The sequence below is a fragment of the Micromonospora sp. DT31 genome, from assembly GCF_049841795.1.
Lineage (GTDB): Bacteria > Actinomycetota > Actinomycetes > Mycobacteriales > Micromonosporaceae > Micromonospora.
This window is the reverse complement of the sequence record NZ_JBNCKZ010000025.1, coordinates 1-55089: the sequence shown is the minus strand read 5'-3', so window position 1 is coordinate 55089 and position 55089 is coordinate 1. Positions and strand designations below refer to the sequence as shown.

The following is a 55089-nucleotide window of genomic DNA, read 5'->3' as shown; positions in this document are numbered from 1 at the left end:
AAAGAGAGTCTCCACCGATCGCCTGCTGACCGGCCTGTGGGACAGTCCACCGCCCTCGGCACCTGTCAACCTACGCACCTACGCGACCCGCCTGCGGACCGCGTTGGGCCCGCACCGGGACCGGCTGACCTGGGTGAACAACGGTTACGCGTTGAGCCTGCAGCCGGGCGAGCTGGACCTCGAGAAGTTCGACGACGATGTCCGCCACGCGCTCGACGCGCGGCGCGGGGGAAACCCCGTGCAGTCCGCCGACCTGCTCTCCGTCGCGTTGCGCCGGTGGCAGGGTGAGGCGGCCGAGGGACTTCCCCGGTACGGCATGCTCGGCGGCAGCCTCGCCGCGCTCGACGAAAGCCGGTGGGTGACGGTCGAGCGGTACGCCGCGGCCTGCGTCGAGGTCGGCCGGCACGCCGCCGCGGTCACCGCCCTACGCACGCTGGTGAGCGACCAGCCGGCCCGCGAGTCCGCCTGGGAGGCACTTGTTCGCGCTCTGGTCCAGTCCGGCGACCGGGCCGACGCGTTGGCGGCGTTGTCCGCGGCGGACACCGCCCTGCGCTCGAAGGCCAACCGTGGACTCGGGCGGGTGCTGCGGGAGTTCGAGCGGGAACTGCTCGAAGGGCCCCCGGCCCCGCAGCGTCGCAGGTCGCCCGCCCACCGCGTCAACCCCCCGGGGCACACCCCGTCGAAGCTCCCCCCGTCGACGCTCCCCCCGCCGGTCGTCCTGGTCGGACGGGAGCATCTGCTGGCGCGGGTCGGGGCCACCCTCGGGTCGACCGGCACGATCGTGCTGCACGGGCCGGCCGGTGTCGGCAAATCGGCGCTCGCCCGCACCGTCGCCAGCCGACTGGCCCACGCGTTCCCCGGCGGTCAGCTGTACCTCGACTTCTACGGCAGCAGTCCGGGTCTCACCCCGATGACTGTGGAGGAGGCGGTGTCGGGTCTGCTGCGGATGCTCGGCGGCGCCAGTTCGGGCTCCACCGCGGGCAGGGAGGCGACCGAACTGCGGGCCCTGCTCAGCACCCGCCGGGTGCTGGTCGTGCTGGACAACGTGGTCGAGGCCGCCCAGGTGCGACGACTGCTGTCCGTCCTCGGCAACGCCGCCACGATCGTGACGAGCCGGGCGGCACTGCCGACCCTGGACGTCACGCACTTCGCGGTCGGCGAACTCGACGCCTACGACTCGGTCCGGCTGCTCGCCCGGCACGTGGGCGCCGACCGCATCGACAGGTCGTCCCAGGATGCCGAAACGCTGGCGGCGATGTGCGGTCACCTCCCGCTCGCGCTGCGGATCGTCGGCGCCCGGCTCTCCAGCCATCCGGAGTGGACGCTTGCGGACATGGTGACCCGGCTCTCCGACGAACAGCACCGTCTCGACGAGCTGAGCTGCGACGACCTGGCCGTACGCGCGAGCCTCGCGGTGACCTGCGACATCCTCGCCGAACGCACCGGAGGCCACGAGGCCCTGGAGCTGTTCAGCCGCTGGGGCAGCGTGCACCTCCCCACCCTCGGGGTCGAGCTGGCGCGCGTGCTGACGGGCGCGTCCACGCGCCAGGCGCGCACCCTGCTGGACCGGCTCGCGGAGGCCGGACTCATCGAGGCGTGCGGCGTGGACCGTTACCGCATGCACGATCTCGTGCGGATCTACGCCATGGAGCGCGGCCGCCGCGACCCCGAGGGCCGCACGGCCGCCATCCACGCGAGCCGGTGCTACTTCCTCGCCACCGCACGTCGGGCGAGGGACCAGATCCGGCCGGTCACCGACCGAGCGCCCGACGGCTTCGTCGAGGCGTACCCCACGGTGACGTTCACGGCTCAGGGCGACGCGCTGCGGTGGTTGGAGGCCGAGCGCGAGAACCTCGTCGCCGCGGCGCGGACCGCGGCTCGCGACGAGACGCCCGAGGGAAGCGAGTTCGCGGTACGGCTGTGCACGGAGCTCTACCCCTTCCTTCCCATGCGGGGGTATTACCACGACTTCCGGGAGGTGGCGGAGTGCGCGTTGCGGTGCGCCCGGCGCCTGGGCAGCCGGCCCGACGAGTCGCTCTCCCTGACCTACTTCGCCATGGCCCAGTCCCGGCTGGGTGACATCGACCAGGCGGTGGACAATCTCCGCGTCGCGCTCGACCTGAGCAAGGCCGACGGTGACACCCAGACAACGGCGGTGGCCTTCGACCGTCTCGGGCTCATGCTGATCGTCGCCAGTCGGTTCGAAGAAGCGGAAACGGCCTACCTGCAGGCGTTGGACATACACCGTGAGCGCGACGACCGACAGCGGATGGGCATCACGTTGAACAATCTGGCCGACGTGCTGCTGCATCTCGGTCAGCCCGAAGCCGCTCTCGTGCACCTGCGGGAGAGCCTGCGGCTACGCGAGGAGTCAGGTGACACGTTCGGCCTCGCCATCACCATCCTGACCATCGGCCAGGCCTACGCCCGCGGCGGGCGGTACCGGCAGGCGTACACCTGGCTCGAGAAGGCTCTGACCGCCATCCGGGCCACCGGCAACCGTGAGGCGGAGTGGCGGGTGCTCATCGTGCGGGCGGAGGTCCACCGCACCACGGGACGACTGGACGCCGCGCGCGACGGCCTGCACCTGGCGCTTGCCCTCTCGCAGGAGATCGGCGACGTCAGCGGCGCCCAGGAGGTGCGTCGAACGCTCGCCGAACTCGACGACGGACGGCGGAGCGTCAGTTCCCGGTAACGGGCGTTGGCGAGCGGACATCGACGACACAACGGCGATGTCGCCAGTTCACGACGTGCCGGCGACATCGGGGCCGGACACGACGCGCACCGGACGCCCCGCGACAGCCCGCCGGCGGACCTGCGCGACCGGGCCCTCGCCGACCCGGGCAGGTGGCTGCGCGAGGGGCGGCCGAACCTCGCCGCGGTGCTGGCCCTCGCCCGGCACGCGACTGGCCGGAGCTGGCCGGCCGGAGCCGCCGCCGCCCTGGCGGGCGGGGGCGGCTCCGGCCGCGCCGATCCGCCGCTGCCGACCACCAACTGAGCCCCACGCAGCCCTCGGTCCGCCCTGAGGCGCTGGCCTTCGCCGCCTAGTATCCCCGGCATGGCGTCGACGACCGATCGCGCGGTGGTCCTGGCGACCCTGGCGCAAGCCGCGGACATCGTGTTCCTGGAACCCAGTGAGCAGCGGGTCACTCAGGACGAGGTGCACCACGACGCGCGGGAGCTGATCCGCCGGCGCGGTCTGCCGGCCGGCACCCCGTACGCCGGCTGGCACACCCAGGCCTCGGCGTTCGGCCCCGACGGGTCGCTGCAACGCCCGCAGCGGGTGTGCTTCGGCGGCGACCGGGAGGTGGTCGGGCGGGCCCTGCGGCGGTTGGCGCCCCTGGGTTACGCGGTGTTCGGCGGGCGCACCGACACCGAGGTCTTCACCATCGTCAAGGACGCCCGGCCGACGGCGGCGGAACCCGCGCAGCTGGCCGGCCTGCGGGTACGGCTGCGTCTGCTCGCCGACCCGCACCTCACGGTCGGGGAGCCCGGCGATCGGCGACCGGCTCCCCTGCGCGACGGTGAGGAGGCGTTGCTGCACGTGGTCCTCGCCTCGGCCGGGCTCGCACCCGTGCACCGGCAGGCATTCCAGGCGCTGCTGATGCGCGGGCTGCTGACCGGTGACGACGTCGACCAGCTGCTGCCGACCTGGCGCGTCGTCTTCCCCAGCGACGCGTCCACGTTCGCCGACGCGGCACTGCGGCTCGGGCATCCCGCCGCCGGGCGACTGGTGAGCGAACTCCTGGCCGACGGCGCGGCCTCCGCGGAACTGCTGCTGGCCTGGGGCCGACCGGCCGCACTGGTGGAAGCCCGGCAGCGTGCCCTGGGCGGCGAGGACGTGCCCGTCCATCTGGAACTCGCCGCCCGTCAGGGCACTCCGCCCGCCGTCTCGGCGCTGGACCTGGCCGCCGAGATGCAGGCGCGTCCCGCCACCGACCCGGCCGTGCAGCGCCGGCGCGCAGAGGCGCTCGGCGCGGTGCTGCCGACCGCGCTCGGCGACCCCGCTTCGTCCCGGGCACGCAACCTGGTGCGCGTTCTACGTGACGACCGGGTACCGGCACGGCTGCGCGCCGACATCGCCCAGGCCCGCGCGGATCTGCCCGTTCACCTGCGCTCCGCGCTGAACCTGTGGACCCACGGCTCCGCCGGCGTGCGACCACCCGGCGAACCACCCTTCGACCCCGGTGACGCCCGCGCGGTCCTGGCCGACTGGAGCGACGCGGTGGACCACGCCCGCCGGGCGGCCGGGCTGCCACCCTGGCCGGGTTTCGACCCGGAGGACAACCGCAGCCGTACGGCCGCGGCGGAGCTGGGCGACGACCTCGTTGCCGGACACGTCGCCGGGCTGCGGGCGTACCTCGGCGAGCCGGCGGCCTCCGAACCCGGGCTCGCCGCGTGCCTGGATCTGCTCTCCGCCGCGGGCGAACTACGGGTGGCGGACCTGGCACCGCTGCGCGCACGGTGGCGCGAGCTGTTCGTCGCCCCGGCGGCGTACCCCACGGCGCCACCGGCGCTGCTGACGTTCGTCCGCGCGCTGCGCGACGCCGGTGACCCGCTGGCGGGCACGGTCGCCGAAGCGGTGCTCGCCGACTCTCGCGCGTGGAGCGAACCGTTGCGGCACGTCCTGACCGGCGAGTTCGCCGGCGACGGAGCGGACGCGGGGCGCCTGTGGGCGGCGGCCACGTCGACCTCGGTGGCGGCGGAGCACCACCATGCGGCCGCGCAGGGGTTCGTGCTGCTCGACTGCCGCCGTACCGGCGACAGTCCCCGCCGGGCGGCGGCGCGCGCGTGGGCGGCCGCCGACCCGCGGCCACCGTACGTCCGGCGCGGCTTCGTCGTCTGCGCGGCTGCCCTCAGCGAGCCGAGGCGGCCCCTGTGGGGATCGTTCGGCAGCCGCTCGTTGCGCTGGTTGACCGCCGCGTTGCGGGTCGCCGAGGATGACGGGCTGCCGGACGGTTTCCGAGCGGCGGCCCTGCTCCTCGCGCGGGAGTCGCGGGTGCTGAGCCACCCGGCCGAGGTGCGGCCGGTGGCCGTCGACCTGCCGACCGCTGATCACCTTCGGGCGCGGGTCGACCGGGCGGCGACCCGGATCGCCGGCACCCGGCGGGTGCGTCGCGGCCCGTTCCGGTGACGCGCGGGCGCGCTCCATCGTCCTCTGACGAGCATGCGTGCGCAGGAGATTCCGTACGCAGGCCCGCCGCCCGGTCAGTGGTGCATGCTCGCGCCCTTGAGCACCTTGTCCACCGCGTTGCGCGGACCGTGGGTGGCCATCCCGACCAGGTCCAACTGCCCGGTGGCGACGGCTCGTACGGCGGCCCGGTTGTCCCGGTCGTTGTTCGTGGCGAACAGGTCCGAGGTGAAGACCGCCAGCGGCAGGTTACGGCCGACAGCTCGCGCGTGTGCCGCCCGCAGCAGTTCCTTTCCCGCCTCGAACACCAGCACGGGCTGGCGGAACATCGACAGGTACCGCACGCCGCCCGCGTCCTCGTACGGCTGGCCGATCACCTCGGGCACCGCCGTGCCGATCCCGCTGACCAGGAACGCCGTGATGTTGAGGCGCTGCCAGGTGAGCAGGTCGTCGCGCAGGACAACGGCGATCTTGGTGTCGAAGCGTACGGGTGCGTGGTCGGTTCGCATGACCCGATGATCGGCCCCTGCCGGGCCGCCGGTCTTGTACGATTTTGACGTGTCGGTGACCGGCGTCGCCGCAGCGGGCATGGCGATGTCCGCCTGGCGCCCGAGCCTGGACGGCGTGGTGGAGGTGTTGCACGCCCACCTCACCGGCCACGCCTATCCGATGCACGCCCACGACACGTGGACCCTGCTCATCGTGGACAACGGCGCGGTGCGCTACGAACTCGACAAACACCAGCGCGGCGCGTCCGGCGACCTGGTCACCCTGCTCCCGCCGCACATACCGCACAACGGCACCGCCGCCCACCCGCACGGACTGCGCAAGCGGGTGTTCTACCTGGCGCCCGACCGGCTGTCCACCGACCTGATCGGCGCCACGGTGGACAACTCCGCGTTCGCCGATCCCCCGCTACGCCGCCGGATAGCCGCCCTGCACGAGGTGATCGGGCAACCCGGCGAGGACCTCGAAGCCGAGGGCCATCTCGCTGACATCACCGAGCGGCTGCGCGCCCGGCTCGGCTTCCCCTGCGTGCCCGAGCGGCTCGGCCGGACCCCGGCGCGCCGGCTCCGCGACGTGCTGGAGGACAACCTCGTCGCGGGCATCTCCCTCGACGAGGCGTCCCGCCTGCTGCACTTCCACCCGGCCCATCTGGTGCGGTCGTTCGGTCGCGAGTTCGGCATGTCGCCGCACCAGTACCTCATCTCCCGCCGGGTCGACCTGGCCCGCCGGTTGATCCTGGCCGGGGAACCGTTGTGGTCGGTCGCGTCCGGCAGCGGCTTCTACGACCAGCCGCACCTGACCCGCCACTTCAAACGGATCCTCGGTGTGACTCCGAAGGCGTTCCGCGGATGAAGGGTTCACCGGGCGACACGATCCGGCCGGCCGTGGCGGTTACCGCGTACCGGCGTCGAGCTGCCATATCCGCAGGTTCCTGATCCGTGAGGCTCTGCCCGCGATGCTCGTCGCTTCCGTCATGGGAAGGCGCACCGTGAAGCGGGCTCCCCACCCCGTTCGGCCCTCGGCCTCGATCGTGCCGTGGTGGCTCGTGACGACCTCCTGGAGCAGGGCCAGCCCCAGGCCGAAGCGGCGGTCTCCGGAGCCCGCGCCGCGGTGGAACCGGTCGAAGATCCGCCGGGCGTCGGCCTGGTCGAAACCCTTACCGGTATCGGCGATCACGATCTCCGCGACGTCGTCGGCGGACCGGAGTGTCACGTCGATCCGGCCGCCTGCGGGGGTGTGTGCCAGCGCGTTCGTGAGCAGTTCGCCGACGACCCGGCGCAGGGCCGACTCGACACCCGGCACCGGCAGCGGGGCGGCGGGGGTGTCCAGGGTGAGGGTGACCTGACGCTCGGCGGCGCGTTCGGCCTCGGCGGCGACAGTCGTCCGGATCAGCGACGTGAGGTCGACCGGCGGATCCGGTCTCCGGTCGGCGGGAGCGGCGGCGAGCCGGGCCGAGAGCAGCAGGTCGTCGACGATCTCGCCGAGCCGGCGGGTGGTGCCGATCAGTCGTTCCAGGTCGTCCAGGTTCGTGGCGGTGCCGTCGCTGCGCGCCCGCCGCGCTATCAACTGGGCCCGGGTGTGCACCTGGGCGATCGGGGTGCGCAGTTCGTGGCTGGCGTCCGCGACGAAGCGGCGCTGTCGGGTCAGTGCCTCCGCGAGCGGTGCGACGGCTCGACGGCCGACGAGCACACCTGTCAGCATGGCGGCGAGCAGCCCGGCTGCCGCCGCGAGGCTGAACGCGAGCAGGAGGTGCCGGCGGTCGGACAGCTGGAAGCGGGCGTCGAACACCGCCTGGACCACACCGTCGTCGCGGGCCTCGGTGCGTACGTGGTAGGTCGTGCCGTTACGCGCGACGGTGGTGGTCTCGGTGGTCCGGGTGACGGCCACGGTGTGCAGCGCGTCACCCAACGGGAAGCCCGGTGGCGGCGGGTTCGTGCCGGTGCGCACTGTGGTGCCGTCGTATCGGAAGATCCAACTGCAGGCGGGCGGGCCGGCGATCGTGCCGTGTTCCGTGCCCCACCTCAGCTCACGCTGGATCTGCGTCTCCTGGCTGTGGACCAGGAGCCCGTAGGAGATGCCGCCGGCCAGCAGCAGCAGGGCGCCGATGGCCAGGCCGACGAACATGCCGATCCGTAGTCGGGTCCGCCTGACGATCGCCTGCTCGGCCGCCTCCATCAGAGTGTTCCGAGGCGGTAGCCGAGACCGTGCACGGTGCGCACCACAGTGCGGCCGAGTTTGCGTCTGAGGTAGTAGACGTAGGTGTCCACTATCGACGCGCCGGCGGCCTCTTCGAAGACCTTACGGCGCAGCACGGCCCGGGGATGTACGGCGTTCGGCCGGGCCGCCAGCACCCGCAGCAGCTCGAACTCCCGGGCGGACAGGGCCACCCGCGTGCCGTCGGCCAGCACCGCTTCGCGTGGCCCCAGGTCGAGCAGCCCGGCGCCGACGTGCAGCACGTCGGTCGGCTCGGGCGTACGCCGGCACAGCGCCCGGACCCGAGCGCTCAGTTCGTCGAGGTCGAAGGGTTTGACCAGGTAGTCGTCGGCGCCCGCGTCCAGCCCGGCGATCCGGTCGTCGACCGTGCCGAGCGCGGTGAGCATCAGGGTCCGGGCCGGGATCGCGCGGGCGCGCAGCCGGGTGACCAGGCCGATGCCGTCGAGTGCCGGCAGCATGCGGTCGATGACCATGACGTCGTAGGAGCGGGTCAGCCCGAGGTGCAGCCCGCGCTGGCCGTCGAAGGCCCGGTCGACGAGGTAGCCTTCGTGCCCCAGCGTCTCGATGAGCATCTCGGTCAGGTCCGCGTCGTCCTCGACCAGCAGCAGCCGGTTCGATCTTCCGCCCCACATATGTTAACGATCTCATAGATGGAGGACGATGGAAGCATCGTTAGTTGCCTCTTCAATTATCTGAAACCGCCAGCGCGGGCGTGCGTACGGGATCCGGCCGTCGCGCCTCGCGGCGCTCGATCCAGCTCAACGCCGGCGTCGTCATCAGCGTGGTGACCAGCGCGACAAGCACCAGCACGGTAAACAGGGACGGGTTCACGATGCCCGCCTCCAACCCCACGTTCAGCGCGATGAGCTGCATCAGGCCACGAGCGTTCATCAGCGCGCCGACCCGAAGCGCGACACCCGACGGCTCCCCGCGGAGCCTGGCCGCCGTCCAGCAGGCACCGAACTTGCCGACGATCGCCGCCGCCACGCAGGCCAGCGCGAAGAGCAGCACCGGCAGGGAACCGAGCAGCCCGAACTCCGTGCGCAGGCCCGAATACGTGAAGAACAACGGCAGGAAGAGCGTCGCAGCGACAGGTGTGAGCGTGTCCACCACCTTGTCGGTGTTCGCGGTACGGGGCATCACCACGCCGACCGCGAACGCGCCGAAGACCGCGTACAGCCCGATCCCGTCGGTGTACCAGGCGACCAGGAAGAGCAGGGCGACAGTGCCGAGCAGCCGGGCGCGGTCGTTGAGGGCGCGGTGGGTCATCAGCGTGGCGGTGACCGCACGCCCGCCGAACCAGAGCAGCAGTCCGAACAGGACCGCTCCGCCCACGGTGACGAGCGCCGGATCGGCCCGACCGGAGGCGAAGGCCAGTACGGCGGCCAGCCTGATCCAGGCGGCCATGTCGTCGATCGCGCCGCTGGCCAGGGAGAGTGTGCCGTGGCGGGTGCCGGCGTGCCCGTGTTCGGTGATGATCCGGGCCAGCATCGGGAACGCGGTGATGGCCAGCGCGACGCCGACGAACGCGGCCGAGACCCCGAGCGACGTCCCGTCGGCCTGGATCGGCACGGCGCCCGCCGTCACCAGGACCAGCAGCACCCCCAGCAGCAGCGGCGCGGTGACCCCGGCCAGGGAGACCACTCCGGCGGTGCCGGCGAGCCCGGTGACCCGGTGGGCGCTGAACGCGTACCCGGCCTGGAACATGAACAGCACCAGGCCGACCTGGCCCACGACATAGAGGACCGGAAGCAGCGGGGCCGGGAACAGGGCGTTCTGCACGTCCGGCAGGAGGAGCCCGAGCAGCGACGGCCCGAGCAGGACGCCGGCGAGCATCTCGCTGACCACGGCGGGCTGCCCCGCCTTGCCGAGCAGCCAGGCGACGCCTTTGCAGAAGATCAGGATCACGGTGACCGCGATGAAGAACCGCGGCGCCAGCTCCGTTGGTGTCATCGGACAGCCCTCTCGAAGTAGTCGGTGCACAACCGCTGCCGGCGGGCGTCAACGACCATCCAGGTGCCGAACACCAGTTGCCGGATGCTGCGGCCCACGTCGGCCCACCGGTCCCGCGACCGCATCGCGGCCAGCCGTAGCCGCCCCGGACCGGGGGACCCGACCGGTGTCAGGTACGCCGGGCCCCGGCTGGGCAGCGACCGGGTGTGTGAGGCGGACGAGGTCAGGACGTACCGGCGCAGCACCTCGCGGGTCGCGGCGCGCATCATCACCGGCGCGACACCACGGGCCGGACAGGCCCGGTTCGCGGTGACCCCGTACGGGATGAAGTGCGCCTCGCCGCGCTTGAGCGTCAGCCACCGGTCCGGGTCGAACCGGTCGTCACCGGCGGCTCCGCCGCGGTGAAACGCCAGGTAGTTGAAGAGCAGAACCGTGCCGGCCGGGAGGGACACCCCGGTGGGCAGCGTGATCGGCGCCGACGTGATCCGGTGCGCGACGCCGAAGAGCGGATGCACCCGCAGCGTCTCGTCGATCACCCGGTCCAGCGCGTCGTCGTCGAGTCCCCGCTGGAGGCCGGGATGCGTGGCGAGGGCGAGCAGCACGTGCGCCATCGCCTCGGACATCTGCACGACAGCCGTGTTGAAGAAGGCACCCTGCAGGTACCAGGCCGTCTCCTGGGCGGTGAACGGCGGCGGCAGCGTCACCGGACAGGTCCCCGTCCGGATCCGCTCGTACAGATACCTGGTCAGCCGGTCGCGCCGCCGCATGTGCCGCAGGCCGGTGCACTTCAGCCCGCTGACCACGTCGTCGGCGTTGGCGACGATAAGCGCCCGCGCCTCCGGTGGGCACGTCTCGCCGAAGACGAGCTCGTAGTAGACCTCGGCCCAGACCGGCATCATCAGATCACGCAGCCGTACGTGGCTGGTCCGGTCGGCCGGTAACCGGTCGAGCACCCGCCGGGTGGCGGCCGTCGCGAGGTCGTCGCAGCGCTGACGGCGCACCGCGAGCACCCGCCGGGTCGTGGCGGCCACGGTCCGGTAGCGCTCCCCCGGCTCCAGATGCTCCTGGTGCATGTGCGGCCCGGGCGCCAGCCAGTACCAGAACAGGTCCGACAACCCGGCCCCCCGGCTGCGCCCGTCCGCCGCCGGATCCGAGTACACCCGCTCGAAATGCTCCATGCCGACTGTGGGACCGGGCACCGGAACGCCTTCGACGCCGTTGACCCTGACGAACACCCACTGCCGCAGCCGGACCACCGTCCGGGGCAGCCAGTACGGGACGGTCCACGCCACGCCGACCCCCGCCAGGACGATCAGGGCACTCATCCGCATGCCACCGTGACGACCAGGTCACCGCGCAGGTCGGTCGGTCCGGTGGCACCGGCCAGCGCCAGCGCCCGGTCGAGGTCGGTGTGCAGCAGGTCGAGCACCTGGCGTACCCCGGCGGCGCCGCCCACCGCGAGCCCCCAGAGCACCGGGCGGCCGACCAGCACCGCGCGCGCCCACGACGCCAGCTACCTGCACCCGGTCGTACGGGTCCATCGCGGCGGCCGGGTCGTCGCGGTGCACCACCTCGCGGAGAACCTGGAGAACCACTGGAACCTGCCGGACGTGCACCACCAGCCGCTCGTGCTCTTCGTCAAGGGCGTGCTCTCCGATGCCGGATGAGGTCTGGCCGCAGCCCGTGCTGGACCTGCTCGCCACAGGTGACGACCGGCCGGTCTTCGAGGACGGCGACCGGACCGTCACCACGGCCCAGATGTACCGGCTGGTCCGTCGCATCGCCGCCGGGCTCCGTGCCGCCGGGGCCGGCCCCGACGTCGGGGTGGCCCTGCGGATCGGCGTCACCGCGGAGGCCTTCGCGGCGATCATCGCGGCGTTCGCGGTCGGCGCCCGGGTCTCCGGGATCCGCGCCGACCTGACGCCGGCGCACCGCACCTGGGAACTCGGCGAGAACACGCTGCTGCTCGACGACGCACGGGTCGCCGAACTGGCGCGCACCCCCGACGACGGACGTGCGCTGATCGCCGCCGGGCGTCCGGACGACGTCGCCCGGATCGTCTGGACCAGCGGCAGCACCGGCAGCCCGAAGGGCTGTGCCCAGACGTACGCGGCGATGAGCGCGGCCTGGGCACCGTACCCGGATCGCTGGCCTCCGGCGGTCGCCGACCTCGCCACCCGGCTCCAGCGCTATCTCGTCTTCGGTTCGCTGAGCAGCCAGGTGATGCTGGAGTACGGCATCCTCACCCTGGCCGCGGGAGGCACCCTCGTCGCGGCCCGGCCCCCGGGTTTGCCCGGCATGATCGCCCGGCACCGGGCGACCGCGAGCGTGATCACCGTGGGCAAGCTCAACCAGCTCGTGCAGGACCAGCGCACCGACCCGGTCGACCTGAGCAGCCTGCGGGCCCTGCTGGTCTCCGGCTCCCCGCTCGCACCGGGCCGGCTCGCCGAGGCGATCGACGTGCTCGGCCCCGTGATCTTCCACGGCTACGGCCAGACCGAGACCGGCATGATCACGATGGTGACGCCGGCCGAGATGCTGGCGTACCCGGCCGCGCTCGCCTCGGTCGGCCGTCCTCCGCCGGTGACCGATCTGTCCATCCGGGACGCCGACGGCCGTCCCGCCGCCGAGGGGGAACTGTTCGTGCGGACACCGGCGCAGGCCGCCGCCTACTGGAAGGATCCGGTCGAGACCGCCGAGGTCTTCGTCGACGGCTGGGTCCGCACCCGTGACCTGGCCCGGCTGGACGGCGACGGCAACCTGCACCTGCTCGGCCGGGTCCGGGACGTCATCATCGTGCACGCCAACCTGGTGTACGCGGGCCCGATCGAGCGGGTTCTCGCCGCCGACCCCACTGTCGCCGAGGCCTACGTCGTGGGTCGTCCCGACGACGTCACCGGGGAGGCGGTGCACGCCTACGTGGTGCCGGCCGCCGGTCGCGCACCGGATGCGGGACGGCTGCGTACGCTCGTGGTTCAGGCGCTGGGGGAAGCCTCGGCCCCGCAGACGATCCAGTGGATCGACCGGGTGCCGGTGGGGGCGAGCGGCAAGCCGGACAAGCGCGCCCTGGGGCTCCATATGCCTGCGGGAACGACTACGTGACGCGGTAGGCGGTGTAGCGCACCCGGTCGGCCTCACGGATCGCCGACGCCACGAAGACGCACTGCTCCAGGACGGCCAGCGCGGGCACCGACGTCTCCAGTCGTACGCACAGGCGGAAGTAGTACTCGGCAGGGTCGACCGCTTCGCCGCGCAGCAACGCGTCGAGGATCTCCGGACGGCCGCTGCGGACGCCGAACGTCCGGAGGTAGACGTGGCCGCCGTCGGCGGTGCGCGCCGAATAGCGCGTGTCGATCTCGATCGCACCGTCGGGGCGGACCAGCTGCCAGTCGGCGCCGCCAGGGAGGATGTCAGCTTCGAAGCCGCCGGTGACCCGGCCGCCGACGACGGGCACCACGCGGCGGTGGCCCGCGCGGGTCATCCCGTGGTCCTCCAGCGCCCCGAGCCGGGCCTCCACCTCGAACGCGGCCTCCAGTCCGGGAACCGGCGGGGCGCTCACCGGGCCCCCGCCGTTGGGTCGGGGCGTACTCATGGGGTGCCCTTGGCCTGCGCGAGGGCGTCACGGAGGCGTTCCAACGCGGGCACCGCGGCGGCGATGGCCGCCCGGTCCGCCGGCGGCAGGGTGGCCGCGGCGCGGGCGACCAGGTCTCCGCTCGCGAGGTCGAAGCGGTCGAACAGGTCGAGGGCCTTCGGGGTGGCGAGGACCTCGACGTGGCGGTGGTTGCCGGGACGGGGGCGGCGCTCGACCAGACCGTTGCCCTCCATCGTGGTGAGCAGGTTGCTGACCGTCGAGCGGCTCAGGCGGAGTCGTTCGGCCAGCTCACCGGGACCGGACACGGTGCCCCGTGGGAGCGCCCGCACGATCTCGATCTGCGCGTCCGGGACCTCCGGCAGGTGCTCGGCGGCCCGGGCGGCGGCGAGCAACGTGCGGCGCAGCGGTGAGATCACCGACGCCAGGCGTGCCGCGTCCAGCTCGGTCGCCTCCGGGCCGGTCACGGCAGGACGCCCGAGAAGACGGTCGGCGTCAGGGAGGCCCGTTCGTTGAGGTCGGCGGGCAGGAAGCCGGCCGCCTTCTTGTACCCGGTGGCGATCTCGGTCAGCTCCTCCGGCGGGATGACGTCGTGGATGTGCGCGAACCCGTCCGGCGCGCGCTCGCGGGCGAGCACCATCACCTGTTCCGGGCCCTGCCGCCGGTTGCTCAGCACGAGCGCGGTGGTCGCCGGCCGCCGGTCCGCCTCGTAGGCGTCGAGCGCCTGCCGCACCGTCCGCGCGGTGGCGAGGTGGAACGCGAGGGTACGTGCGTCCAGGATCGCCTGCGACGCCCCGTTGGAACCGTTCGGATACATCGGGTGTGCGGCGTCTCCGAGCAGCGTCGTGTTGCCGTGGGTCCACGTGTCGATCGGGTCACGGTCCACCATGGGGTATTCGAGGATCTCGTCGGCGGCGGCCAGCAGCTCCGGCACGTCGAGCCACGGGAAACGCCAGTCCGCGAAGAGCGAGACGACAGGCGCGGGGGCGACCGCCCGGTTCCAGTCCGCGTTCGGCCCGGCGAAACCGGGACCCCGCCGCTCGGCGACGACGTTGATCAGGCCGGAACCGATCGGGTACGCGACGAACTTCTGTTCCGCGTCCCCTGCCATGATCATGGTTCGTCCGTCCAGGAATCCGGGTGCCCGGGCCGTCCCCCGCCACAGCGTCAGCCCGTTCCAGAGCGGCTCGCCCTGGTCGGGCTGATGCTGCCGGCGCAGCGCGGAATGGATGCCGTCCGCTCCGACGACCAGGTCGCCCGCGACGCTCACCTCCCCCGCTGCCGTCTCGAAGCGTGCGACGCCGTTGTGGACGCCGACGAGCCGGTGCCCGGTGCGCACCGTGTCGGCCCCCAGGCGTTCCCGCACCACGGTGAGCAGTTCCATCTGGAGCCGGCCGCGGTGCACGGAAAGCTGCGGCCAGCGATATCCGGCGTCCAGCCCGCGCGGCTCGGTCCAGATCTGCTGACCGTAACGGTTGTAGTAAGCCAGTGTGCCGGGCGCGGCGCCAAGCCTCTCCACGCGTTCGCGGAGGCCCAATTCGGTCAGCTCTCGAACGGCGTGCGGAAGCAGATTGATCCCGACGCCGAGCGGGTGCAGCGCGGCGGCCCGCTCATAGACGGCGATGTCACGGAAGCCGGCCCGGTGCAGGCTGAGCGCGGTGGTGAGGCCACCGATACCAGCGCCCACGATCACGATCGCCAAGTCGTCGCTCCCTCCGCCGCCACGCCACCAACCGCACAGTTTGGTCACAAAATCGTCATGCGTCAAGACGAATTCTCATCGAGGTCGGACCACTCGAACCGCAATGCGATCCGCCTTATCGGAATTCTTGACAATCAATCGCTTCTGCATGACGCTGATCGGCGCGGTCGGATGCTTCACCTCTCCTTGCCGGCCCCCACTCCTCCGGATGCACCAGCGCTTCGCACGGAAGGGCTCGTCCATGAAGAAGGCCACCGCCCTCGCTGTTCTCGCCGGCGTCGTGATCGCCCTGACCGGCTGCACGGACTCCGATGCCACCGATCCGTCCCCCGGGTCGAGCGGTGAACTGCGCAAGGTCCGCGTGGCGGCGCTGCCGATCAGCGAGACCGCAGCGTTGTGGGGCGGCATCAAGGCCGGCATCTTCCGGGAGCAGGGGCTCGACGTGGAGGTGGTGCCCGCCCAGGGCGGCGCACAGGCCATCCCGGCCCTGATCAACGGCGACATCGACTTCGCCATCGGTCAGCCTTTCGGCCCGTTCCGTGCCGATCTGCAGAACCTCGGTGTGGTGATCATCGGAAACTACGCGTCGTCCTACGCCGACGGTGACGACATCAACGCCGTGGTCGCGTCGGCGAAGTCCGGCATCACCCGGCCGGCCCAGCTCGCGGGGCGCAAGGTGTCGGTCAACAGCCTCGGCGCCGCCGGCGATGTCACGATCATGGCGGCGGTCGAGAAGGACGGCGGCGACCCCGCCAAGGTCAAGTTCGTCGAGGTGGCTTTCCCGGACGCGCCGGCCCAGCTCGCCGCCGGCAACATCGACGCCGCCTGGGTGACGGAGCCGTTCATCACCCAGATGCGCAAACGCGGTGACGTCCTCGTGGTCGCCCCGTACCAGGCCACGGTCCCCGGACTCACCACCCTGACGACGATCACGTCGAGCAGGCTGAAGGACTCCGACGCGACGCTTGTCGCGGACTTCTCGTCGGCGATGAGGAAGACGCTCACCTGGGCCAAGGATCCGGCCAACGAGAAGGACCTTCGCCAAGCCATCAAGGACAACCTCGAGCTACCGGAAGCGGTGGCGGACTCCGTACGGCTCCCGGCGTTCGGGTGGGAGCTCGACCGGGCCGGCCTGGAGCAACTGGCGACGCTCGCCCAGAAATACCGCGTCCTCGACCGACGACCCGACTTCGACCGCCTCATCCAGCAGCAGTAGCCGGCCGATGCGCAAGGTTCTGCTGGGCGCCGTCGGCCTGCTGGGATTCCTCGTCGTCTGGCAACTGATCCCGACACTGGGACTGGCCGACCCGCACTACCTGCCGTACGCCACGGACGTCTTCGGACGATTGGCCCAGGAGGTCCGCGATCTGGCGTTCTGGCGGCGGGTCCGGCTCACCATGACGTCGTGGGCGATCGGTCTGACGGTGGCGACGCTCGCGGCGGTCGCACTGGGGACGGTGGTCGGGTTGGTGCCGTTCCTGCGTCGCGCGACGCACACGACGGTCGAGTTCCTGCGACCGGTGCCGTCGGTCGCGCTGATCCCGCTCGCCGTCCTGATGTTCGGCCTGCAGATGCGCGCCGCGCTCGTCATCATCGTCTACGCGGCGTTCTGGCAGGTGTTCGTGCAGGTGATCTACGGCGTCGCCGACGTCGACACCGTCGCCCGGGACACCGCGCGGAGTTTCGGCCTCACCCGCGCCGAGCGGCTGCGCTACCTCGTCCTCCCGACCGCTCTGCCGTACCTGATGACCGGCCTGCGCCTCGGCGCGGCGGTCGCGCTCATCCTGGCCGTCACCGCCGAGATGGTGATCGGCAACCCCGGCCTCGGGCGCATGATCGAGCTGTCCCGCTCCGCCGGGGACGCGGTCGGCCTGTACGGCCTGGTCGTGGTCACCGGGGTCCTCGGCCTGCTGGTCAACGTCGTGTTCCGCTTCGTCGAACGCCGCTCGTTGGCCTGGCACCAGTCGGTGCTCGCGGACGAGGCAGCCCGATGACCGCCCTCGGCTCGGGCCGGACCGGGCCGCGCGGCCTCGGTGTCCGGGTCGCCGAGAACGTCCTGTTCGCGGTCGGGCTTCCCGTCCTGACCGTGGGGCTGTGGGCCGTCTGGTCCACCCGGTCGACGAACCGCTTCCTCGTCGGCCCCCGCGCGCTCCTCGACGCGTTCCGGCGGACCTGGATCGGCCCGGCGTTCGTCGACGACGTGCTGCCGAGCGTGTACCGGCTGCTGGCCGGCCTGTTCGCCTCGATCCTGCTCGGCGTCGCCGCCGGCGTCGTCATCGGCCGGTTCCGCCCGCTGCGCGAGATCCTCGAACCGCTGCTGGAGTTCTTCCGCGCGATTCCGCCGCCCGTGCTGATTCCGGTCGCGATGCTCCTGCTCGGCATCACCGACACCATGAAGGTCGTGGTCATCGTGTCCGGCGCGTTCTGGCCGATCCTGCTGAACACGATCGAAGGCGTCCGGGCGACCGACAGCGTCATGCTGGAGACCGCCTCCTCGTTCCGGGTCTCCCGGTGGGACCGGCTGTGGCTGCTGATCCTCCCGGCGGCGAGTCCGCGCATCATGACCGGCGTCCGGCAGGCACTCTCGGTGGCCCTCATCCTCATGGTCATCTCAGAGATGTTCGCGTCCTCAGCCGGCCTCGGATACCGGATCGCCTACTTCCAACGGAACTACCTCATCGCCGAGATGTGGAGCGGCATCCTCCTGCTCGGCCTCATCGGCGTCTTCCTCGCCGTGGCCTTCGGTGCCGTCGAACGTCGCGTCCTGCGCTGGTACCACGGAATGAAGGAGGCCACCCGTGCCTGACGGGATCCCCCTGCTGAGGGTCGAACACCTGCGGAAGGTCTACACCTCCGGCCGGGGCGAGGTCGAGGCAATCGGGGATCTCAGCTTCACGATGGATCCCGGCGAACTGCTGTGCGTCGTCGGTCCCTCGGGCTGCGGGAAGACCACGCTCCTGAAATGCCTCGCCGGGCTGCTCCGGCCCACAAGCGGCCTCGTCGAGATGGAGGGCTCGCCGGTGACGGGGCCGAGCCCGGCGATGGCAGTGGTCTTCCAGGAGTACGGCCGCAGCCTCTACCCGTGGCTGACCGTCCGCGGCAATGTGGAGCTCCCGCTTCGCCACAAGAAGCTCTCCCGCGCCGAACGCGCCCGGACGGTCGCCGACGCCCTCGACGCGGTCGGGCTGCCGCAGTCGGCGCGCAGCCATCCCTGGCAGCTCTCCGGCGGGATGCAGCAACGGGTGGCGATCGCGCGGGCCATCGCCTACCAGCCCGACGTGCTGATCATGGACGAGCCGTTCGCCGCTGTGGACGCGCAGACCCGCGCAGATCTGGAGGACCTCGTACGCGAACTGCACCTGACCCGCGGGATCTCCACTGTCTTCGTGACGCACGACATCGACGAATCGGTGTATCTGGGCCAACGCGTGCTCGTCCTGTCCAACTCACCGACCCGGGTCCAGCAGGACCTGGTGATCGACCTCCCGCAGGAACGCGATCAGCTCACCACCCGGGCCCTGCCCCGGTTCACCGAACTGCGGACCCACGTCTACGAGCAGATCCAGCGGGCCAAGCGCGGGTCGGCCGCGGCGCCACAGCCGGCACCGTGACCGCACGCCCGCGCCGCCGGTGGTGCCCCTCGGTTGCGTTCGCCGCGCAACGGGATGTTGTGATCGGACGCCCAGGGACAGCTGCCACGGCTGAGCCGTTCCACTGCACCATCGGATCCGATCGGCACACAGCAGAGAGCAGCCGCAGCGTCGCGCCGATCCGGCAACTCCCCCTTGACAGGTAGCGTCAAGTACTTGACAGTGATCGTCAAGTAATGGAGGAGGCGGCATGCCACCGAGCCATGGGGACCTCGTCGAACAACTCGCCGGATTGATCGACATCCGCCTGCTCGACCCCCTCGAGATCCTGCTCGACGGCCACGAGCGTGTCGCCTCACTGCGCGCCATCGTCCACGAGCGGGCAGCATCCTGGGCCACCACGTTGCTCGGCAACGACGACCGAGCGGCGATGGGAGCCATCATCCGGGTGGTCTCCACCCTGTACCCGGGGGATGGCCCGTTCGAGCCTCCCCTCGACTGGTGGCGAAGCCCGCTCGGCCAGGTGGTTGCGCGGCGAGTGGGTCACCCGACCGCCGAGTCGGTGTCATACGCGGTGGCCGGCGCCATGCTGGGCATCACCCGGCAGGGAGTGCACGACCTGGTCTCCCGCGGCAAGCTGGCCCGTCACCCCGAGCGGGGCGTGCTCTGCGCCTCCGTCCGTGACCGACTGCGACAGGAGAGGACCAGACATGCGTGAGACCGTCATCAGCTCCGGGAAGACGCCAATCGCCGTCCGCGACTTCGGCGGATCCGGGCGCCCGCTGCTGCTTCTGCACGGCGCCGGCGGCAATCTCGCCCAGATGACGGCGCTGGCCGAACACCTGCGGCCGGCCCACCGGGTGGTCACCGTCGACCTACGAGGGCATGGGCGATCCGGAGACGGTGAGTGGCGCTGGGACGAGGTGCTGGCCGACCTGGCCGCGGTCGCCGACGACCTGGCCCTGGCCTCTCCCGCCGTGGTCGGGGTGTCCCTCGGCGGGATGGTGGCCACGCTCTGGGCGCAGCGCCACCCTGAGTGCCCCGGCGCCGTCAGCCTCGACGGGAACCCGACACTGGGCCGCCCGGAGCAGCTCGCCGGGATGGATCCGAAGCAGGCAGCGACGGAACTCGCCAAGCTGCGGGCCGTCTTCGATGGCATGGCGGCGATGATCGCCGAACCGCTCGGCGCCGATCAGGTGGCAGCAGCGCTGGCTGGACAGCGTGCGCTGGCCCAACGGTACGGAGCCGCGCCGGAAGACTGGGTGGCGGCCTTCGAGCGCAATCTGGTGCCCTGCGACGACGGCCGTAGCCGGCTGCGCCCCGGTCCGGAGCTGACCGGGCAGCTGCGCGAAGCCATGGAATCCCTTGATCTCATCCCCGCCTACCGGGACATCCGGTGCCCCTTGCTGCTCGTACTGGCGACCGAGGATCTGCCCGAACAGCAGGCGTTCCACGAGCTGTACGCCGCCTACCGCCGCGCCAACGCCGAGCGTCTCGCCTGCCTGCACAACCCGGCACTGCAGGTCTTGCACCTCGCCGGCGCCAGTCACGCGATGGTCGCCGAACGCCCCCAGGAAATCGCCACCCTCATCACCGGTTTCCTCAGCTGACATTAGGGCACGACTCGGTGTCCTTGTCGCCATGGTCGACAGCATCGACCGTCATGTGTCGGCTGCGGCATGGTGAGGCGCCGACGATCCGCTCCGGCAGAACGTCCACCGCCCAGGCCGCACCCGTGACCGCAGGACCCGGCCGGGTACGTCGTCAGAAGAGGCGCGTACGGCGTGCCCCGGACCGAAGGCCCTCGATCGGGCCGACAGCGCCGTCTCGTCCAGGTTGCCGTGGCTCGCCCATGAGGTCGACGTCCATGACGGCGGGGCCGCCGTCAGCCTCCTCGAACTCCGCGTCGGCGCACCGGACCCGTTCCAGGTCCCGGCCGGTGACCACACCGATGCGGGACTCGTCGAACGCTTCGGGGAGTTCGGTGACGAGCCAGACCCCGTCGCCGTCGTCGACGACTGTCGCCCTCGCGGCGCCCAGTACCCGTGGCTCACGTTCACCCTCGAACGGCCGGGCGCCCGCGGCGTAGGCGTTCACGCGGGCGTACACCGGTTGTTTCACGTCGAGGTACTTCTGCTGGTCGCTGGGCGGCTGGTCGGCGAGGCGGGCCAGGTACTCCTCGAACGACGCGGGATGGCCGTCGTATCCGGCGGTGCCGGCCAGCGCCGGCCCCTCGCCCTCCGCGCCCGCGCCGTAGGCCGTGCCCGGGTCGCCGCCCACGAACAGATTCCCCACGTACCTGTCGTCGCCACCGTAGATCACCGCGTACCCGGCGACCTGCGTGCTGTGCGGCCGGTGGTACGGCGTAGCGCGGTCCAGCACCGGCTCCAGCCGCAGGGTGCCGCAGATCAGGTTGCAGACGAAGGCGCCTCCCTGGCTGAACAACTCCAGCGAGGCGGGCGAGCCGAAGATGTTGTGCTCGACCAGGTAGGGGCCATGGCTGACCTCGACGAAGAGGTCCCGGCAGTTGTGGTGGTAGACGTTTCGGGAGAGCCGGGTGCCCTGCGCCTGCCAGTCCAGCCAGGTGCCGAGCGAGCAACCGTGGATCCGGTTGTGCCTGATCACCACGTCGATGGCGGCGTGCAGCTTGATGCCGGCGATCTCGTAGCCGTAGAACTCACGCTTCACCCCGATGCCGTAGATGTGGTTGTCCTCGATCGTGGAGAACGCACATCCGAGGTGGCCCACTATCGCGTTCTGGCCGCAGTCGTGGATCGTGTTGCGGCGGATCACGTGCGAGCCGATGTGCTCCCGGTCCCACCCGATCTGGCGGGCCGCGAAGACCGCCTCCAGCTGGTACTGGTAGCCCGGCTTGTCGCCGCGGAGAGCCGAGTGGTTCTGCCCGGTCGACCCCTCCTTCCCGATCGAGATCGCCGCGCACTTGGCGTCGTGGATCAGGTTGTCCTCGATGACCCACCCCTTCGCCCAGCCGGGTCCGATCAGGCCCGGCTGATCGGCGGTCGGCGGTGCCCACGGGCTGGCCGCGTGCGCCAGCTCGAAGCCACGGACCGTGATGTAGTCCAGGTGTGGCTGTTCGGGGTAGAAGACGCTGCGGCGTACGTTGATCTCGACCAGTTCCGTGTTCGGGTCGGCGCCCTGGAAGTTGGCCCAGATCGTCGTCTGCTCACCGACCTCGGCGTACCAGACGAGCCGGGTCTGATCGGGATCGCCGACCGGATGGGTCACCCTGGTCCAGTCGTCGACGACCTCGGTGCGCCGGGGCGGATCGTCGACCTCCGCCCGGCTCGCCACCTCGAAGAAGCTCAAGCCGTTCAGGTAGACGTCGCCGAGATGCCTGCGTGGCGCGCCCGTGCGGTAGACGATCCAGTCGCCTGCCACCTCCTCGGAGAACGGGTTGAACGAGCCGAACAGCGAGTTGTCGACGACCGCCCGCCAAACCGTCCCGCCGAGCGGCTCCCAGCCCGTGACGCGTTCCGATCCCTTGATCACCACGTGCTCGCCGGGCGCCGCCTCGTAGGTGATGCGGCGGGAGTCGCTGAGACCGCCATGGCGTGGCCTCACCCACTCGCGGTACTCCCCCGCGTGCACCACCACCGTGTCACCGGGCTGCGCGACGCCGGCCGCCCGGTTGATCGTCCGGAAGGGCCGCTCGGCGCGGCCGTCGGCGCGATCCGAACCGCTGGTCGCCACATGGAATACGGATGCCATCCGGGAAACCCTCCTGGACGAGTGGTTCCGTTGTCACGCTTGACCGCACTGTACGCGGAGATCGAAGCACCCGGATCTCCCGCTCGCGGCTTGCCCGAGGCGGTTCGCGACATCGACACTCATGCCGGCGTCGTACCCGGACGAGAAGGAGCGGAAATGGAACCGGAGCCTGCGTACGGTGAGTCCTCCAGCTACCGCAACCCGATTCTCCCGGGCTTCTGGCCCGATCCGAGCATCTGCCGCGCGGGTGACGCCTACTACCTCGTGTGCTCCAGTTTCGAGTACTCGCCCGGTGTCCCGATCTTTCACAGTCGTGACCTGTTCGGCTGGCGCCAGATCGGCAACGTGCTCGACCGCGCCGGTCAGCTCCGGTTGCCCGCCGACACGCCGGCTTCGCGGGGCATCTACGCGCCCACGATCCGCTACCACGACAACCGGTTCTGGGTCGTCACGACGAACGTCACGCTCGGCGGGCACCTGATCGTGACGGCGACCGATCCCGCCGGTCCGTGGTCGGATCCGGTCCATCTGGACCTGCCCCACGTGGACCCGTCGCTGGCGTGGGACGACGACGGCACCTGCTGGATGACGGTGTCCGGGGTCGAGTCGTACCGGATCGACCCACGTACGGGAGAGGTCTTCGAAGGACCGGTGCCGATGTGGTCGGGAACGGGCGGCCAGTACCCCGAGGCGCCGCATCTGTACCGGGTCGGCGACTGGTGGTACCTGCTCGTCTCGGAGGGTGGTACCCACACCGGCCACGCGGTGAGCGTCGCCCGCGCGCGCTCGCCGCGCGGGCCGTTCCAGCCCGGGCCGGCCAATCCGATCCTGACGCATCGCGGCACCGACCGGCCGGTGCAGGCGACCGGGCATGCCGACATGGTCGAGGCCGCTGACGGCAGCTGGTGGATGGTTCTGCTGGGCATCCGGCCCAGGGGCCAGTGGCCGCCCTACCACGTGCTGGGGCGGGAGACGTTCCTGGTGCCGGTGCGCTGGGTCGACGGATGGCCGGTGGTCGATCCTGTGTCGTGCGGGACCGGCTCGGCGGGAATGAGCCGGTGGGCCGACCGGGACGACTTCGACGACGAGCGGCTGGGCGCACAGTGGATCTCTCCCCGTAGCCGGCCTGCCTCGGCCTGGTCGTTGACCGACCGGCCGGGCTGGCTGACCCTGCACGCGACCGGCGACAGCCTCGACCGCAGTGGTGCCACCATCGTCGGCCGCCGCCAGCAGCACCACGACTGCCGGGTCAGCGCCCGCATCGATCCCGGCTCCGGCCGGTCCGGCCTGACGATCAGGATCGACGAGGCCCATCACTACGACCTGGAACTCGCGCGGGGACAGGCCCGGGTCATCGGCCGGGTCGGGCCGTTTCGGCAGGTGTTCGGGGAGTGTCCCGTGCCGGCGGGGGCGGTGACCGTGGCACTGAGCATCCGGACCACCGACGTGTTGCCCCCGACTGTCACCTCGTCCGACGATCTCGCACAGGCGAGCCTCGTGGGTGTCACGGCTGCCGGCAGCGACACGATCAGGTTCGAGGTCGAGACCGCGGACGGCTGGTCGTACCTGGCGGAGCTCGACGGGCGCTACCTGTCCACCGAGGTCGCCTCCGGGTTCACCGGGCGCGTCATCGGCATGTATGTCACCGAGGGAACGGCCGGGTTCGACTGGTTCGACTACCGGCCGGCCGGATGACGGACCGGCACGGAACCTCACCCCTTGAACGCGCCTTCCATGATCCCCTGCACCAGACGGCGCCCGACGAAGACGAACAACACCAGCAGCGGAATCGTGGCCAGGAAGGAGCCGGACATGGCCAGGCCCAGATCGATGTCCCGGTTCTGCTGCAGTGCCTTGATGGCGATCTGGACGGTGTAGTTCTCCGGCGACTTCAACACGATGAACGGCCACAGGAAGTCGTTCCACGCGTAGACGAACGTGAACAGCCCCAGTACGTACGCCGCCGGACGGACCAGCGGGAAGGCTATTCGCCAGAAGATCTGCCAGGTGGTCGCGCCGTCCACGCGCGCCGCCTGCATCAGCTCGTCATCGATGGTGCTGCCGATGTGCTGTCGCATCCAGAAGATGCCGAACGCGCTGACCAGGCCGGGAACGATCACCGCCTGAAGGCTGTCCACCCAGTTCAACCGGGAGATGATCAGGTACTGCGGTACCACGGCCAACTGCGCCGGCACCGTCATGGTCAGCACGACGATGAGGAACAGCGTGTTGCGGCCGGGGAAGGACAGCTTGGCGAAGGCGAAGCCGGCCAACGCGCAGAGCACCGCCTGGCCTACGGCGATCGTGGTGGCGACGATGAGGCTGTTGAGCAGGGACTGCACGAACGGCACGATGGTGAAGACCAGCTCCGCCAGGTGCAGGAAGTTGCCGCCGGGTGTGAGCGTCGGGGGGAGAGTCGTGGCGGTGGCGGAATCCGTCGTCGCCACCACGAACATCCAGTAGAGCGGAAAGACACTGACGAGCGACATGAGGGTGAGCAGCGCGTACACCGGGATCGGGACGCGGTTGGCCTGACGCCGCCTGGCCCGCCTGGGCGCGGTGGTCGGGGGTACGGGCTTCATGGGCGCTCCGAACGGATGCGGCTGGCCAGCAGATAGTTCAGTCCGGAGAAGGCCACCACGATGACGAAGAGCGCGACGCCGACCGCCGCGCCGTAGCCGAAGTGGAACTGCCCGAAGGACTGCTCGTAGAGGTAGAGGGTGACGGTCTGGCACTGCCGTGCCGCCCCGCACGTGAGTCCGCCCACCGGGTTGGCCAGCAGCGGCTCGGTGAAGACCTGCAGCCCGCCGATGGTCGACGTCACGACGGTGAACGTGATGATCGGCCGTAGCGAGGGGATGCTGATGTGCAGGAACTGTTTCCAGCCGCCCGCACCGTCGGCAGCGGCGGCCTCGTACAGTTCCCGGGGAATCGCCTGCAGCGCGGCGAGGTACAGCAGTGTGTTGTATCCGGTCCAGCGCCAGGCGATCATCGTGGCGATCATGATGTGGCTGCCCCACAGCGACGCCGTGAAGTCGATGTGGTCGAAGCCCAGCAGCCCGAGGAACCAGTTGATCATGCCGTAGTCCCGGTCGAACATCTGGGCGAAGACGATGGTCGTGGCCGCCACCGAGGTGACGTAGGGAACGAGCACCGACATCCGGAACAACCCGGCCAACCGCAGCCGCGCGTGGTTGAGCAGGTGCGCCAGGCCGAGGGCCAGGAGCAACTGCGGCACCGTCGACATCACCCAGATGCTGAACGTGTTCCGCAGCGCCCCCCAGAAGCGCGGGTCGTGCAGGAGTTCGGAGAAGTTGTCCAGCCCCACGAAGCGGTGCTCGCCGATGGGGTCCCAGTCGAACAGGGAGATGTAGAAGGTGAACAGCAACGGGAAGAGACCGAAGATCAGGAAGAGCACGAAGAACGGCGAGATGTACGCGTACGGCGCCAGGAACTCCCGTACGCCCTGCCGGATCCGCCGCCTGCGATCGGGCTTCCGCGCGTCAGGTGCGACCGTGGCCGGGGTGAGCATGGTGGTCAAAGCGTCACCTTCCCGATGTGCGACAGCCGGGCGGTACCCGGCTGCCGCACATCAGCCCTCCGTCATTCGCGTACGGCGTTCTTGACGTTTGTCAGCGCGGTGTTCCAGGCGTTGGCCGGGTCCACCTTTCCCTGCTCGACGCTGGTGAGCGTGTTGAGGAACTCGGTGCCGACGGGGCCGTCCTGCGGACCGAAGTAGAAGGGCTTGATCCCCACCACCGACTGGGTGTAGATCTTGCCGATCGGCGCGTTGCTGAAGAACGGGTCGGTCTTACCGACCAGCTGCGGGTCCGTGTAGACCGACGGCGTGGTGGGCAGTGATCCCTGCATCAGGAAGTGGTCCAGCTGCCCCTTCGGCGATTGCATCTCGGAGATGTAGTTCCACGCCGCCTTCGCGTTCTTGGCGCGCTTGGGGATGGCGAGGAAGCTGCCGCCCCAGTTCCCCGAGCCACCGGGAATGGTGGCGATGTCCCACTTACCGCTTGTTTCGGGAGCGTTCGTCTTCATCTGGCTGAGCATCCAGGACGGTGAGCACACCACCGCGTAGTCGCCCTTCTTCATGGCCGCGCTCCAGCCCGACGAGAACGACCCCTGTTTCGCGGAAATGCCCGCGGTGAAGGCCTTCAGCGTCACGTCGAACGCCGCCTTCACCTGTTCGTTGTCGTAGTCCAGCTCGCGGTCGGCGCTGTAGTAGCGCTGGCTGCCCTGGTTCACCGCCTGGAAGAAAACGCTTGTCGGCGTGTTGTCCACGAACGGTCTGCCGGTCTTCTGGGTGTACTTCTGGCCGACGTTGATGAACTCGTCCCACGTCGGCCAGAGCTTGGAGACCTCGTCCCGGTCGGTGGGCAGGCCGGCTGCCTTGAACAGATCGGTACGGTAGGCGACCGCCAGGCCGCCGACGTCGGTCGGCACACCGATGATCTTGCCGTCCTTGGTCGTCGACTGCGCCATCACCCAGTCGAGGTAGTTGCCCTTGATGTCGCCCGCTCCCAGCGTGGTGAGGTCGACGAAGTTGTCCGGAGACTGCATGAACTTCGGCAGGTCGTCGGCCTGGATCAACACCAGGTCGGGCACCTTGCCACCGGCCAGCGCGGCGGTGAGCGCCTGCGCGGTCTCGGTCGTGCTGCCCACCTCGGTGAGCTTGACGCGCACATCGGGGTGCGCCTTGGTGTAGACGTCGACGTCGGCCTTCTGGTTGATGTTGGCGAACGACCAGAACTCGAAGGTCTTCGAGTCGGACTTGCCATCTGATCCGCCACAGCCGGCAAGGAGGAGCGCGGCGGCTGCGATGACGGCTGCGGTGGTCCGGACGCGTTTCAACGGCCCTCCATCGGTGATCGTGAGCGGCGGTGGTCGGGTGACCGCGGCGAATCAGGGCGACGGGCTCTCATTAGCGGGGACGCGCAGACGAAAGCCGACGGGTGGCCTCATCGACGAGTCACCCGCCGTCCCGTCGTCGGCGAGTTCGTCGCCTCCGAAACTTATCGAGACATTTGCATATCATGATGTTGTGCGCTGAGGCTACTAAGTGCTACGTCATCCGTCAACAACCTCGCTGCCAGCGAGATCACCGAACGGGAGGGGAGCTTCCCGATTCACACAGCGCCGAAAGTTTCGGAGTAGGTAGCGCAACTCTGCGCGAATCGCCATCAATGAATGCCGCGCAGCCATCGTCACCGGTTCTCGCCGTCGCCACTGCCTCCGGCTCCGCCGCCGGTCCGGGTCGGGTGGGTAGGAGCACGGCGGCGAGCACCGCGCTGGTCGCCAGCACGCCGATCACGAGCCAGACGGTGGTGGTGAGGGGCAGTCGTTGTCCGGCGATGCTGCCCGCCGAGGCGCCGACGACGGTCGCGGCCATCTCGGCGGCCGAGAAGGCGGATCCGACCCGACCGAGTTGGCGGTCCGGAGTCTGGCGTTGGACCTGAACCTGGACCAGCATCAGCAGCGCGCCCCCGGGCAGACCGGCCAGGGCGATGAAGACCAGCGCGGCGACGAAGTGATGGATGAGGAAGAGCCCGGCGAAGCAGAGGGTGATCCCCGTCAGGCATCCGGTGAACGACATCCGCAGGAGCCCACTGCGGGACAGCACGTTGCCGACGTACGCGCTGGCCAGGAACCCGCCGCCGAGTGCCGCCATCAGGACGCCCACGTCGCTGGCGTCGCCACCGAGGACATCGATGACATACGGCACCAGGAGCACGTTGAGAGCGGCGTTGGCCAGCAGGAAGAGGCTGGAGACGATGAGCGTCGCGCGGAGTACGAAGTGCCCGAAGAGGAAGGCCAGGCCCTCCCGGACCTGCCCCCAGAAGGTGGCCAGCCAGGACGACGTGTCCGGCTGGCGTCCGTTGTCGGCCACCCGCACCCGCCCCATTGCGAAGATCAGTACGGCCGAGAGCAGGTAGGTCGCGGAATCGATCAGCACCAGACCGTCGAAACCCAAGAGGGCGTAGAGCGCGCCGCCCAGGGGCCCGCCGGCGAGGCGGACGATACCGCCCGCAACCGTGTTCCAGGCGTTCGCCGCCTCCAGGTCATCGCCCCGACCGACGATGGCGGGCACCACCGCCCGGGCCGCGGGCTGGAAGAAGTGCCCGATCGCGCTCTCGAAGAACATCGCCGTGTAGAGCAGCCACAGCGTGCCCGGGTCGTCGACCACGATCAGCGCCAGCACGATGATCATGCGCAGCAGGTCCGCCCCGACCATGACCGCCCGCCGGTCCCATCGGTCAGCCAGGACCCCGGCCAGGGGTGCGAAGACGATCGCGGGCAGGGTCTGCGCGACGAAGGCGAAACCACTGCTGAGCGTCGACCCGGTCATCGTGTAGACGTAGACCGGCACCGCGACGATCATCAGCCAGTTGCCCAGGCTGGACAGTAGCGTGCTGCTCCAGAGCAGGCCGAAACGCCGGTTCCTGACGAGAATCACCGCTCACCTTACTTCTCCGTGCCCTGGCCGCGGCGCCCCACGACGTGGGCGAGGTCGGACGACACGCCATCTGGCATGCCGGGCCGAAAGCACGGTGGCGGTCAGGCTGTGACGGTGGCAGATCCGGTACGCCGTGCGGCACCCGCTACCCGCGCAGCCTGACCAACACCGTCTGAGTTCGTGGTCAGGGCACTAGCCTCTGCACGTGATCTCCTACCGCGCTACCGCCCCCGCAGACCTCGACCGCGTGACCTCGTGGATCGTGACCGAGCCCGTTGGGTGGATCCCCGCCGACCGCTACCTGGCCGAACTGGCCGAGGGCATGTACCGGCCGGAATGGACGTGGATCGCCGAGCACGACGGCCGGGTCGTGGGACGGGCGTTGTGGTGGGGGCCGAAGGGCAGCCCGCTTCCGGTCGCGCTCGACTGCCTCGACGTGGATCCTGCCGTTGGCGACCGTGCCGCCGTCGCCGCCGAGCTGATCGGGGCCGCGTTGGCCGGGTTCCCGGAGCCGGTGCAGTACGAGATCAAGGTCCCCGGTGGCTGGCGCGACGATCCGGCCACCTCGGCGGCGGTGGAGTGGCGGCGGGCGGCGGCGCACGCGGCGGGCCTCACCCGGGAGGTGGAGCGGCTGCAGTTCGAATGGGCACCCGCCGACGGGGTACCCCACGCGGCCGGCAGGCTGCGGTTCGCCGAGGCCTCCGACGAGGAGTTCCTCGCGGTGTTCAGGAGAATCGCCGAGGGCAGCCTGGATGCCCAGACCCGTGCGAACCTGGCCGCCAAGGGCGTGGACGCGACCGCGCGCGAAGAGATGGACTTTTATCTCAGGGCGCCGGGCAAGCGGGAATGGTGGCGGATCGCCTACACGCGCGAGGGCGAGGTGGCGGGCATGGCGATTCCCTCCGCCACGCCCTACAACGTGAACGTCGGCTATCTCGGGGTGGTGCCGGAGTTCCGCGGGCGCGGTTACGTGGACGAGGTGCTCGCCGAGATCACCCGCCTTCACGCAGTCAATGGGGAGTCGCGCATCACCGCCACCACCGACCTGGGCAACGCGCCTATGGCGGCCGCTTTCGGTCGCGCCGGGTACCGCATCACGGGGATCCGGATCAACCTTTCCAACGACGTCCAGCCTTAGACGAGGAAAGGCCGGTGCCGACGTTGCGACGACACCGCACGCCCGTCACGTTGAGCCTGGGATTGCCCGTCAGCGGTCGCTACCTGGTCAGCGGGTTCTGCGTGATCTCGGCGGCCGGCGGGACATCAACCTTCACCTTCGTCCCATACTCGGAGATGGTCAGTTCCGACCGGTCCCCCTGACTCTCACCGGCCGGCTCGCGGAGGTACGTAAGGCGGGTAAGGCGGCCCTGGCTGTCGACGGTCGCCTCGAACGCCACGGCTCGGTCCTGCGGCCCGTCCTTCAGCCCATGGGCTGCTGCGAAGTCGAAGTCGCCCCGGAAGCTGCCGCCGCCGGCCCGCTCCGCCCGGACGATGTGGTCCAAGGGCTTCACCAGGGCACGGACATCCATCTCGATGAGCCCGTTGCCCTTGGGGTGCCGCGTGACATCGGTGTACACCCAGGTCTTGCTCTCTTGGGCTTTGACCAGCGCGCCGTCTTTCGAGAAACGGGTGTAGACGTCCTGCCGGATCTGACGGGTCTCCGTGGTGACCTTCACCCCGTCCTCCAACACGGACACCGTGAAGACTCACCAGTTCCTTGACTGGTCCGTCACTTCAACCACGTCACTGAGTTCCTGCCCATCCCCTCGCGTCACCTTTGCGGTCACTCGAAAGCTCTCTCGGTCGAGCCGGTTGACCGCCTCCTGGAGCACGGCTACGGCATCGTCGTGCCGCTGCGGTGTGCACCCGCTCACCGCGTACGCGGCCGCTATGACGAGGCCGAGGACAAGTCCTCGATACGGACGATTACCTGTCACTGCCGAATCCTTCCCCCGTGAGGTGCCAACCCGGGCACTCATCGGATGACCAGAGTTTCGGTCAACCTGGCCCAGGCAGGCGTCAGTGTAGGTGACGGCTCGGCGGGGGGTATCCGATTTCATGCGAGGTGATCTATGCCTCGCCACTCCTCAAGAGGCCGGACCACGCTCGTAATTCGTCGGTCAACGGACCTGGGATGGTGTCGGCCAGAGAACCCGGTCAAGGAACTCCTCTATCGCCGTAGCCATCTCACCGAGCACCGCCGCAGACCCGGCGAGGGGCCCCGGGACGCGGAGCCCGTGATCGCCACCCTCCACTTCGAACACATGCGGTGACAACTCGCGTGCGAGCTTCGGACGCCATGTGCTGTCCGCCGTGCCGCCGATGAGAAGGCAGGGCGCGCCGGCCCGGCGCAGACCCTCAACCACCTCTGACCGGTGCAGCAACGGCGTGATCCAGATTGCCGGCAGGTCATAGTCGGCAGCAAGGTCTGCGGCGAGCGTGCCGAGGGAGTAGGCGATGATCAACGGCTTGGGCAAATCACGAAGCGCCGCCGTCATCTGCTTCACTGCCCACGGTCCCCGCGCCTCCGGCTCGGGTGGCGCCTCGCCGCTCCATGACACGTAGTGCATCTGCGCGCCGCGCATCTGCGCTGCATCGGCAGCGAACAACTGGTGGGGAAAGTGCCAGCAGCCGCTGCTGCCCGGAATTACCAACACGGTGCGCTGCGTCGCCATGCCATCCTCCCCGCGGCCAGAACCCTGTCCACAAGCCTCGGCGGCCTTTGTGGGGTCTTCGCAACTGCAACCTACCCGGCACCCCAGCTGACGACCGGCACACCCGTCGGGCCGACAATTGGCTGGCCAGCCGGGAGCCCGTTGACCCGTCCGCCTACGGGCCGCAGTTCGCGCTGGTCCGCCGGACCGTGTACTCACGGTCGTCGGACGTGATGCCCGACGGTACGCCGTCGAAGTGGGCCTCCACCTTGCTCCAGCCACGCCGCTGCTCGTAGTGCAGGTGGGGGGCACCGGAGTTCCCGGTGCTGCCGACCCGCCCGATCTGGTCGCCGCGGGCCACCCGCTGACCTGCCGTGACCGACGGCGCTTCGAGCAGGTGCAGGTACTGCGTCTCCCACTTCCCACCATGATCGATCTTGACCCAGTAGCCGCCGCCCCGGCCCCGCGGCCCGTCCGGGTCCTGCGGGGTACGACCGCCAAGCGAGCCGTTGATCCCCGCCACCGTCACCGTTCCGTCCGCGGAGGCCAACACCGGCCGCCCCCACGCTTCGCCCGTCGTCGGGAACAGGTCGACGTCGTAGTCGTCGTGTCCCGGATAGGTGGAGAGCCGCCACGTCTCCCCACAGGCGACCGGGAGTTGGAAAGCCGGCCGTGGGCCCGGCGGCCGCAGCAACGGCACCACGGCGATTCCCAAGAAGGGCAGCCGGCTCATTTCCGTCGACGGTGTGACCTTCAGGTGGAAGGTCCGTCACAAGCCCTCGTACGAGCAGGGCCGGGGCCTGAGCCCGCTGTCCTTCGCGGTGGAGCACGCGCAGGAGCCGGGGGCTGTCCTTGTCGCGCTGATGCCGTCGCCCCGGCTGGACAACTGGATGGGAGCACAACCGGGTCAGCCCGTGGTGCCGGCGCTCGTCGAGCGGGTCATCCGCACAGCGCTTACCGACGGATGGCGTCCCGACCGTCCCGGGCACCCGTTCACCGTCGCCGTCCCCTGAGCGGTCCGGGCCGCGAGCCCTCCCGCCGGTGAGTCAGTAGTCCAGGAGGAAGGGCTGGCGGTGCGTGAGTGCCGTTTCGGCCAGGTCGAGCATCACCGCGAGGCCGAACCGGGCCATATCCCCCACCGTGGGGTGGTCCGTCGTCGGCCCGCGCCGCAACTCGGCCGGGTCGTACCCGGCGAGAAGGCCGGTGCGTTCGTTCAGCAGGCGCAGTTCCGCCTCGAGCCGGCCGACCGACGCCATCCGGGTGGGTTGGCCGCCCGGTCGGGGCGCCTCGATCACGAGCGGGTCCGTCGCGAGCGGTAGCCACCATTCCACCCCGGCCAGCAGACTGAGATAGCGCTCGGGCTGCGCCGAGGCCGCCTGGAACGCGGGGGCGTCGGCGAACGCACGCGGGCTGTCCGGCTTGTCCCACGGACCCGGCTGCAGATCGGGGCGCTCGTCGTACGCGGCGAACAGCAGGACCGCCCCGAACCCGTCCCAGTCCGGCTTGTCGGTCCAGTACGGCCGGTTAGTGCCCTCCGGCCAGTCCGCCGGGGCGCCGAGCGCCTCGCCGAGCCACTGCTGCCACCCCCGTACGGCGTCGTACACCACGTCGGGGTCGGTCTCGCGATCGTCATCCTCCTGCGCCCGGACGATCCGCACGTCGAGTCCGTCCCGTGCGCCGATCTGTTGCATGATCGTCAGCCAGTCGTTCAGGTGGTAGCGGGTCAACGGTCCGACATAAAGATCAAGTCCCATGGCGCGCATTCTTTCGCACCACGTGTGAATCGGTGACCCCGCTCGACGGGGCCCTCCGACTGCGTCTACGAGTTGGGTGAGAAGTGCAGGCGCCGGCATCGCGGATCCCACGGGGCGGACGGTGGACGGTCGCGCCACCGGCCTACGCCAGGGCGTGGAGCCTTTCGGTGGTGGCCGGATCGGCGGGGAAGAATGCCTCGACGGCCAGCCCGGCGACGGTGACGTCCAGTGGCATGCCGAAGAGGGTGGTGGTGCTGAAGAAGGAGAGCACCTGACCGTCGTGGCGGTACCGCAGCGGGATCACCACACGCGAAGCGACGTCACTGACCGGTGCCGCATGGCCCTCACCCCCGGGATAGCCACGAAGCTCCTCGTGCAGTTCGTGCAGGGCCGGGTCGTTGGTTGTCGCGGCCTGCTGGCGGAGCCGGTGGAGCAGGTGCGCGCGCCACTCGGGCAGGTTGAGGATTCGCGGCGCCATGCCGTCGGGGTGCAGGCTGAGCCGCAGCACGTTGATCGGCGGGGCGAGGAGGTGGGGCGCGACCGCAGCGGTGAGCAGCGCGATGGCGGGGTTGGCGTCGACGAGATGCCAGTGCTGGTCGACGAGCAGTGCGGGGTACGGGTGGTGACCGTCGAGGATCTGGCGGATGGCGACACGTACCGGAGCCAGCTCCGGGTCGCCCAACTCGCGGCCGGGATAGGCGGGCGCGTAGCCGGCGGCCAGCAGCATCGTGTTGCGTTCCGCCAGCGGCACGTCGAGATGTTCCGCCAGCCGCAGGATCAGCTCCGGGCTCGGCCGGGAGCGGCCCGTCTCGACGAAGCTCAGATGCCGGGCCGACACTCCCGCCTCGATCGACAGATCGAGCTGACTCATTGCGCGCCGTCGGCGCCAGTCACGCAGCAGCTCGCCTACCGGGCCAACGGTGCTGATCGTAGTCGTCACGCCGCCGACCCTAACGACCGTGCCGGTGCGCGCAGCTCATTACCTGCGAGGTAATCGACAGCACGCCGGGGCGCCGGAAATCATCTGGTCCGGGTGCGGCGACAATCCCGCCCCCGTCCCGGCAAGCGAGGAGAGAGCCCATGGCTACCACGTTCGATCGGCTGGCCGAGCGTTATATCGCCACCTGGAACGAGACCGATCCGGCGAAGCGCCGCCGGGACATCGACGACCTGTGGGCACCCGGGGGTCGTTACGTCGACCCGATGGCCGTCGCCGAGGGCCTGGAGGCGATCGACGCGACGATCGCCGCCGTGCAGGGCCAGTTCCCCGGCATGCGGTTCCGGCTGGTCGGACCGGTCGACGGTCACCACAACCAGGCCCGCTTCACCTGGGCGTTGGGGCCCGAAGGCGTCGAGGCTCCGATCGTGGGCTTCGACGTGGCGGTGACCGACGACAACGGACGGCTGACCCAGGTTCTGGGTTTCCTTGACCGGGTCCCCCCGGCGTGACGCCCCCCGTGACCGCGTACGCGCTTGCCCACCTGCGCAGGGCGCCCGTCCAGCCGACGAGTCCAGCAACCTGACGTTCTCCCTCAACGGCGGCTCGGTCTACGTCGAGAACCGGGACAACGGCGTCTACGGGAGCCGGCTGACCTCGTCCGGCGGTCCCTACAACAACGGGGTCTGGCACACCGCCGTCGTGACCGTCGACACCGGCGGCACGGAAGGTCATGGAGGTCGCGGCGGCCGCACCGGGTGACGGCGGCGACGTCGTGCAGTGGACCGACAACGGCGCGCCCAGCCAGCACTGGTCCCTGTCGTAACCCGGCTCGGCCCCGTCCGACGCAGGTCGGGCGGGGCCGGGCGCGGTCGACGCGCACGGTCGGACCCGCACGACCGTCACACCGCCTGCACGCTCGGGCTCGCCCGCTGCGGGTCGGCTGCACCATGACCGCGTGCGCCCACGATCGGCGCCCATGCTCTCAGCCGACCCGGTAGTAGTCGTCGAGGAAGGCTGCGTAGCGTTCGGCGTCGTAAGACTCCTCCATCCACGCGATCTGGTCGAGGATCTCTCGGGCCTCGTCGGTGCACAACGCCGTGAGGTACTCCTTCGTCCTGGCCACGCCTGCCCCGAGCATCAGCTCCGCGTCGACGGCGCCGCTCGCGTCCATACTGGTGCCGCGGGCGCGGTGGACCAACAGGGCGTCCTCGGCGGCGCCGGCGTGCCAGAGCTCGACAGCGCAGATGCGCATTCGCTGCGTGTTCCCGGGGACGGCGCCCGAACCGGCGTAGAAGTCCGCCTCGCGCCGAGCCTCACGCACCAGGGCAGCCCGAACGACAGGAACCTGGCCGACCTCGACGCGCAAACCGAAGACGGCAAGGTGCTGGGCGGCCTCACGCTCGTGCTGGTCATACACGCCCATCCCCACCTCCCCTGTCCAGCAGGCACCGAGCGCACCGGCCAGGCAGCGCTCTCGGCCCGCCAGACCTCGCCACCATGGTCGAGGGTGTCCGCCCACCGGCAGGATCGGACGTTGCGGGAGCGGTCCTGCATCTTTGCGTCAGGCCCGGCAGACAATCTCGCCATGGAGAACGGCGAACCAGGCATCCTCTGCCGCGGCCCACTCCCGCCAGCCCTCGGAGATGCCGCGCAGGTCCTCCGCCGTCGCGGCGCCCGAGGTCAGCACCTGTCGGGCCAGGTCCGAACTCAGGATCCGCTCGGCCCACATCCCGCCCCACCACCGCCTGTCCTCCGGCGTGGCGAAACACCAGGTGCTCGCCGTCGCCCTGACGTCGGTGAACCCGGCGGAGCGGGCCCAGGACAGCAGGCGTCGACCGGCGTCCGGCTCGCCTGCGTTGGCGCGGGCGGCCTGCTGGTACAGGGCGAGCCAGTCGTCCAGCGCGGGCACGCGCGGAAACCAGGCGAACCCCGCGTAGTCGCTGTCCCGCGCGGCGACAACTCCGCCGCAACGGGCAACCCGGCGCATCTCGCGCAGCGCCCCGACCGGATCGGCGACATGCTGAAGCACCTGATGGGCGTGCACGACGTCGAACTCGCTGTCGGGGAAGTCGAGCGCGTGGACATCGGCGACCACGAAATCGATGTTTCCTTGGCCCCGTGCGTCGGCCTCCGTACGGGCGAGTTGCAGTGCGTCGCTGGTGATCTCCACGGCGGTGACCCGTCCGGGTGCGACGCGGGTGGCGAGGTCGACGGTGATGGTGCCCGGCCCGCACCCGACGTCGAGCACCGACATGCCCGGCACGAGGTGCGGCAGGAGGTACGCCGCGGAGTTCTCGGCGGTACGCCACCGGTGCGAACGCAGCACCGACTCGTGGTGCCCGTGGGTATAGACGTTCGGTGCGGACGGCATGCGCGGATCTCCCCGATCGGTTGCGACGACGGTAACCGGATCGTCCCGCCATACGGAAGGGCGGGACCAACTTGCTCCGACACGAGATAGTTCTGATCGCGGACTAGTTGCTAGGCTGGGTGGCATGAGCGACGTGCCCGACCTGATGTTTCTCATGTCCTGGGCCACCCACGCGCTGGCCCAGGAGCACGCCACGGCCCTGTCCGGCCTGGGCATCTCGACCCGGGCATACTGCGTACTGGAGCGTGGCCTGACCGGCGAGCTGACCCAGACCCAGCTGGGTGAGCTGTGCGGCATCGACAAGACCACCATGGTCGTGACCCTCGACGAACTCGAGCGGGCCGGGCTCGCCGAGCGCCGAATGTCGGAGACCGATCGGCGAGCCCGGATCGTCAAGGTCACCCCTCAGGGCGAGCGGATGGTCGCCGAGGCCGGCGAGATCGTCACTCGGCTCCAGGCCGAGATCCTCTCCACGGTCCCGTCCCACGACCGCAAGGTCTTCCTGGACGTACTCGGCCACCTGATCAACGGTCGGCTCTCGACGATCGTGCAGGCCGAACGCCCGGTGCGGCGGCGCGCCGCGAAGGCGGCGTGACCGGTCAGAAGCCGATGCTGCACGGGTGACGGAAGGAGCTGCAGCAGGCGTAGGCCACCTTCACTTTGACCAGCCCCGCATGTGGTTCGGACCGGGCACGGCGGGCTGGTTGGCCCGGTCCAGCCGGTTGGCGAAAGTTGGATCGGTCATCCGCCGACGATCGCTGCCACGATCGCACTCGCGGACAGTGCCAGGCCGAGGCCCAGGACCAAGGAGCGCCACGGCGCGAGCGGCGCAACTCGCCGCGGCCCTTCCCGGTAGGGAATGCCAACCAGCACCACAGCGATCGCCACCGGAACCAGGGCCATCCACGAATCCTCGATGCTGACCAAGCGAAAATATGCGATCGCCAGGCCAGCACCGAGCGCGAGTCCGCAGAGCAAGGATGACCCGCCGCGCCGATCGGGCCACACTATCCGCACCATGCGGGCAGCCCTACCCGTCCACATGCGACTCGAACCTACCCTCGCTCGGCGTCGCGCTGGTCAAGCTCCCTTCCCGCTGACGAGTCGTGATGGTCGACGGGTGTGGGCACTGCCCTGGGCCGAACAGCCGGCAGCGCTCCGGCGAGCAGTAGATCGCTCAACGCGGGACAACTGAAGCGCGACGTAGTGGGCGGCGTCTCGTCGGGCAGACCCTGAGTACGCCGACTCATGCGCGGCCGGGTTGAGCCGTCCACGCTGGGCGGTATGACGTCTGAGGCGGTCGGCGCGGGGCGGCGGCGTGGCCCGATCGTGGGATTCCTGGTCCTGGTCTGGGTCTGCGGGCTGATCGCGGCGGCCGTGTGGTGGGTGGGCATCGGCTTGGAGCAGTGGAGCGTCAGCTACGGCGACCAGCCCGGCGAGTCCGCGGACCTTCAACGTCGGGCGAGCGTGGCCCTGCTGGTCGCCGCGTTGGTGGCGACCGCCGGGCCGGCCGTCATCGCGCTCGTCGCGTACCACCTGCGACTGGTACGCACCGCGATTGTCCTCCTGGTGCTGACCGTCGTGATCGCCGTGCCCGCCGTGCCGTTCGCCCTGCTCGCCGGCCGGGACCTCGAACCGGCGCCGGCACCGACGACGCCCGGCCCGCCGGGGCACTGCGTGGAGCACAGCGGCGGGGATACCCGCTGCCCAGGCGGCTGACCGAGCGGCATCGTCGGACCGTCGTGCCATCGTGCCGCTCACCTCACGGCAAGGAGCGCAGCGGCATGGCCACGGTGACGGTTCGCGACGAGACAGCGACGGGCAGGGCGATCGATCAGTGGCCGTCGACCGGCCTGCCGGCAGGCATCTCCGCGCGGGGAGCTGGTCCGGTTGCGCGTACGCGAGGAAGGTGGCGCGGTTTAACGCCGACCAGGCCCGGCCGACCGACGCGGAGGCCACGTCGAACGGCTGTCGGGTCGGTCGGCTCTGGGTCGGAGCCGCGGCGCTTCGCGACTACTGCCAGCTGTATCCGTCGTGTGCACGGATCCACGCCGTGCTGCCTGAGATCACGCCGCTTCCGCCGCCGTCCGGTGTCCGCGACGCCCTGCCGATCGCTCGGACGCTTCCCCTGCGACGGGTCAGGATCACCGTGTGGACCCTGGACGGCTACGCCACCCTGCGGCCATTGGTGTCGACGACGGTCACCGCATACGCACAACGCGCTGCCGAGGAAGCCGGCCGCCAAGGCGACCGACAGACCGCCATGGTTGAAGCCGTGGTCATCGGTGCGGCTCTGGCATCCCGCCTCGACGGCGCGACTCCCGCCGACGGGTCGGACGACACTCCTGCCCAATTGCTTGGCCCTCCGGAGATTCGGCCACCCGGCAACCTCGGCGCCGCCGACCAGGTGACATGACTTACTCCGGTCACTCGGACGATCTCCTTCCCTGCCGCTGCGCGGCCGTCACGCGAGTCGCGTCGGATGCCGTACCCACGTCGCAGACGTCCGGACGGTAGAACTGTCACATGCCCGCAGTCGTCGATCGGCCGGCCCGTACCCCGTCTCGAGTGGCACGGGTCGTCACCGAGATTCTCGCGCCGGCCGTCTTCGCGGCGGTGATGCCACTGATCATCGCCCTGCACAGCACCGCGCCCGCCGTGCTGACCGGCCTCGGCTGGGCGCTGCTCGCCATCCTGTTCTGCTCCGTCGTCCCGTACGCCGTCATCTGGGTCGGAGTACGGCGGGGACGACTGACCGACCACCACATCGGGGTACGCGAGCAGCGCCGCATGCCTCTGGTCTACGGAATGGTGTCCGTTCTCCTCGGTCTCTCCGTGCTCGTCCTCGCTGGCGCTCCGCGGCCGCTCATCGCCCTGGTTGTGGTGATGTTCGCCGTACTGCTCATCGTCACCGCGATCAACCAGGCGTGGAAGCTCAGCGCCCATGCTGCGGTCGCGGCCGGCTCGATGTCCGTACTGGTCATCGTGTTCGGGCCGGCGCTGGTTCCTTCGCTGGCGCTCGTCGCCCTGGTGGGTTGGTCCCGCGTGCGGCTGGGCGATCACACGATTGGACAGGTTGTCGCAGGCGCCCTCGCCGGCTCACTCATTGCGGTGCCGACGTTCCTACTCCTCGCCTGAACCGGGAGTCACCGGGCAGGGTCTACGGTGTGGCCCACGGCCATCACGCGATCCTCGGTTGTCCTCACAAGCCATCGGTGATCAACTCGGCGGCCGTCCTCGTACCCGCGCCACGCCCAACGCCGAAGCAAAAGTGACGTTGAAGCACCAGGCTGCCGCCATGATCAATGACGCCTTCGGCGTACACGAACGGTCGCGGTGGGCCGGACGGGCGGGGCGTACGAGCGCAGCATCGCCAAGCTCCGCGCGTACCCGGCGGAGGCGCTGCTGGACGCGGCGGGGGTGTGGGCCGGACGGCGGGTGATCGACGTCGGCACCCGACCGGGCACCGTCGCGGCGCTGGCGCTCACCACTCCGCTGTCGAACAGGCGCAGGACGGTCAGCGCGACAGTATCCGGCGGACCCGGCCGCCCACCGCCTGCTTGACCCGCTCGCGCAGTGGCTGCGCGCGGACTGCCTTGAGCTTCTGCTGCAGCGCCCGGTTCTCGTCGCGCTGCCACTGGATGCGCGCCAGCAGTTCCTCGGCGGTGTAGGCGGAGGCGGGCCGGACCGCCTGCGGGTAGACGGTTTGGCGGACCTGGTCGTCGAAGCGGATGGCGCTGTCCCCGTCGGCGAACGAAAGGCCGAGGTCGTGCTTGGCGAGGAACGCCGTGATCCGCGCGAAGCGCTCCTTGTGGCCCTCATTCAGGGCCGTGTAGTCGGCTTCCTCGTAGAGTTGGGCGGCGTCGACGTCGGCCGGTACGTCGCGCATCAACCGGTGCGGGATGTCGAAGTAGCGGGCCAGTTCCAGGGTGCGCGAGTCGTGTGCGAGGAGATACCCAGGAGTGCCGGAGATCAGCGCCGTGATGGTGCCGTGGATCCGGGTGCCGAAGGCGAAGTCAAATCCGGAGAGGTACTCCATCCAGGGCCACGGGTCCACGAACATCCGCACCTTGTCCTCGACGAAGAGCGGGTGTGAGGTGTGGATCGGCATGTCGTCGGTCTTGCCGCGCAAATTCGGTGCGTCGCCATAGAGCAGGGTGCCGAGGGTGTACAGGCCCTGCGCCACGTAGCGCAGGTTCGGGTAGCGCTGGTAGTGGTGGTGGACGATCGGGGCCAACGCGCGGACGTATGGCGAGATGACGAACGCGAGCCGATCCTCGGTGCCCAGGGTCGCCTTCGCCTTCTCGACCCGGAAGCTGTCGCCGTGCAGAAACATCGACGGACAGCCGATCTGCTCGACGGCGGAGAAACCCAGCGTACGCAGGTAGCTTTCGCTGATCTCGCCGCGTACGCCGATGCTGTGCGATCGGTCCAGCACCGCCCGGCAGAACGCCTTCACCGGCTCGTCGATCGGGCGCAGGTATTCGCGGTCGCCGTCCACGTCGGTCTGCACCCCGACCCCGAGCACCACCACCGGGATCTTGAGCCGCTCGATCAGCCGGGTCATCGACATCAGCCGGTTCGCGTAATCGTGGCGAAACGCGTTCGCCAGCGGGATCACAAAGACGTCGTACTTCTCGTTGATCTCGTCGGCATCGCGCGGGTCCGCCCGGAACCGCGACGGGGTGATCTCCGCCGCCGAGGTGGACAGGAGCTTGTGCGCGGCGTGGCTGAAGACCAGGTTGCCGCTGTTCTTCCCGATCCAGTCCCGCTCGTAGGTCTCCTCGGCGGTGACGACGTCGAACGGGCCCTTGCGGGCTCGCAGCAGGATCCGCTGGTGCATCCGGGGTGTCCACCCTTCGTCCCGGACGCCACGGCGCCCGGCGAGGCCGAAGCGGCGCGACCGGCCGAGCACGACCCCGTTCCGTGCAGGAGCAGAAATCCTATCCGGTCTCCACGCCGGTCCGGATTCCACAGGACGGCCGTCACGTCGGTGGAGCGTCTGGGCGAACGAGCCGTGGAGCCTGGCACCGCCGCGGCAAGGGCCTCGCGCCATCCGCGTCGACAACACGTTGCGCTACCGGCGCAGCGAGGTCGAGCGCTGGCCCGAAGACCACACCGACGCGGAGCGGTGAACCATGGCCGGCCTGAACTGGCCATCGGCGCCTCCAGAAGAATCCGGATCGGGAAACTGCCCGAAAAGATTCCGGGCCCGCGCCCGGTTCCGCCGCTCAGCGCCCTCGCCGAACTGTGGGTCGAAGAGATCAACGCCGAGGAACGCATCGCGCCACAGACCATCCACCGATACGCGGCCTGCGTCCAAACCACGATCCTGCCCGCCCTCGGCAACCTCCGAATCCGGGAAGCCAGCGTCGGACGCCTCTACCGGTTCCTGCGCGACATCGCCAAGGACCGCCCCTCAGCCGCCAAAGGCGTGAAGGTCGTACTCAGTCAGATGTTCGCTCTGGCCGTACGCCACGGCGCCACCCCCACCAACCCGGTCCGCGACACCGGCCGACTCCGCCAGTCGCTGTCGTTGGCTCTCGTGCACGACGTGGGGTCGTTGTCCGGTCCCCGCCGAGGCCGCCCTTCCCACCTGAGGTACAACACCCCGGTGACCCCGAGCCAAGAACTGACCCCGCAGACCTTGACGGAGCTGTGGGAGCAACGTTGGCCCGAATGCCCGCCGTTCGCCCACCGGCTTCGCGTTCAGTACCCAGACCGGTGGGCGAGGTTCCACAGCCTGCCAGGATCGAAGCGGTACCCAGCCGACGAGAGCGAGTACGCGGCTTTGCTCGACCGGCACTACACGACGCTGTCAGAGCTTAAGATCAGGCCGTGTAGTCGACGGAATGCTGGCCACCGTCGCGCATGCCGTGTGGTCCCCACCTGGTCCCCAGGCGCTGACGCGCTCGACGACCGCAGCACACGGTTCAGGGCAGGCAGTGTGCAGAAGACCGGAGGGTTCCGACCAGCTAAGACAGGTGGGCTCGCTGGGCTGAACGGACAAGCCATTGCACGTACGCTGGGCACCGGGATCTTCCGATCACCTTGGTGCAGAATGCAGCAGTGACATCGATTTACCGGACTCCTGCGGGCAGGGAAAGTATTCGCCAATGGTGCGAGAAGCAGCTGAATTCCTGGCCGATTCACCACGATCGGCACGTGATTCGTGCGCAGGGTGAAGACACGCACGTCGTCACCGCTGGCACAGGTTCGGTCACAGTCGTCTTCGTCGCTGGTGACCGCTTCAGCACAGCTGCCTACTTGCCGCTCCTCACGGCCTTGGCTCAGCGGTACCGGGTGGTCGGTGCCGACATCCCGGGTCAACCTGGGCTGAGTTCTGGTGAAGCGGGTACGGCCGGTGGCCGGCTCACCTGGTACGGCTCATGGCTGGGAGAGGTCGTCGAGAAGGCCACCTCCGGGCCGGTCGTGGTGTTTGGGCATTCGTTCGGCGGGGCTGTCGCGCTCGTCGCAGATCATTCGCGAATTCGGGGCAAGGTCGCCGTGGCGCCAGGAGGACTGTGCCGGCTCAGGATCACTCCCCGTGTCTTGCTGGCGTTCCTGAGCTGGTTAGTGCGGCCACGAACTGCTTCGAGCCTTCGGTTACTGCGCATCCTGTCTGCTTCCGGCCGAGCGCCCCGCGCCGACCTGGTGGAGTGGATGACGCTGGTCGCCCGACACGCCCGGCCGGTGAGTTCCGAAGATCTCGTACCGGCGGTAGCTCGCACGATGCCGATCGTGATCGCAAGTGGAGACCAAGACGTGTTCTTGCCCCCGGACCGATTGCGCTTAGGAGCACGACAACGGATCCGTGTCGACGCTGACATCGTTTACGCTGCCGGCCACCTGGTCACCGACGAATACCCCGACCAACTAGCCACACTGGTTGATCGGCTAGTCAAATGACCCGCGATGCCCGAGCGCTTAACGCCCCAGGCCCCAAGGTTCAGAATCTTGTGTCTCCGGCCGTGGCCAGCGCTTCCCGCCTTGCGGGGCCGCATCGACAATTCGAGCGAAAATCCGGCAGGCAAGAGACCAGCCGTTGGACGGCCAAGGAGCGCTACAGACGGCGCACTTGACCGCCGTGGTCCCGAAGAAGGCCGACCCGATTACTCGAATCAGCCTTCTGAACTGCGGTTACATCCTGTCGGGACGGCCGGATTCGAACCAACGACCCCTTGTTGCCGAAAGTAACACCACAACCTCGTTATCGGCTGTCGCATGTGGTCGATGAGCTGCACAGATGCAATCATGCGGTGATCGCCACTTGTCACTGATCGCCAACCATGAGTGAGGGTTTTCGGGGGTAAGCGAGGGGTGACGACAGGGCATCACCAGGTCCACGGCGCCCGGTCCCCCATCAACAGCGCACCCGTCCAAGTCCGGGGCGTCCACTCGTCGCCGCAGTCGCGACCGTCGAGAACGGCCCACCCCCGTTCATCGGGACACGCTGCTCGCAGGCATGGGGGTTCGTGTCGGTGGGGCGACGGCATCTGGACATCCATGGTCGTCATCAGAGATGATCTGCAACTGGCACCCAGGTAGCGAGCGGCAAACGGGCTGACGATGTCGTTGGATCCGGTTCGTGTGTCAGGGGCGACGGCGCAGTGAGCGCAGCGTGGAAAGCACGTCGGTGGCGGCAAGCGCCCAGAGCACGAGCAGCGGCTGGAAGAGCAGGCGGACCGCCCGTGCCGCGTCGGTATCCAGGCCGAATCCGTCACGCCCTTCGGTGAACTGAGCGATGTTGCCCGGGAAGACCGCGACGAAGAAGGCCGCTACGACCGCTCCGGTGAGGCCGCGTACAGGCTGTCTCCAAGCCGCGAGCAGGGCCAGCCCGAGGCAGATCTCGACCACTCCGGAGGCGACGACGACGAGATCGGCGTCGAGCGGGAGCCAGGAGGGCACCTGCGCCAAGAACTCCTGGCGCGCGACTGTCAGGTGGGCGATGCCGGCAACGAGCAGCATCGCGCCCAACGCGACCTGGCCGACCGCGCCCGTCAACCGTCGGGCAAACGTGGAGGTCATGGTGTCTCTCCCGTGGCGTGAACGAGGGACGGACGGCCGGCCCGCTGCGGGGACGGCTCCCACCACCCTAAGGACAGAAGGGGCAGTCCGGCTCTAGCTAGGCGGTAACGAGACCTCTGACGAAGCGAGTCTTGGACGCGCATCGGTTGGCCGTGCTGTGGATCAGGGCTGGGACGCCACGGTGAGCTTTGCGATGTCTGGGGCATAGACGGCCATCCAGTGCGGATGCAGCCGGTAGTAGACCACGTCGTTGTCCCAGTCGAAGGGGTCGTCGCCGTAGAAGTCCTTCAAGTACGCGAGCACGTCCGGCCAGTCCGTGGCCTGGTCGCCGTTTCGGGGGTTGAGGATCTCCACCTTGCCGTGCGTGAAAACGCCGAGGTCCTCACCGCGCATATGTGCGGCGCTGACGGCGGGCCGCGCCGCAAGGTGGCGCGCCTTGGCGGCGTCGGGCGCCGTGCCGAAGTACCACTTGCCTCGCAGGAAGTGCCCGTCGACACCGCTGATCCGCGGCTCACCCTTTGCCGTCACGCTGGACAGAGCGAGGGTGCACATGCCGGTCAGGACCTGGGTGAGCTGCTCCGCGTTCAGTGTGCGCGCGGTGTTGATGATCGAGCGGAGGTGGGAGGTGGAGCCGGCGAGGGAGGCGTCAAGGAGGGCTTGGAGCTTTTCGAGATCTTGTGGGGTTTCGCGCATGGTTGTCCTTGTCTCTCCGCATCTATCTGCGCCGTGGTCCGCGCCTCTCACCGGCGCCGACCGATGAACCCATGCTCCACCCAAACCCTGACACCTTGCGTCATATTTCTTCAACTGGCTGCGGACGCCAGCGGGCCGCACGGCAGCCGGCGCCATGTGAATGGATCCCGGCTGGCGACGCGCACGCTCTGCGGCAGATCAGTACGTCCGGGATGGCTGCACGGCCACGTGCCCTGGCACACTCAGCCGCGTGTTGACCACCATCACCCTCCGGAACGTCGGTACCGCCGCAATCGTGGTCGGACTGCTCATCGCCCTATTGACTCTCGGCACAACCACCGACCGTCCATTCACGCTGGCGTGGTTGCTCGTCCTCGTCGGGACCGGCCTGCGGTTGGAGGCCGCCATCCGTGCCCCGAAACGCACGGCACGATAGCCCCGACCGCTGACCTTCCAGGCAGTACAGCAGCCCAGCTGTCGGTGCGGCAGGGGTGCAACCTGGCGCAGTCCCATCGGTACGAGCGTGCACCGACAGGTTGCACGACAACGTACGGTGAGTCACGGACTGCCGTCGCCGTCGCGCACCCGGTCCGCGGCGCATCCGGCACGCGCGTACGAGAGACTGACCCTGTGCGAAAGAGCGGACGAGTGGGAGACGGTAGGCAAGCCGCTGTCGAAAGTGTGGCTGCCTGTCTTGCAGACGACGATGCAGAGGTCTACAACCTCATTCAGGCCGCCGTGCAGGAGAATGCACTGGCGGCGGCGCTGAACCTGACAGCCCTTGCAGCGGACGCTGTCATCGAGCTGGCTGCCTCGAGAGCAGGCGAGCCCGAGCAGATTCTGCGGTCGCTCGGGCAGGAGAAGACGGGATTGGCGTACTCGTCCGATCCGGCAAACGACAACCCTCACCCTACCCAGCCTGGAGCCGTGCAGGTCGTCTACCCGGCTTCGCTGGACGACCATAATTGGGCATTGGTCGAGTCCCAGGGCTGGATCGAGGTAGTCGTCCGCTGGTCCGGGCATGAAAAGGCGGTCACCTTCTACGATCCGACCCGGTTGGCTCAGGAAGTGCAGAGCGCCATCACAATGCCTGGCTACTTCGCCGAGCGGGCTGTCACCGTCGTACCGACGGTAACCAGGGAAGCGATCGAAGATGCCGTCGCTCTGATGGCGCAGCGTGATTTCGCCGACGTCGTTTGAGACGCTGCCTCGGGCGGCGAGCAGCGGCTACCCGCGCGGCAAACGTCCGCTCATCGGCTACTTGTTCCGGAAGTCGGCTCGCGGTGGACCGCAGCTACAGAAAGTGACGGATCCGCCTAAGGTGCCGCGCACGGGTGGCGGCATGAGAGCGCCTGCGTGGCATGATCACGTCATCGGGTAAGTCCGTGCGGCAGACCGCTGAAAAATTCGCTCGAAATCCGCCGTGATGGGCTTCCTGGTGTAGCGGAGCGGTCGGTGACCACCACCGCCAACCGGTCGCAACGGGGTTCACAGGGGAGGCACTGATGACGGAGTGGCCGGATCCGACGGTGCATCTGCCGTACATCGTGGAGATCGAGCAGGAAGATGGCGAGGTTCGGTCGTACCCGGCCCATTTCGTGACGATGACACCGGACTTCGTCTTCGTCCGTGATCCGGCTGGCGGGTCGGCGAGTCTTCCGACGCGCTCGGTGCGTTCGATCAGGGTCGCGGTGCAGGATCTGCCGGCAGACCATGACTCGTTGCGGGCCGAATATCCCAACGCCTATCAGCCCTGGCACCCGCTCGACGAATTGAGCCTCGAAGACATGCACAAGTCGAGGGGGACGGTCGCGTACGCGCAGCTGCGCCGCCGCCCTCCGGCGCATCTCGTCATCAAGGCGCGCGAGCGCGGCTACGACTCCACCGCCATGCTGAACGCCATCGAGAACGAGTCAAAACCGGAGCCGCACTCGTTGGAGGCGCGGTATGCGAGGCGCTCCGCTGAGAACGACTACCTCGTCATCGTCAAGCCGGGAACCGATCCCTATCAAGTACTCAGTCGGCACCAGATTTCGCCCGACGACTTGTACCGCGTCGTCGCCTCTTGGGGATTCGGCGCCAGGCTGACCGGCCTGCAGTTGGAACAGTCGCCGAGGGCCGGGGTCCCGGCACTTTCCGAAGACTCCGACATCGATCGCATCGAGCCCGACCCTGATCGGCTTGCACCGCATTTCCGTGCCTCACAGGAACGGCGCGTCGATGGTGAGTACATAGTCGTCGTTCGTTGCAGCGGTGATCCGCTTACCGTCGCCGCGCGAGCCGGGGTCTCCCCGAACAGAGTGTTCGACTTCATCAACAGCTTCTCCGCTGACATGACTGACGCTCAGGTTCAAGCTCTGCGCCGGGACCCCGACGTGGTGCAGATCGAGGACAATGCGACTGCCGAGCTGGACTGCTGATCGTGCGGCTGGCTGACGTCTGACTCCGCCACGATGATGGGCGGAATGCGCTTGCAGCCGACGATGCACTGTTCTCGGCAGATCCGGACGCCACCTGAGTTCCATGAACCGGCGAGGAGTAGGTGGGCTTCAGTGCCCCAGCGGCGCACCGTCTCGCGGTGGGGCTGCAGCCACTCGTAGTCCTGCCCCTCGGCCAGCGGCGCCTCGTAGAGCTCGCAGGCGATGGTCAACAGTTCGTGGCGTCGCGGTCCGGTGGCGATGATGTCAAACCCCGGGTTTGGTGGAGAGTTGGTTAGCTGGTTTTCTGGGGTGACCGGGTGGGTCATCGTGTGTAGGGCCTCGTGTTCGGCGGGTGGGATGTGCCCGAGTTCGCCGTGTAGTCGGCGGTTGTTGTACCTCGACACCGGACCGACCCCTGAACACGCCGAGGCGCTGGCCGGGTTGGTCGCTCGGCGGACCGCGACTCGAAACCGCCCTGATGGATGGTGGGTGGCGGCGTCCGACCCGACCGCAGCTCAGTATGCACAAACCGCGGCCTATCCGGCTGATGTTGTGCGGCGGGCTGCCGCGTTCTCAGATGGAGCTACCCGACCAGTAGACCAGATGGGAATTTGCGGCTGGCCGGAGTACCTTGACCTGCTCGATAAGGCCGGGCCGGCGGGTCTGATCGGGCATGTACGGTCTATCGAGTCAGACGACCCGCACGGGGACCGGTACCCACGGACGAAGCGCCACGACGATGCCTCGCTGGCCCAATTCCTGCCAGGGTGATGGACGGGCTGTCACCCCTGTCACCCCTGTCACCACTGTCGCTCAAGGACGTCTCACGGACTTTGCTGCTTGCTGGTGATCAGGCGGTCAGGCACGCGGCGGGGTGGCGGCCGATCGGCGGCCCCCATGGGAGGCGACCAGGGCATCAGCCACGATCGCGGCGTCCGCCTCGGCGACGTCGGCGGGATACTCCGGCAGGAGGTCGTCCCAGACTGGCAGCCAGGATCCGTAGAGCTGCGCCTGGCCCTCCGGCCGGGCGAAGAACCAGACGTGCAGGTGAGCGCCGCCGTCGCCGACGCGGTAGACGTGGGCTCGCGAGATGTGCGGCAGAGCCTGGACATGGCGGACGATTCGTGTGGCCAGCAGTCCCAGTTCCGCGGCGAGATCGTCGGGGAGGTCCGCCATGTCATAGTGAGCGCGCGGGTACAGCATCAGCACCAGCGGCACGCCCACTCCCGGGACACGGGCCAGCCGCCAGTGATCGTTGAACCAGATTCCCTCGTCGCGCTCCTGGCAGTTCCGGCACTCCGCCGGATCCTCGCCGTGCCGGGCGGGCTCGGGCAGTACCGGCGGACGCAGCGGCGCAACGCGCAATCCATCCTGTTCGAACGGGCTGATGTCCCATCCCGTCATGCGCGCCAGCGGAAGCCGCCGCTCGCTGTCCGTGACGGCCAAGGCGTGGTCATAGAACTGATCCGGACGCAAGGCCATGACGCGAAGACTAGTACAGCCAAGATCCCATCGCTGCCCCCTCACGAGTAGCCCGGATCGTCACCGAGATCTTTGCGCCGGCCATCTTCGCGGCGGTGATGCCGCTGATCATCGCCCTGCACAGCACCGCCCCGCTGCGCTGACCGGCCTTGGCTGGTCGCTGCTCGCCATCCTGTTCTGCTCGGCCATCCCGTACGTCGTCATCTGGGTCGGCGTACGACGGGGGCGCCTGACCGACCACCACATCGGCGTACGCGAGCAACGGCGCATGCCTCTGGTCTACGGACTGCTGTCCGTCCTCGTCGGACTCGCCGTGCTCGTCCTCGCCGGTACGCCGCGGCCGCTGATCCCCATGGTCGTGGTGATGTTCGCCGTGCTGCTCATCGTCACCGCGATCAACCGGGTGTGGAAACCGAGTGCCCATGCTGCGGTTGCCGCCGGCTCGATCTCCGTACTGGTCATCGCGTTCGGGCCGGCGCTGGTTCCTTCGCTGGCGCTCGTCGCCCTGGTGGGTTGGTCCCGCCTGCGGCTGGGTGATCACACGACGCGGCAGGTTGTCGCAGGTGCGCTGGCGGGCATCCTCCTCGCCGTACCGACGATCGTTCTCCTCTCCTGAACCGTGATGGACACACCGATCAGCGGCAGTCGGCGTCACGGCCACGTTTTGCTCCCGATGCGCGGCAGTCAGCGCAGAAGCTGGCTCAGGCGTGGGAGCCGCAACGTCAGGGTAGGGACCGGTTCGTGCGGTTCTTCGGTAGCGATCTGGTGGTGGTGGCCGGCGATCAGGTGACCGACCGGATGACCGACTTCTGCGCGCCCTGCCGTGCGGAAGTGTCCGGCACGTCGTCCTCCGTCGTGGCTGCTGACGGGATGCTGTTCGAGTCGCCGCCGGATGTCGTGGACGCGGAGACGGTGGCGACCGGACCCGCGACGGCGAGGAGTTTCTCCGCGCGTACAAGCCGGAGCACTTCCGGCGGGCGCGGATCAGCCCGTTCAGCGAGCGGCGGGCCGCGTACGCCCGTCGTCGCTGAAGCGCCGTCCCGGTGCTGGGCCAGGGTTTGCTCGGGCCTGGATCGGGCCGGGAGCGGCGTGAGGCTGAGGTGGCGTCGGTAGGTGGCGTGGATCCAGGCGGTGACCGTGGCCGGCGGGACGTCAGGCGAGGGGGACCTCGCCCGCGCCGTCGGGGCCTTGGCAGGTGGCGACGATGCCGCGCGCCTCATTCATATACGCGGGTCGATCTTTGGTATACCGTCCTTCGAATATGTGTCAGCCTCTCGGCCCCCCTCTGGAGCGGACATGATGAGTACTCGACGCTGGATCGGTACCGCCACCGCGGTCCTGCTCGCTGCCACCATGACGAGCACCGTGCCGAGCGGCGCCCACGCCGCGCCGGCCAACGACGTCACCACCGCCGTACGGCAGAAGCTGCTCGCGGAGGCCGCAGTCGCGGCCGACCAGGCGTTCCGGACCGCCGATGTGGCGGACACCCGGGTGAACGTCACCCGCAAGGACGGCCGGGCCTGGGCCTTCGGCACCGCCGTGCTCGTCGCCCCGCAGGGAGAGGATCTCCACCCGTCCGGTTGGCTCTTCGTCGCCCGTCAGCAGCGCGGCGGCTGGCAGGTCGCCTTCGAGGGCGAAGCCACCTTCGCCGAACTGACTGCGGCCGCGCCCGCCTCCGTCGTCGCTGAGCAGGAGAGGGGCACCTTCACCGCCCCCAAGACGATGGTCGCCAACGGGGACTTCCGCACCGGCATGCGCCTGCCGTTCACCGTTGGCCAGTCCTGGATCCTCCGGGGCGGTCCACACGGCTGGTCCGGCTCCCCGCGACCGTTCAGTTCCATCGACCTCTACGGCGGTGACGAGCGGGTGCTGGCCGTGCGTGCCGGCACCGCGTACACGATGTGCAAGGGCTGGATCCGGGTGGTCCACGACCGGGGGTACGCCACGGACTACTACCACCTCTGGAACAACATCAACGTCGACGGTGCCTCCGTCTCGGCGGGCGCCTTCCTCGGCAACACCGGCACCGACATCACCTGCGGCGGTTCCGCCAGCAGCCGGCACGTGCACCTGGGGCTGCGGCAGAACAGCGCGTACGTTGCGGTCGCCACCCACAACCTCGGCAAGTGGGTGCCGCGAGAGGGCAGCGCGGCCTACGAGGGCTACGCGCTGCACGGATCGAAGCGCGTGAACGTCAAGGGCACGCTCTACAACTACGGCGCGCTCGGCTTCACCGAGGGCATCGTCGACAGCAACGGCGGCACGTCGGTCAGCCGGCGGTCCGGGCCAGGCTCTGGGTACGGGGTCGTCGGTTCGATCGCGGACGGTGCCACGGCGGCAGTGGCCTGCTCGTCGAACGGCACCTCCCACAGCGGCCGCTGGGGCACCACCGCCCTGTGGAACCGGCTCACCGACGGCACCTGGATCCCCGACGCCTACCACTACACCGGAGCGGCCAACCCGGTCAACGGCTGGTGCTGACGCGCCCCGCCCACCCTGCGACGCGGCGAGGTTGGACCCGCCGCGTCGCAGGGACATGCCCAACGACCTGGTAGGGCAGGCTTCGCTCACGGGAGCTGACGTTGGCGCGGATGGTGGCGGCGTCCGGGTGGTTCGCCGGCCGTGAAGATGTCCAGCGCCCGATGCCAGTCGGGCCGTCGACCACAATCGGGGAGCGCCGCCCGGTGATCTCGCCCGTCGCATCCCGACCACCGCAGAGCCCCGCTCAGAAGGCCTGCTGGTGGGATAGAGGACGAAGTCTTCGAGCGCATCTGGCGACAACTCAAGTCGATCGGTGACGCCCTTGATAGGCTTGTGTGACTTGCCGGAGGTGGTCAGAATGCCGAGCAGTCGCCGCCGTTGGACCTGGCTCTGCTGGGTGGTGTGCCTGCTGCTGGTCGGCGGCGTCCTGGCGTACCTCGTCTCGGTCGGGCTGGAGCGGGCCGACAAGATCTCGAGTTCGATCGCGGCGCTCGCGGCGCTCGCCGCGTTCTTCGCGCCCTACCTGCTGCCGAGGGCGGAGCCGGCCATGCCGGCGGGCGTGCACGCCCTCGGCGCCGCGGCCGCGGCGATCGGCGGGGACAACACTGGCGAGATCACCACCAATGCGTCCGATGAGCCGACGGCCGGGCCACCGCCGCCTGGCGAAGTGAGCGCGACCGGTCCGGCGTCGGTGGCCATCGGCGGGAAGAACGACGGGGACATCCGAACGAACTACCGAGGTCGGGGACGCCAGGCGTGAGCCCTTCAGCCCTCCGGTTCGAGGAACGGTGGCGGCGTTAGCGTGATGAGGTCCTGTCCGGACTGCAGCACCAGGACCGCGTCCGAGCCGAAAAGGATGCCGTTCACCGGCGACGGCGTGGTCAGCGCTCCGAGGCGTGCACCGGTCAGCATCGACCAGATACCTACCTCGGTGCTGTAGAAACCGCCGGTGAGCAGCGCTGGCGTACCACGGAACCGCGCCGGGACGATTGAGTGCACGCCCATCCGGTTGGTCGTGACCGGTCCCCACACGCGGGCGCCCGACAGCGGATTCCAGGTGCTGATTTGGCCGTCGAGACCGCCGCCGCTGACCAGCATCGGTTGTCCATCGACGGTCACGGCTGCGAGGGCGCCCACCGTCAGCCACTGCGCTTTGACGGCCCGGTCAAGTCGCATGCCGTCCCGTCTCGGGCGCCAGAGGCGGACGGTGCTGTCGCCGGCTCCGCCGGTGGCCAGGACGGTCGCGCCGGCCAGCTCGAATGTGATCAGCGCGTTGACCCCGCCGGACCCGTGCTGGTGCGTCATTGACGGCCCGGCTTCCTCCCCGGTGGCCGGGTCCCAGAAGTGCAGTTCCGCGCAGTCCTGGCCGGTCACGACCGTAGTCCGGCCGTCGTCGACGAATGTCGTCATCGCGAGGATCCGGCCAGGATGAGCGGTGAACGGTGCGCCGACCGTCCGGGCGTTCTCGACGTTCCACCGCTGCAGCGGCCCGTCGAGCACTGCGGCGATCGCCGTATCACCGGTGGCGAGAACCGGGTACACGCGACCATGGGAAGCGCCGGCCGGGAGCGGCCTTCGGGCTCCCGTCCCGGGTTCAAACAGGTGAAGCGAGCCGTCCGTCGATCCGGCGAGGATGCGCTCGCCGGCCGCCGTCGTAACTCGGGCGGCGGAGAAGATGGCGGGCGATGGGGGCTCGGTGGCGGCCGCGACGATTTCGGCAGCGTCGAACAGCTTGATCTGAGTGGTGAATTCCCGGTGGCCGGCGATTCTGGTCTGGCCGGCGACGACGAGCAGCGGGCGTCCGCCGACGGTGGTGCAGTCGAGGCTTCTGACGTGGAACTCCAGCGGAAGGTGGTTCGGGAGCGAGCCGTGCTCGGTAAGGTTCCGTACCGCTAGGCCGCCCACGTCGTCCACGGTGAACAAATAGGGGACGTCGTTCACCTCGGCAGCGGCAAAGTTCCCCGACAAATCCCCGGGCACGATCAAATCGCTTGGAGCACCGGTGTTCACGTCGAAAGCCATTACCCTCGATTGCGCGGAGACCAAGACCATGCTTTCGCCCCCGACGTCGAGCACCGTGGCCGGCGTACCTTCGATCGACAGACCGCCCACGGGGTAGGCGAATCCGTCGTGCAGCTTCGTCCCGGCCCGCAGATCCCAGACGCTGCCGCGGCCGGCGCCGACGGCGACCGCCACGGGACGGCCGTCGGCCCGCGCCCCGTGCAAGCTGGTCACCTCGTCGGGCCAGCGCGTGGCACCTGGATGGCGGCCCAGCAACTGGCCGGGTCCGCGCGGGTCGGTCAGATCCCAGATGTACAGGTCGCCTTGGTCCAGCGCCGCGATCGCCAGGGGGGCGCCGTCGACCATCATGGTGGTGGCGGCGGTTGGCGGAGCCTCCGAGCGCTCTGCCACGAGCAGCGAAACCTCGTTCGTGGCGACATTCCACCTTCGAAGCGTCCGCATGGTGGCGACGGCGGTCACGGCATTACCGTCGACCTCGACGCAGCTCGCGATCTTGGCGAGCGTTCCGGCCCTGAAGCTTCCGAGTTGCTCGCCGGTGGTCAGATTCCAGACTTGGACCACATCCAGGCCGAGGTGGCCGGCGATGCACACAGCCGCAGGAGAGCCTCCCACCTGGGTACACTTCAGCGCTCTGATCCCGGAATCGGCAGTGAGCCTTTTCCAAGCTGATCTTGCAGCTCAGGACGGGTGCGGCAGGCCCGGTGATCGATGGGTGCGAGGCTCCAGGTAGGACAGCTGTCGACCAAGACTCGAAGCCCCGACCGGGAGCCTCGCCATGCTGTCCTACCCCGCCACGATTCCGTTGTCCAGCCGCACCCTGAACCACCTCGCCGAACGCATCCGCGGCCACCGTAAACAGCGCCGATCCCGGTGGCGGCGCCTCGAGCCCGGCCGGCAGGCGCTGCTCGCTCTCGCCCACCTGCGCAACGGCGACACCTATACCCGACTCGCGGCCGGCTTTCAGATCGGCGTCGCCACCGCCTGGCGCTACGTGCAGGAAGCGATAGCCCTGCTCGCGACGGCCGCCAATGATCTGGCCACCGCCATGGGGCGGATCCGCCGACTGGCGTACGCGATCCTGGACGGCACCCTGATCCCGATCGACCGGGTCGCCGACCAGAAGCCGTACTACTCCGGGAAACACAAGCACCACGGCGTGAACGTGCAGGTCATCGCCGATGCCGCTGGCCGTCTCGTCTGGGCTTCGCCAGCGCTGCCCGGCTCGGTCCACGACCTGACCGCAGCCCGAACACACGGCATCATCGAGGCGCTGACCAGGGCAGACGTGATGACCTTCGCCGATAAGACATCCGATGGGCATAGCTGTCAAGCAGCGACAGCGACTTCGACCGAAATGGGGAAGGCC

General features: G+C 69.5%; 56 protein-coding genes and 1 pseudogene (1 of these 57 only partly in view). 30 read left to right on the top strand and 27 right to left on the bottom strand.

What is annotated here, in order from left to right; all coding sequences use genetic code 11:
* The 3 genes in view from ACLQ2X_RS26535 to ACLQ2X_RS26525 are tightly spaced (at most 60 nt apart) and all read left to right on the top strand, a layout consistent with a single transcriptional unit that may run on beyond the window.
* Positions 1-2695, top strand: the 3' portion of a protein-coding gene (locus ACLQ2X_RS26535; RefSeq protein WP_425683809.1) for an AfsR/SARP family transcriptional regulator. It extends 503 nt beyond the left edge of the window; the window shows 2695 of its 3198 coding nt (coding positions 504-3198); the start codon falls outside the window, past its left edge; it ends in the stop codon at positions 2693-2695.
* Between the two features lie 6 nt (positions 2696-2701).
* The gene (locus ACLQ2X_RS26530) at positions 2702-2998 is read left to right on the top strand and encodes a hypothetical protein (protein ID WP_425683808.1); all 297 of its coding nucleotides are present in this window, start codon (positions 2702-2704) and stop codon (positions 2996-2998) included.
* A 60-nt stretch (positions 2999-3058) separates the two neighbouring features.
* A complete protein-coding gene (locus tag ACLQ2X_RS26525) occupies positions 3059-5134 on the top strand; it encodes a hypothetical protein (RefSeq protein WP_425683807.1) in 2076 nt (691 codons plus the stop codon).
* A gap of 74 nt (positions 5135-5208) precedes the next feature.
* Here ACLQ2X_RS26525 and ACLQ2X_RS26520 read toward each other — a convergent pair whose 3' ends face one another.
* Positions 5209-5640 carry a DUF2000 family protein gene (locus ACLQ2X_RS26520; protein ID WP_425683806.1) on the bottom strand — a complete coding sequence of 144 codons (432 nt, stop codon included), beginning with the start codon at positions 5638-5640 and terminating at the stop codon, positions 5209-5211.
* A gap of 79 nt (positions 5641-5719) precedes the next feature.
* Between ACLQ2X_RS26520 and ACLQ2X_RS26515 the strand changes: the two genes are divergently transcribed.
* On the top strand, positions 5720-6490 hold the full coding sequence (locus ACLQ2X_RS26515) for an AraC family transcriptional regulator (RefSeq protein WP_425683814.1): 771 nt from the start codon (positions 5720-5722) through the stop codon (positions 6488-6490).
* Between the two features lie 39 nt (positions 6491-6529).
* Here the strand turns inward: ACLQ2X_RS26515 and ACLQ2X_RS26510 are convergent, their stop codons facing one another.
* From ACLQ2X_RS26510 to ACLQ2X_RS26490, 5 genes are read right to left on the bottom strand one after another with little or no spacing between them, the layout of a single operon-like run.
* Entirely contained in the window at positions 6530-7813 is a 1284-nt protein-coding gene (locus ACLQ2X_RS26510) for a sensor histidine kinase (protein ID WP_425683805.1), read from the bottom strand.
* The gene (locus ACLQ2X_RS26505) at positions 7813-8484 is read right to left on the bottom strand and encodes a response regulator transcription factor (protein WP_425683804.1); all 672 of its coding nucleotides are present in this window, start codon (positions 8482-8484) and stop codon (positions 7813-7815) included. Before ACLQ2X_RS26505 ends, ACLQ2X_RS26510 begins: the two co-directional genes overlap by 1 nt.
* A 52-nt stretch (positions 8485-8536) precedes the next feature.
* A complete protein-coding gene (locus ACLQ2X_RS26500; RefSeq protein ID WP_425683803.1) occupies positions 8537-9805 on the bottom strand; it encodes a cation:proton antiporter in 1269 nt (422 codons plus the stop codon).
* Positions 9802-11130 carry a cytochrome P450 gene (locus ACLQ2X_RS26495; protein ID WP_425683802.1) on the bottom strand — a complete coding sequence of 443 codons (1329 nt, stop codon included), beginning with the start codon at positions 11128-11130 and terminating at the stop codon, positions 9802-9804. Before ACLQ2X_RS26495 ends, ACLQ2X_RS26500 begins: the two co-directional genes overlap by 4 nt.
* Complete coding sequence (locus ACLQ2X_RS26490) at positions 11127-11297, bottom strand: alpha-hydroxy-acid oxidizing protein (protein ID WP_425683801.1); 171 nt, start codon at positions 11295-11297, stop codon at positions 11127-11129. The genes ACLQ2X_RS26495 and ACLQ2X_RS26490 overlap by 4 nt, the downstream gene beginning before the upstream one ends.
* A 164-nt stretch (positions 11298-11461) precedes the next feature.
* Between ACLQ2X_RS26490 and ACLQ2X_RS26485 the strand changes: the two genes are divergently transcribed.
* Positions 11462-12907, top strand: a complete 1446-nt coding sequence (locus ACLQ2X_RS26485) for a class I adenylate-forming enzyme family protein (RefSeq protein WP_425683800.1) — start codon at positions 11462-11464, stop codon at positions 12905-12907.
* Here the strand turns inward: ACLQ2X_RS26485 and ACLQ2X_RS26480 are convergent.
* Genes ACLQ2X_RS26480 through ACLQ2X_RS26470 form a run of 3 tightly spaced genes read right to left on the bottom strand, consistent with a single transcriptional unit; the run spans position 12900 to position 15087 of the window.
* Entirely contained in the window at positions 12900-13397 is a 498-nt protein-coding gene (locus tag ACLQ2X_RS26480) for a DUF3237 domain-containing protein (RefSeq protein ID WP_425683799.1), read from the bottom strand. The genes ACLQ2X_RS26485 and ACLQ2X_RS26480 overlap by 8 nt on opposite strands.
* Positions 13394-13861 (bottom strand): MarR family winged helix-turn-helix transcriptional regulator, encoded by a 468-nt coding sequence (locus tag ACLQ2X_RS26475; RefSeq protein WP_425683798.1) that lies wholly within the window; start codon positions 13859-13861, stop codon positions 13394-13396. The genes ACLQ2X_RS26480 and ACLQ2X_RS26475 overlap by 4 nt, the downstream gene beginning before the upstream one ends.
* Complete coding sequence (locus tag ACLQ2X_RS26470; protein ID WP_425683813.1) at positions 13858-15087, bottom strand: flavin-dependent oxidoreductase; 1230 nt, start codon at positions 15085-15087, stop codon at positions 13858-13860. Before ACLQ2X_RS26470 ends, ACLQ2X_RS26475 begins: the two co-directional genes overlap by 4 nt.
* Positions 15088-15199: 112 nt before the next feature.
* Here ACLQ2X_RS26470 and ACLQ2X_RS26465 point away from each other — a divergent pair, with 112 nt between their 5' ends.
* The 6 genes from ACLQ2X_RS26465 to ACLQ2X_RS26440 all read left to right on the top strand — a co-directional run bounded on the left by ACLQ2X_RS26465 (position 15200) and on the right by ACLQ2X_RS26440 (position 20296).
* Positions 15200-16312, top strand: coding sequence for an ABC transporter substrate-binding protein (locus tag ACLQ2X_RS26465; RefSeq protein ID WP_425683797.1), 1113 nt, complete (start codon positions 15200-15202; stop codon positions 16310-16312).
* 7 nt (positions 16313-16319) lie between these two features.
* Positions 16320-17090, top strand: coding sequence for an ABC transporter permease (locus tag ACLQ2X_RS26460; RefSeq protein WP_425683796.1), 771 nt, complete (start codon positions 16320-16322; stop codon positions 17088-17090).
* Positions 17087-17902: an ABC transporter permease gene (locus ACLQ2X_RS26455; RefSeq protein WP_425683795.1), complete on the top strand. Its 816-nt coding sequence runs from the start codon at positions 17087-17089 to the stop codon at positions 17900-17902. The genes ACLQ2X_RS26460 and ACLQ2X_RS26455 overlap by 4 nt, the downstream gene beginning before the upstream one ends.
* Positions 17895-18707, top strand: coding sequence for an ABC transporter ATP-binding protein (locus ACLQ2X_RS26450; protein WP_425683794.1), 813 nt, complete (start codon positions 17895-17897; stop codon positions 18705-18707). Before ACLQ2X_RS26455 ends, ACLQ2X_RS26450 begins: the two co-directional genes overlap by 8 nt.
* A gap of 229 nt (positions 18708-18936) precedes the next feature.
* Complete coding sequence (locus tag ACLQ2X_RS26445; protein ID WP_425683793.1) at positions 18937-19404, top strand: hypothetical protein; 468 nt, start codon at positions 18937-18939, stop codon at positions 19402-19404.
* Positions 19397-20296: an alpha/beta fold hydrolase gene (locus ACLQ2X_RS26440; protein WP_425683792.1), complete on the top strand. Its 900-nt coding sequence runs from the start codon at positions 19397-19399 to the stop codon at positions 20294-20296. Before ACLQ2X_RS26445 ends, ACLQ2X_RS26440 begins: the two co-directional genes overlap by 8 nt.
* 154 nt (positions 20297-20450) lie before the next feature.
* Here ACLQ2X_RS26440 and ACLQ2X_RS26435 read toward each other — a convergent pair whose 3' ends face one another.
* Positions 20451-22415 carry a right-handed parallel beta-helix repeat-containing protein gene (locus ACLQ2X_RS26435; RefSeq protein ID WP_425683791.1) on the bottom strand — a complete coding sequence of 655 codons (1965 nt, stop codon included), beginning with the start codon at positions 22413-22415 and terminating at the stop codon, positions 20451-20453.
* Positions 22416-22571: 156 nt separating this feature from the next.
* Between ACLQ2X_RS26435 and ACLQ2X_RS26430 the strand changes: the two genes are divergently transcribed.
* Positions 22572-24110 (top strand): glycoside hydrolase family 43 protein, encoded by a 1539-nt coding sequence (locus ACLQ2X_RS26430; protein ID WP_425683790.1) that lies wholly within the window; start codon positions 22572-22574, stop codon positions 24108-24110.
* A gap of 17 nt (positions 24111-24127) precedes the next feature.
* Here the strand turns inward: ACLQ2X_RS26430 and ACLQ2X_RS26425 are convergent, their stop codons facing one another.
* The 4 genes from ACLQ2X_RS26425 to ACLQ2X_RS26410 form a co-directional block, all read right to left on the bottom strand.
* The gene (locus ACLQ2X_RS26425) at positions 24128-24997 is read right to left on the bottom strand and encodes a carbohydrate ABC transporter permease (protein WP_425683789.1); all 870 of its coding nucleotides are present in this window, start codon (positions 24995-24997) and stop codon (positions 24128-24130) included.
* Positions 24994-25947: a carbohydrate ABC transporter permease gene (locus tag ACLQ2X_RS26420; RefSeq protein WP_425683812.1), complete on the bottom strand. Its 954-nt coding sequence runs from the start codon at positions 25945-25947 to the stop codon at positions 24994-24996. Before ACLQ2X_RS26420 ends, ACLQ2X_RS26425 begins: the two co-directional genes overlap by 4 nt.
* Positions 25948-26018: 71 nt before the next feature.
* The gene (locus ACLQ2X_RS26415; protein WP_425683788.1) at positions 26019-27275 is read right to left on the bottom strand and encodes an ABC transporter substrate-binding protein; all 1257 of its coding nucleotides are present in this window, start codon (positions 27273-27275) and stop codon (positions 26019-26021) included.
* A gap of 247 nt (positions 27276-27522) precedes the next feature.
* Complete coding sequence (locus tag ACLQ2X_RS26410; protein WP_425683787.1) at positions 27523-28878, bottom strand: MFS transporter; 1356 nt, start codon at positions 28876-28878, stop codon at positions 27523-27525.
* A gap of 205 nt (positions 28879-29083) precedes the next feature.
* Here ACLQ2X_RS26410 and ACLQ2X_RS26405 point away from each other — a divergent pair, with 205 nt between their 5' ends.
* Complete coding sequence (locus ACLQ2X_RS26405; protein ID WP_425683786.1) at positions 29084-30016, top strand: GNAT family N-acetyltransferase; 933 nt, start codon at positions 29084-29086, stop codon at positions 30014-30016.
* A 79-nt stretch (positions 30017-30095) separates the two neighbouring features.
* Here ACLQ2X_RS26405 and ACLQ2X_RS26400 read toward each other — a convergent pair whose 3' ends face one another.
* From ACLQ2X_RS26400 to ACLQ2X_RS26390, 3 genes are all read right to left on the bottom strand, one after another.
* The gene (locus ACLQ2X_RS26400; protein WP_425683785.1) at positions 30096-30554 is read right to left on the bottom strand and encodes a hypothetical protein; all 459 of its coding nucleotides are present in this window, start codon (positions 30552-30554) and stop codon (positions 30096-30098) included.
* A 444-nt stretch (positions 30555-30998) separates the two neighbouring features.
* Entirely contained in the window at positions 30999-31553 is a 555-nt protein-coding gene (locus ACLQ2X_RS26395; protein ID WP_425683784.1) for an alpha/beta hydrolase, read from the bottom strand.
* 154 nt (positions 31554-31707) lie between these two features.
* Complete coding sequence (locus ACLQ2X_RS26390; protein WP_425683783.1) at positions 31708-32265, bottom strand: M23 family metallopeptidase; 558 nt, start codon at positions 32263-32265, stop codon at positions 31708-31710.
* Positions 32266-32278: 13 nt separating this feature from the next.
* Here ACLQ2X_RS26390 and ACLQ2X_RS26385 point away from each other — a divergent pair, with 13 nt between their 5' ends.
* Positions 32279-32545 carry a hypothetical protein gene (locus ACLQ2X_RS26385; RefSeq protein WP_425683782.1) on the top strand — a complete coding sequence of 89 codons (267 nt, stop codon included), beginning with the start codon at positions 32279-32281 and terminating at the stop codon, positions 32543-32545.
* Between the two features lie 33 nt (positions 32546-32578).
* Here the strand turns inward: ACLQ2X_RS26385 and ACLQ2X_RS26380 are convergent, their stop codons facing one another.
* Entirely contained in the window at positions 32579-33286 is a 708-nt protein-coding gene (locus ACLQ2X_RS26380) for a hypothetical protein (protein ID WP_425683781.1), read from the bottom strand.
* A gap of 142 nt (positions 33287-33428) precedes the next feature.
* Positions 33429-34226: a helix-turn-helix domain-containing protein gene (locus tag ACLQ2X_RS26375; RefSeq protein WP_425683780.1), complete on the bottom strand. Its 798-nt coding sequence runs from the start codon at positions 34224-34226 to the stop codon at positions 33429-33431.
* A 140-nt stretch (positions 34227-34366) separates the two neighbouring features.
* Here ACLQ2X_RS26375 and ACLQ2X_RS26370 point away from each other — a divergent pair, with 140 nt between their 5' ends.
* Complete coding sequence (locus ACLQ2X_RS26370; protein ID WP_425683779.1) at positions 34367-34735, top strand: nuclear transport factor 2 family protein; 369 nt, start codon at positions 34367-34369, stop codon at positions 34733-34735.
* Between the two features lie 473 nt (positions 34736-35208).
* Here ACLQ2X_RS26370 and ACLQ2X_RS26365 read toward each other — a convergent pair whose 3' ends face one another.
* Together ACLQ2X_RS26365 and ACLQ2X_RS26360 are read right to left on the bottom strand one after the other, a co-directional pair.
* Positions 35209-35649, bottom strand: coding sequence for a hypothetical protein (locus ACLQ2X_RS26365; protein ID WP_425683778.1), 441 nt, complete (start codon positions 35647-35649; stop codon positions 35209-35211).
* A 138-nt stretch (positions 35650-35787) separates the two neighbouring features.
* Complete coding sequence (locus ACLQ2X_RS26360; RefSeq protein WP_425683777.1) at positions 35788-36597, bottom strand: class I SAM-dependent methyltransferase; 810 nt, start codon at positions 36595-36597, stop codon at positions 35788-35790.
* 124 nt (positions 36598-36721) lie between these two features.
* Between ACLQ2X_RS26360 and ACLQ2X_RS26355 the strand changes: the two genes are divergently transcribed.
* Complete coding sequence (locus ACLQ2X_RS26355) at positions 36722-37192, top strand: MarR family winged helix-turn-helix transcriptional regulator (protein WP_425683776.1); 471 nt, start codon at positions 36722-36724, stop codon at positions 37190-37192.
* Positions 37193-37338: 146 nt separating this feature from the next.
* Here ACLQ2X_RS26355 and ACLQ2X_RS26350 read toward each other — a convergent pair whose 3' ends face one another.
* Positions 37339-37524 (bottom strand): hypothetical protein, encoded by a 186-nt coding sequence (locus ACLQ2X_RS26350; protein ID WP_425683775.1) that lies wholly within the window; start codon positions 37522-37524, stop codon positions 37339-37341.
* Positions 37525-37881: 357 nt separating this feature from the next.
* Between ACLQ2X_RS26350 and ACLQ2X_RS26345 the strand changes: the two genes are divergently transcribed.
* The 4 genes from ACLQ2X_RS26345 (at position 37882) to ACLQ2X_RS26330 (ending at position 40161) form a co-directional block, all read left to right on the top strand.
* Complete coding sequence (locus ACLQ2X_RS26345) at positions 37882-38316, top strand: hypothetical protein (protein WP_425683774.1); 435 nt, start codon at positions 37882-37884, stop codon at positions 38314-38316.
* Between the two features lie 190 nt (positions 38317-38506).
* Positions 38507-39013 (top strand): DUF6545 domain-containing protein, encoded by a 507-nt coding sequence (locus ACLQ2X_RS26340; protein ID WP_425683773.1) that lies wholly within the window; start codon positions 38507-38509, stop codon positions 39011-39013.
* Between the two features lie 110 nt (positions 39014-39123).
* Positions 39124-39735: a hypothetical protein gene (locus ACLQ2X_RS26335; protein WP_425683772.1), complete on the top strand. Its 612-nt coding sequence runs from the start codon at positions 39124-39126 to the stop codon at positions 39733-39735.
* A gap of 198 nt (positions 39736-39933) precedes the next feature.
* The gene (locus tag ACLQ2X_RS26330) at positions 39934-40161 is read left to right on the top strand and encodes a hypothetical protein (protein ID WP_425683771.1); all 228 of its coding nucleotides are present in this window, start codon (positions 39934-39936) and stop codon (positions 40159-40161) included.
* On the opposite strand, the gene ACLQ2X_RS26325 is transcribed toward ACLQ2X_RS26330, so the two are convergent.
* Positions 40115-41440 (bottom strand): polysaccharide pyruvyl transferase family protein, encoded by a 1326-nt coding sequence (locus ACLQ2X_RS26325; RefSeq protein ID WP_425683770.1) that lies wholly within the window; start codon positions 41438-41440, stop codon positions 40115-40117. The genes ACLQ2X_RS26330 and ACLQ2X_RS26325 overlap by 47 nt on opposite strands.
* Before the next feature lie 179 nt (positions 41441-41619).
* Between ACLQ2X_RS26325 and ACLQ2X_RS26320 the strand changes: the two are divergent.
* From ACLQ2X_RS26320 to ACLQ2X_RS26310, 3 genes and pseudogenes are all read left to right on the top strand, one after another.
* A pseudogene (locus ACLQ2X_RS26320) lies at positions 41620-41732 on the top strand (DNA-binding protein); the annotation flags it as partial.
* Positions 41729-42670 (top strand): DUF3885 domain-containing protein, encoded by a 942-nt coding sequence (locus ACLQ2X_RS26315; protein ID WP_425683769.1) that lies wholly within the window; start codon positions 41729-41731, stop codon positions 42668-42670. The pseudogene ACLQ2X_RS26320 and the gene ACLQ2X_RS26315, both read left to right, overlap by 4 nt.
* Positions 42667-43506: an alpha/beta fold hydrolase gene (locus ACLQ2X_RS26310; RefSeq protein WP_425683768.1), complete on the top strand. Its 840-nt coding sequence runs from the start codon at positions 42667-42669 to the stop codon at positions 43504-43506. The genes ACLQ2X_RS26315 and ACLQ2X_RS26310 overlap by 4 nt, the downstream gene beginning before the upstream one ends.
* Before the next feature lie 684 nt (positions 43507-44190).
* Here ACLQ2X_RS26310 and ACLQ2X_RS26305 read toward each other — a convergent pair.
* Positions 44191-44625, bottom strand: coding sequence for a DoxX family protein (locus ACLQ2X_RS26305; protein ID WP_425683767.1), 435 nt, complete (start codon positions 44623-44625; stop codon positions 44191-44193).
* Between the two features lie 162 nt (positions 44626-44787).
* A complete protein-coding gene (locus ACLQ2X_RS26300; RefSeq protein ID WP_425683766.1) occupies positions 44788-45318 on the bottom strand; it encodes a pyridoxamine 5'-phosphate oxidase family protein in 531 nt (176 codons plus the stop codon).
* Between the two features lie 250 nt (positions 45319-45568).
* Here ACLQ2X_RS26300 and ACLQ2X_RS26295 point away from each other — a divergent pair, with 250 nt between their 5' ends.
* The 3 genes from ACLQ2X_RS26295 to ACLQ2X_RS26285 all read left to right on the top strand — a co-directional run bounded on the left by ACLQ2X_RS26295 (position 45569) and on the right by ACLQ2X_RS26285 (position 47738).
* Positions 45569-45754 carry a hypothetical protein gene (locus ACLQ2X_RS26295; RefSeq protein WP_425683765.1) on the top strand — a complete coding sequence of 62 codons (186 nt, stop codon included), beginning with the start codon at positions 45569-45571 and terminating at the stop codon, positions 45752-45754.
* Positions 45755-45966: 212 nt separating this feature from the next.
* Positions 45967-46518, top strand: coding sequence for a hypothetical protein (locus tag ACLQ2X_RS26290; protein ID WP_425683764.1), 552 nt, complete (start codon positions 45967-45969; stop codon positions 46516-46518).
* 305 nt (positions 46519-46823) lie between these two features.
* Complete coding sequence (locus ACLQ2X_RS26285) at positions 46824-47738, top strand: protease inhibitor I9 family protein (RefSeq protein ID WP_425683763.1); 915 nt, start codon at positions 46824-46826, stop codon at positions 47736-47738.
* A gap of 858 nt (positions 47739-48596) precedes the next feature.
* Here ACLQ2X_RS26285 and ACLQ2X_RS26280 read toward each other — a convergent pair.
* The gene (locus tag ACLQ2X_RS26280; protein ID WP_425683762.1) at positions 48597-49220 is read right to left on the bottom strand and encodes an HIT family protein; all 624 of its coding nucleotides are present in this window, start codon (positions 49218-49220) and stop codon (positions 48597-48599) included.
* On the opposite strand from ACLQ2X_RS26280, the gene ACLQ2X_RS26275 reads away from it, so the two are divergent.
* The 3 genes from ACLQ2X_RS26275 to ACLQ2X_RS26265 all read left to right on the top strand — a co-directional run bounded on the left by ACLQ2X_RS26275 (position 49219) and on the right by ACLQ2X_RS26265 (position 52461).
* On the top strand, positions 49219-49836 hold the full coding sequence (locus ACLQ2X_RS26275) for a hypothetical protein (RefSeq protein WP_425683761.1): 618 nt from the start codon (positions 49219-49221) through the stop codon (positions 49834-49836). The genes ACLQ2X_RS26280 and ACLQ2X_RS26275 overlap by 2 nt on opposite strands.
* Positions 49837-50516: 680 nt before the next feature.
* On the top strand, positions 50517-51701 hold the full coding sequence (locus ACLQ2X_RS26270; protein ID WP_425683760.1) for a peptidase M23: 1185 nt from the start codon (positions 50517-50519) through the stop codon (positions 51699-51701).
* A 358-nt stretch (positions 51702-52059) separates the two neighbouring features.
* Positions 52060-52461 carry a hypothetical protein gene (locus tag ACLQ2X_RS26265; RefSeq protein ID WP_425683759.1) on the top strand — a complete coding sequence of 134 codons (402 nt, stop codon included), beginning with the start codon at positions 52060-52062 and terminating at the stop codon, positions 52459-52461.
* Between the two features lie 5 nt (positions 52462-52466).
* Here the strand turns inward: ACLQ2X_RS26265 and ACLQ2X_RS26260 are convergent, their stop codons facing one another.
* Positions 52467-54314 carry a WD40 repeat domain-containing protein gene (locus ACLQ2X_RS26260; RefSeq protein WP_425683758.1) on the bottom strand — a complete coding sequence of 616 codons (1848 nt, stop codon included), beginning with the start codon at positions 54312-54314 and terminating at the stop codon, positions 52467-52469.
* 184 nt (positions 54315-54498) lie between these two features.
* Here ACLQ2X_RS26260 and ACLQ2X_RS26255 point away from each other — a divergent pair.
* The coding region (locus ACLQ2X_RS26255; protein ID WP_425683757.1) for a transposase family protein at positions 54499-55089 on the top strand (591 nt) is incomplete at its 3' end.

Excerpts from the sequence above, each read along its gene's own strand:
- ACLQ2X_RS26520 (WP_425683806.1), bottom strand. The coding sequence starts at position 5,640 with ATGCGAACCGACCACGCACCCGTACGCTTCGACACCAAGATCGCCGTT.
- ACLQ2X_RS26335 (WP_425683772.1), top strand. The coding sequence starts at position 39,124 with ATGCCCGCAGTCGTCGATCGGCCGGCCCGTACCCCGTCTCGAGTGGCA.
- ACLQ2X_RS26275 (WP_425683761.1), top strand. The coding sequence starts at position 49,219 with ATGACGCGAAGACTAGTACAGCCAAGATCCCATCGCTGCCCCCTCACG.
- ACLQ2X_RS26455 (WP_425683795.1), top strand. The coding sequence starts at position 17,087 with ATGACCGCCCTCGGCTCGGGCCGGACCGGGCCGCGCGGCCTCGGTGTC.
- ACLQ2X_RS26445 (WP_425683793.1), top strand. The coding sequence starts at position 18,937 with ATGCCACCGAGCCATGGGGACCTCGTCGAACAACTCGCCGGATTGATC.
- ACLQ2X_RS26420 (WP_425683812.1), bottom strand. The coding sequence starts at position 25,947 with ATGCTCACCCCGGCCACGGTCGCACCTGACGCGCGGAAGCCCGATCGC.
- ACLQ2X_RS26395 (WP_425683784.1), bottom strand. The coding sequence starts at position 31,553 with ATGGCGACGCAGCGCACCGTGTTGGTAATTCCGGGCAGCAGCGGCTGC.
- ACLQ2X_RS26360 (WP_425683777.1), bottom strand. The coding sequence starts at position 36,597 with ATGCCGTCCGCACCGAACGTCTATACCCACGGGCACCACGAGTCGGTG.
- ACLQ2X_RS26345 (WP_425683774.1), top strand. The coding sequence starts at position 37,882 with ATGACGTCTGAGGCGGTCGGCGCGGGGCGGCGGCGTGGCCCGATCGTG.
- ACLQ2X_RS26435 (WP_425683791.1), bottom strand. The coding sequence starts at position 22,415 with ATGGCATCCGTATTCCATGTGGCGACCAGCGGTTCGGATCGCGCCGAC.
- ACLQ2X_RS26505 (WP_425683804.1), bottom strand. The coding sequence starts at position 8,484 with ATGTGGGGCGGAAGATCGAACCGGCTGCTGCTGGTCGAGGACGACGCG.
- ACLQ2X_RS26280 (WP_425683762.1), bottom strand. The coding sequence starts at position 49,220 with ATGGCCTTGCGTCCGGATCAGTTCTATGACCACGCCTTGGCCGTCACG.
- ACLQ2X_RS26380 (WP_425683781.1), bottom strand. The coding sequence starts at position 33,286 with ATGGGACTTGATCTTTATGTCGGACCGTTGACCCGCTACCACCTGAAC.
- ACLQ2X_RS26485 (WP_425683800.1), top strand. The coding sequence starts at position 11,462 with ATGCCGGATGAGGTCTGGCCGCAGCCCGTGCTGGACCTGCTCGCCACA.
- ACLQ2X_RS26425 (WP_425683789.1), bottom strand. The coding sequence starts at position 24,997 with ATGAAGCCCGTACCCCCGACCACCGCGCCCAGGCGGGCCAGGCGGCGT.
- ACLQ2X_RS26305 (WP_425683767.1), bottom strand. The coding sequence starts at position 44,625 with ATGACCTCCACGTTTGCCCGACGGTTGACGGGCGCGGTCGGCCAGGTC.
- ACLQ2X_RS26495 (WP_425683802.1), bottom strand. The coding sequence starts at position 11,130 with ATGAGTGCCCTGATCGTCCTGGCGGGGGTCGGCGTGGCGTGGACCGTC.
- ACLQ2X_RS26355 (WP_425683776.1), top strand. The coding sequence starts at position 36,722 with ATGAGCGACGTGCCCGACCTGATGTTTCTCATGTCCTGGGCCACCCAC.
- ACLQ2X_RS26525 (WP_425683807.1), top strand. The coding sequence starts at position 3,059 with ATGGCGTCGACGACCGATCGCGCGGTGGTCCTGGCGACCCTGGCGCAA.
- ACLQ2X_RS26370 (WP_425683779.1), top strand. The coding sequence starts at position 34,367 with ATGGCTACCACGTTCGATCGGCTGGCCGAGCGTTATATCGCCACCTGG.
- ACLQ2X_RS26480 (WP_425683799.1), bottom strand. The coding sequence starts at position 13,397 with ATGAGTACGCCCCGACCCAACGGCGGGGGCCCGGTGAGCGCCCCGCCG.
- ACLQ2X_RS26285 (WP_425683763.1), top strand. The coding sequence starts at position 46,824 with ATGACGGAGTGGCCGGATCCGACGGTGCATCTGCCGTACATCGTGGAG.
- ACLQ2X_RS26510 (WP_425683805.1), bottom strand. The coding sequence starts at position 7,813 with ATGGAGGCGGCCGAGCAGGCGATCGTCAGGCGGACCCGACTACGGATC.
- ACLQ2X_RS26465 (WP_425683797.1), top strand. The coding sequence starts at position 15,200 with ATGCGATCCGCCTTATCGGAATTCTTGACAATCAATCGCTTCTGCATG.
- ACLQ2X_RS26365 (WP_425683778.1), bottom strand. The coding sequence starts at position 35,649 with ATGGGCGTGTATGACCAGCACGAGCGTGAGGCCGCCCAGCACCTTGCC.
- ACLQ2X_RS26460 (WP_425683796.1), top strand. The coding sequence starts at position 16,320 with ATGCGCAAGGTTCTGCTGGGCGCCGTCGGCCTGCTGGGATTCCTCGTC.
- ACLQ2X_RS26515 (WP_425683814.1), top strand. The coding sequence starts at position 5,720 with ATGGCGATGTCCGCCTGGCGCCCGAGCCTGGACGGCGTGGTGGAGGTG.
- ACLQ2X_RS26265 (WP_425683759.1), top strand. The coding sequence starts at position 52,060 with ATGCCGAGCAGTCGCCGCCGTTGGACCTGGCTCTGCTGGGTGGTGTGC.
- ACLQ2X_RS26390 (WP_425683783.1), bottom strand. The coding sequence starts at position 32,265 with ATGAGCCGGCTGCCCTTCTTGGGAATCGCCGTGGTGCCGTTGCTGCGG.
- ACLQ2X_RS26325 (WP_425683770.1), bottom strand. The coding sequence starts at position 41,440 with ATGCACCAGCGGATCCTGCTGCGAGCCCGCAAGGGCCCGTTCGACGTC.
- ACLQ2X_RS26500 (WP_425683803.1), bottom strand. The coding sequence starts at position 9,805 with ATGACACCAACGGAGCTGGCGCCGCGGTTCTTCATCGCGGTCACCGTG.
- ACLQ2X_RS26430 (WP_425683790.1), top strand. The coding sequence starts at position 22,572 with ATGGAACCGGAGCCTGCGTACGGTGAGTCCTCCAGCTACCGCAACCCG.
- ACLQ2X_RS26270 (WP_425683760.1), top strand. The coding sequence starts at position 50,517 with ATGATGAGTACTCGACGCTGGATCGGTACCGCCACCGCGGTCCTGCTC.
- ACLQ2X_RS26300 (WP_425683766.1), bottom strand. The coding sequence starts at position 45,318 with ATGCGCGAAACCCCACAAGATCTCGAAAAGCTCCAAGCCCTCCTTGAC.
- ACLQ2X_RS26440 (WP_425683792.1), top strand. The coding sequence starts at position 19,397 with ATGCGTGAGACCGTCATCAGCTCCGGGAAGACGCCAATCGCCGTCCGC.